This window comes from Allomuricauda sp. CP2A, assembly GCF_001683915.1.
GTDB lineage: Bacteria > Bacteroidota > Bacteroidia > Flavobacteriales > Flavobacteriaceae > Flagellimonas.
On the sequence record NZ_LXTT01000168.1, the window covers coordinates 1 to 43969 of the forward strand.

General features: G+C 42.2%; 46 protein-coding genes. 25 read left to right on the top strand and 21 right to left on the bottom strand.

Going from position 1 to position 43969, the window contains the following annotated elements; translation table 11 throughout:
• Nucleotides 1-140 precede the first annotated feature (140 nt).
• Complete coding sequence (msrA, locus tag A7D14_RS18875; protein WP_067037947.1) at nt 141-833, top strand: peptide-methionine (S)-S-oxide reductase MsrA; 693 nt, start codon at nt 141-143, stop codon at nt 831-833.
• A gap of 105 nt (nt 834-938) precedes the next feature.
• Here the strand turns inward: msrA and A7D14_RS18880 are convergent, their stop codons facing one another.
• The 4 genes from A7D14_RS18880 to A7D14_RS18895 form a co-directional block, all read right to left on the bottom strand.
• Nucleotides 939-2390 carry a hypothetical protein gene (locus A7D14_RS18880; protein ID WP_067037949.1) on the bottom strand — a complete coding sequence of 484 codons (1452 nt, stop codon included), beginning with the start codon at nt 2388-2390 and terminating at the stop codon, nt 939-941.
• Nucleotides 2362-2967 carry a hypothetical protein gene (locus A7D14_RS18885; protein ID WP_067037951.1) on the bottom strand — a complete coding sequence of 202 codons (606 nt, stop codon included), beginning with the start codon at nt 2965-2967 and terminating at the stop codon, nt 2362-2364. Before A7D14_RS18885 ends, A7D14_RS18880 begins: the two co-directional genes overlap by 29 nt.
• A complete protein-coding gene (locus A7D14_RS18890; RefSeq protein ID WP_067037953.1) occupies nt 2951-3493 on the bottom strand; it encodes an RNA polymerase sigma factor in 543 nt (180 codons plus the stop codon). Before A7D14_RS18890 ends, A7D14_RS18885 begins: the two co-directional genes overlap by 17 nt.
• A gap of 152 nt (nt 3494-3645) precedes the next feature.
• Nucleotides 3646-4071: an organic hydroperoxide resistance protein gene (locus A7D14_RS18895; protein WP_067037955.1), complete on the bottom strand. Its 426-nt coding sequence runs from the start codon at nt 4069-4071 to the stop codon at nt 3646-3648.
• A gap of 225 nt (nt 4072-4296) precedes the next feature.
• Between A7D14_RS18895 and meaB the strand changes: the two genes are divergently transcribed.
• Genes meaB through A7D14_RS18910 form a run of 3 tightly spaced genes read left to right on the top strand, consistent with a single transcriptional unit; the run spans nt 4297 to nt 7191 of the window.
• Nucleotides 4297-5340, top strand: coding sequence for a methylmalonyl Co-A mutase-associated GTPase MeaB (gene meaB, locus A7D14_RS18900; RefSeq protein ID WP_067037957.1), 1044 nt, complete (start codon nt 4297-4299; stop codon nt 5338-5340).
• A 35-nt stretch (nt 5341-5375) separates the two neighbouring features.
• Nucleotides 5376-6338, top strand: a complete 963-nt coding sequence (locus A7D14_RS18905; protein WP_067037959.1) for a glycosyltransferase family 2 protein — start codon at nt 5376-5378, stop codon at nt 6336-6338.
• Complete coding sequence (locus A7D14_RS18910) at nt 6319-7191, top strand: lysylphosphatidylglycerol synthase transmembrane domain-containing protein (RefSeq protein ID WP_067037961.1); 873 nt, start codon at nt 6319-6321, stop codon at nt 7189-7191. Before A7D14_RS18905 ends, A7D14_RS18910 begins: the two co-directional genes overlap by 20 nt.
• On the opposite strand, the gene A7D14_RS18915 is transcribed toward A7D14_RS18910, so the two are convergent.
• The 4 genes from A7D14_RS18915 to A7D14_RS18930 form a co-directional block, all read right to left on the bottom strand.
• The gene (locus A7D14_RS18915) at nt 7188-8846 is read right to left on the bottom strand and encodes an ArnT family glycosyltransferase (protein WP_067037963.1); all 1659 of its coding nucleotides are present in this window, start codon (nt 8844-8846) and stop codon (nt 7188-7190) included. The two genes, A7D14_RS18910 and A7D14_RS18915, sit on opposite strands and share 4 nt — an antisense overlap.
• A complete protein-coding gene (locus A7D14_RS18920) occupies nt 8843-9412 on the bottom strand; it encodes a phosphatase PAP2 family protein (protein WP_067037965.1) in 570 nt (189 codons plus the stop codon). The genes A7D14_RS18915 and A7D14_RS18920 overlap by 4 nt, the downstream gene beginning before the upstream one ends.
• Nucleotides 9412-9639 (bottom strand): hypothetical protein, encoded by a 228-nt coding sequence (locus A7D14_RS18925; protein ID WP_067037967.1) that lies wholly within the window; start codon nt 9637-9639, stop codon nt 9412-9414. The genes A7D14_RS18920 and A7D14_RS18925 overlap by 1 nt, the downstream gene beginning before the upstream one ends.
• Nucleotides 9640-9818: 179 nt before the next feature.
• On the bottom strand, nt 9819-11186 hold the full coding sequence (locus A7D14_RS18930; protein ID WP_067037969.1) for an MATE family efflux transporter: 1368 nt from the start codon (nt 11184-11186) through the stop codon (nt 9819-9821).
• Nucleotides 11187-11443: 257 nt separating this feature from the next.
• Here A7D14_RS18930 and A7D14_RS18935 point away from each other — a divergent pair, with 257 nt between their 5' ends.
• Nucleotides 11444-12028, top strand: a complete 585-nt coding sequence (locus A7D14_RS18935) for an outer membrane beta-barrel protein (protein WP_067037971.1) — start codon at nt 11444-11446, stop codon at nt 12026-12028.
• Nucleotides 12029-12167: 139 nt separating this feature from the next.
• Nucleotides 12168-12728, top strand: coding sequence for a hypothetical protein (locus tag A7D14_RS18940; RefSeq protein ID WP_067037973.1), 561 nt, complete (start codon nt 12168-12170; stop codon nt 12726-12728).
• 37 nt (nt 12729-12765) lie between these two features.
• Here the strand turns inward: A7D14_RS18940 and mazG are convergent, their stop codons facing one another.
• On the bottom strand, nt 12766-13539 hold the full coding sequence (mazG, locus tag A7D14_RS18945; protein WP_067037975.1) for a nucleoside triphosphate pyrophosphohydrolase: 774 nt from the start codon (nt 13537-13539) through the stop codon (nt 12766-12768).
• Nucleotides 13540-13703: 164 nt separating this feature from the next.
• Here mazG and A7D14_RS18950 point away from each other — a divergent pair, with 164 nt between their 5' ends.
• Complete coding sequence (locus A7D14_RS18950; protein WP_067037977.1) at nt 13704-14351, top strand: GDSL-type esterase/lipase family protein; 648 nt, start codon at nt 13704-13706, stop codon at nt 14349-14351.
• Between the two features lie 16 nt (nt 14352-14367).
• Nucleotides 14368-15942: a family 20 glycosylhydrolase gene (locus tag A7D14_RS18955; RefSeq protein WP_067037979.1), complete on the top strand. Its 1575-nt coding sequence runs from the start codon at nt 14368-14370 to the stop codon at nt 15940-15942.
• Here A7D14_RS18955 and A7D14_RS18960 read toward each other — a convergent pair whose 3' ends face one another.
• The 3 genes from A7D14_RS18960 to ruvX form a co-directional block, all read right to left on the bottom strand.
• Entirely contained in the window at nt 15943-16386 is a 444-nt protein-coding gene (locus A7D14_RS18960) for a DUF5606 domain-containing protein (protein ID WP_067037981.1), read from the bottom strand.
• Nucleotides 16387-16576: 190 nt separating this feature from the next.
• Entirely contained in the window at nt 16577-17167 is a 591-nt protein-coding gene (gene def / locus A7D14_RS18965; protein ID WP_067037983.1) for a peptide deformylase, read from the bottom strand.
• A 4-nt stretch (nt 17168-17171) separates the two neighbouring features.
• Nucleotides 17172-17582, bottom strand: a complete 411-nt coding sequence (gene ruvX, locus A7D14_RS18970; protein WP_067037985.1) for a Holliday junction resolvase RuvX — start codon at nt 17580-17582, stop codon at nt 17172-17174.
• A gap of 101 nt (nt 17583-17683) precedes the next feature.
• Here ruvX and A7D14_RS18975 point away from each other — a divergent pair, with 101 nt between their 5' ends.
• Complete coding sequence (locus A7D14_RS18975) at nt 17684-18499, top strand: 2,3,4,5-tetrahydropyridine-2,6-dicarboxylate N-succinyltransferase (protein ID WP_067037987.1); 816 nt, start codon at nt 17684-17686, stop codon at nt 18497-18499.
• A 9-nt stretch (nt 18500-18508) separates the two neighbouring features.
• A complete protein-coding gene (locus tag A7D14_RS18980; RefSeq protein WP_141673447.1) occupies nt 18509-19585 on the top strand; it encodes a glycosyltransferase family 9 protein in 1077 nt (358 codons plus the stop codon).
• Here the strand turns inward: A7D14_RS18980 and A7D14_RS18985 are convergent.
• Nucleotides 19544-20218: a class I SAM-dependent methyltransferase gene (locus A7D14_RS18985; protein ID WP_067037991.1), complete on the bottom strand. Its 675-nt coding sequence runs from the start codon at nt 20216-20218 to the stop codon at nt 19544-19546. The genes A7D14_RS18980 and A7D14_RS18985 overlap by 42 nt on opposite strands.
• A 214-nt stretch (nt 20219-20432) precedes the next feature.
• Between A7D14_RS18985 and A7D14_RS18990 the strand changes: the two genes are divergently transcribed.
• Entirely contained in the window at nt 20433-21236 is an 804-nt protein-coding gene (locus A7D14_RS18990; RefSeq protein ID WP_067037993.1) for a glycosyltransferase family 2 protein, read from the top strand.
• Here A7D14_RS18990 and A7D14_RS18995 read toward each other — a convergent pair.
• Nucleotides 21218-22051: a glycosyltransferase family 2 protein gene (locus tag A7D14_RS18995; RefSeq protein ID WP_067037995.1), complete on the bottom strand. Its 834-nt coding sequence runs from the start codon at nt 22049-22051 to the stop codon at nt 21218-21220. The two genes, A7D14_RS18990 and A7D14_RS18995, sit on opposite strands and share 19 nt — an antisense overlap.
• 66 nt (nt 22052-22117) lie before the next feature.
• On the opposite strand from A7D14_RS18995, the gene A7D14_RS19000 reads away from it, so the two are divergent.
• The 6 genes from A7D14_RS19000 (at nt 22118) to A7D14_RS19025 (ending at nt 27616) form a co-directional block, all read left to right on the top strand.
• Nucleotides 22118-22933: a zinc-binding alcohol dehydrogenase gene (locus A7D14_RS19000; protein ID WP_067037997.1), complete on the top strand. Its 816-nt coding sequence runs from the start codon at nt 22118-22120 to the stop codon at nt 22931-22933.
• Nucleotides 22934-22936: 3 nt separating this feature from the next.
• Entirely contained in the window at nt 22937-23497 is a 561-nt protein-coding gene (locus tag A7D14_RS19005) for an L-threonylcarbamoyladenylate synthase (RefSeq protein ID WP_067037999.1), read from the top strand.
• Nucleotides 23497-24927: a CCA tRNA nucleotidyltransferase gene (locus tag A7D14_RS19010; protein WP_067038001.1), complete on the top strand. Its 1431-nt coding sequence runs from the start codon at nt 23497-23499 to the stop codon at nt 24925-24927. The genes A7D14_RS19005 and A7D14_RS19010 overlap by 1 nt, the downstream gene beginning before the upstream one ends.
• Nucleotides 24924-25937, top strand: a complete 1014-nt coding sequence (locus A7D14_RS19015; protein ID WP_067038003.1) for a COX15/CtaA family protein — start codon at nt 24924-24926, stop codon at nt 25935-25937. Before A7D14_RS19010 ends, A7D14_RS19015 begins: the two co-directional genes overlap by 4 nt.
• Nucleotides 25938-25980: 43 nt before the next feature.
• Nucleotides 25981-26478 carry an IS1096 element passenger TnpR family protein gene (locus A7D14_RS19020; protein ID WP_067038005.1) on the top strand — a complete coding sequence of 166 codons (498 nt, stop codon included), beginning with the start codon at nt 25981-25983 and terminating at the stop codon, nt 26476-26478.
• Nucleotides 26479-26557: 79 nt separating this feature from the next.
• Complete coding sequence (locus tag A7D14_RS19025) at nt 26558-27616, top strand: nucleoid-associated protein (protein ID WP_067038007.1); 1059 nt, start codon at nt 26558-26560, stop codon at nt 27614-27616.
• On the opposite strand, the gene A7D14_RS19030 is transcribed toward A7D14_RS19025, so the two are convergent.
• Nucleotides 27613-28689, bottom strand: coding sequence for a hypothetical protein (locus tag A7D14_RS19030; RefSeq protein ID WP_067038008.1), 1077 nt, complete (start codon nt 28687-28689; stop codon nt 27613-27615). The genes A7D14_RS19025 and A7D14_RS19030 overlap by 4 nt on opposite strands.
• A gap of 244 nt (nt 28690-28933) precedes the next feature.
• Here A7D14_RS19030 and A7D14_RS19035 point away from each other — a divergent pair, with 244 nt between their 5' ends.
• From A7D14_RS19035 to uvrB, 4 genes are read left to right on the top strand one after another with little or no spacing between them, the layout of a single operon-like run.
• Complete coding sequence (locus tag A7D14_RS19035) at nt 28934-29830, top strand: ABC transporter ATP-binding protein (protein WP_067038011.1); 897 nt, start codon at nt 28934-28936, stop codon at nt 29828-29830.
• Between the two features lie 12 nt (nt 29831-29842).
• Nucleotides 29843-30676, top strand: coding sequence for an ABC transporter permease (locus tag A7D14_RS19040; protein ID WP_067038013.1), 834 nt, complete (start codon nt 29843-29845; stop codon nt 30674-30676).
• 12 nt (nt 30677-30688) lie between these two features.
• A complete protein-coding gene (locus A7D14_RS19045) occupies nt 30689-32440 on the top strand; it encodes a T9SS type B sorting domain-containing protein (protein ID WP_067038015.1) in 1752 nt (583 codons plus the stop codon).
• Nucleotides 32441-32489: 49 nt separating this feature from the next.
• The gene (gene uvrB, locus A7D14_RS19050) at nt 32490-34478 is read left to right on the top strand and encodes an excinuclease ABC subunit UvrB (protein ID WP_067038017.1); all 1989 of its coding nucleotides are present in this window, start codon (nt 32490-32492) and stop codon (nt 34476-34478) included.
• 99 nt (nt 34479-34577) lie between these two features.
• On the opposite strand, the gene A7D14_RS19055 is transcribed toward uvrB, so the two are convergent.
• The 4 genes from A7D14_RS19055 to A7D14_RS19070 all read right to left on the bottom strand — a co-directional run bounded on the left by A7D14_RS19055 (nt 34578) and on the right by A7D14_RS19070 (nt 37659).
• Nucleotides 34578-35003, bottom strand: coding sequence for an Hsp20/alpha crystallin family protein (locus tag A7D14_RS19055; RefSeq protein ID WP_067038019.1), 426 nt, complete (start codon nt 35001-35003; stop codon nt 34578-34580).
• 119 nt (nt 35004-35122) lie between these two features.
• Nucleotides 35123-35524: a hypothetical protein gene (locus A7D14_RS19060; RefSeq protein ID WP_067038022.1), complete on the bottom strand. Its 402-nt coding sequence runs from the start codon at nt 35522-35524 to the stop codon at nt 35123-35125.
• Nucleotides 35525-35697: 173 nt separating this feature from the next.
• Nucleotides 35698-36891, bottom strand: a complete 1194-nt coding sequence (gene sucC, locus A7D14_RS19065; protein WP_067038024.1) for an ADP-forming succinate--CoA ligase subunit beta — start codon at nt 36889-36891, stop codon at nt 35698-35700.
• A gap of 129 nt (nt 36892-37020) precedes the next feature.
• On the bottom strand, nt 37021-37659 hold the full coding sequence (locus A7D14_RS19070) for an LON peptidase substrate-binding domain-containing protein (RefSeq protein ID WP_067038027.1): 639 nt from the start codon (nt 37657-37659) through the stop codon (nt 37021-37023).
• A gap of 160 nt (nt 37660-37819) precedes the next feature.
• Between A7D14_RS19070 and lysA the strand changes: the two genes are divergently transcribed.
• The 3 genes from lysA (at nt 37820) to A7D14_RS19085 (ending at nt 40058) form a co-directional block, all read left to right on the top strand.
• Nucleotides 37820-39058, top strand: coding sequence for a diaminopimelate decarboxylase (lysA, locus tag A7D14_RS19075; RefSeq protein WP_067038029.1), 1239 nt, complete (start codon nt 37820-37822; stop codon nt 39056-39058).
• Between the two features lies 1 nt (nt 39059).
• Nucleotides 39060-39473 (top strand): DUF3995 domain-containing protein, encoded by a 414-nt coding sequence (locus tag A7D14_RS19080; RefSeq protein ID WP_067038031.1) that lies wholly within the window; start codon nt 39060-39062, stop codon nt 39471-39473.
• 69 nt (nt 39474-39542) lie between these two features.
• A complete protein-coding gene (locus A7D14_RS19085) occupies nt 39543-40058 on the top strand; it encodes a thioredoxin family protein (RefSeq protein ID WP_067038033.1) in 516 nt (171 codons plus the stop codon).
• Nucleotides 40059-40067: 9 nt separating this feature from the next.
• On the opposite strand, the gene A7D14_RS19090 is transcribed toward A7D14_RS19085, so the two are convergent.
• Together A7D14_RS19090 and guaB are read right to left on the bottom strand one after the other, a co-directional pair.
• Nucleotides 40068-41627 (bottom strand): hypothetical protein, encoded by a 1560-nt coding sequence (locus tag A7D14_RS19090; RefSeq protein WP_141673448.1) that lies wholly within the window; start codon nt 41625-41627, stop codon nt 40068-40070.
• 101 nt (nt 41628-41728) lie between these two features.
• Entirely contained in the window at nt 41729-43201 is a 1473-nt protein-coding gene (gene guaB / locus A7D14_RS19095) for an IMP dehydrogenase (RefSeq protein ID WP_067038037.1), read from the bottom strand.
• 145 nt (nt 43202-43346) lie between these two features.
• Here guaB and A7D14_RS19100 point away from each other — a divergent pair, with 145 nt between their 5' ends.
• A complete protein-coding gene (locus tag A7D14_RS19100; protein ID WP_067038039.1) occupies nt 43347-43697 on the top strand; it encodes a DUF6686 family protein in 351 nt (116 codons plus the stop codon).
• The last annotated feature ends 272 nt before the right edge of the window (nt 43698-43969 follow it).

Below are 43969 nucleotides of genomic sequence, written 5' to 3' on the forward strand. Positions count from 1 at the left end.
ATTTTCTATTAAAAAATGGTCTTTCAATCCCTTTTTCAAGACGACTTGGATTTCGGTTCCACGCCATCAGGATTAACAAATTTTAACATCATTCCGAGTAATAGTTGCTAACTTATTCCCACTAAACAAAAAACACTAAAATGAAAACCGTGGGAATTCCTTTTTTACTGCTACTACTTTTGACCTCCTTTGGCTGTCAATCCAAAAACAAATCGGAAAAAAAAGAGCTTGCCCAAGAAGAACAATCTGAAGCTCCAACAAAAGAAACGTTCACCGCAGCCGAACTGCAGCAATATGAAACTGCCTATTTTGCCAGTGGATGTTTTTGGTGTGTTGAGGCCATTTTTGAAAGTGTAAAAGGTGTAAAAGAAGTCTACTCGGGATACGCTGGTGGCACAGAAAAGAACCCCACCTATGAGCAGGTTTCCTACGGAAGGACAACCCATGCAGAAGCCGTGGAGGTATATTACGACCCCAAGGTCATCTCATTCACCCAATTGGTACAGGTGTTCTTTGGTTCGCATGACCCTACTACCCTCAATCGCCAAGGACCTGACAGAGGAGCCCAGTATCGTTCCATAGCATTTTACAAAAATGAGGAGCAAATGAAAATCATTACGGGTTATATGGCCAAGTTACAGGAGGAACATGTGTATGACAGGCCCATTGTCACCGAGGTGAAAAAGTTCGATACATTTTACATGGCCGAAGACTACCACCAGGATTATGAAAGGAACCATCCGAACAATTCGTATATCCGGAACGTCTCCATCCCCAGATTAAATCGGTTTAAAGTCAATTTTCAATCCTATTTGAAGGAAGAAGCCCATTAACGGGTAAATAAATCTGATTGAAACTGTAACTGTTGTTGGTGTTCTTGACCAAGGGTTTGGTCTTGGGAAGTGGATAGGTAAGGGTCACCAACACAAGGGAATTTGTTATTCTTTTAGGGCTACTTCGCTATATTTAGCAGTAATGGTAATCGATTTACCCTCCTTATCCGAAATGTGATACCCTTTATGCACATTGGTATTGTAATTTTTAGAAGTACTAATGACCATGCTTTTGGGATAACTGAATTCCGAAGCGGTTTCATTAACGTGTATCTTAAAAGGCCCTGAAGGCATCGCACAGTCCACCTCTCCATTTTCAACCGTAATATCAATGTTGGAAAAGCCATCGGACACAGAATCAATGCTCAATGCCCCCAAGCTGCTGGTCACAAGAGCATTGTTCACCAACCTACCAATAATCACATTGGAAGAAACCGAGTTCAGCTTCAATTCCTTGACCTCTTTAAGGTTTACCCTATCCGAATAATCGGTTTTCAACTGTCCGTAGTTCCATTGTTGCACCACAACAGGCGAATACGAAGCCCTGATGTTGGTCTTGTCCCCGTCAATGGTAGAAGCATGCAAGCTTGCGTAGGACAAGCTTGCATTGATGTTCTTTGTATTTGCGGCCAGTTTTACCTCGCCATGCCTTACGTCCATCTTAAGTTTGACGCTTTTTGGCATTTTTATCTTGATGCGCTTTTTTACTTTGTATTTTTTGCGTTCCCCATCATCCGATGAAAAATAAAACACATTGGGTTCGCCGTTATTGATGCTGATAACATGACGCTTAACTTCAGCTTGCTGTTTCCGTACTTCCTCGCGTTGCTTCCGCATCTCTTCCCGGGCTTCCTTGCGAAGCTCCTGTTGTTCCTCCATCATCTCTTCGCGCTCTTCCATGAGTTGCTGCCGGTCTTCCTCCATCTGCTTTCTGTCCTCGGCCATTTCCTTGGCCATTTCTGCCATATGCTCGCTCCACTCTTTAAAACGTTCTTTGTACTCCTTATCAAAATTCTTATCGAAGTCCTTTTTCCACTCCTTCAAGTATTTGTCCCCATCCTTTTTATACGCATCATAGTCAAAATCCATGTGCGGCATAGGGGGCATGGGTGGCATTGGTGGTAGATTTGGCATTACAATGACCTCTGGAATCTCGGGAATTTCAGGGATCTCCGGCATCACAAAATCAAAATCGGACATGCCCGGAACATCAAAATTGTACACAAAGGAAGAATTGCCTCCCCAAAAGGTGTTGCCTTCGGTTCGCACCTCTATTTCCTTACTGTTCCCTTTGATGGTAATCTGATCTTTTTCAAAATAGGACTGCGCCTCCTCATCGGTGGCACCCTCCAGTTCCACCACAGCGGTAATTTCCACTTGGTCCTTGTCCCACGTTTCAAACTCAATGTCCGCATAACTGGTGTTGATGTCGATGACCGCATCCTTGTCCACAGTAAAGGTTTCCTTGTAGGTCTTTGATGTTTCCTGTGCATAACAGGCCATGCCGGTCAGCACAAAAAGAAGCCCACTAAACAATATTTGATGTTTCCTGCTCATTTTCTGATGATTTTAATTGGTTCAACTTTAATTTTAGTTTTTGAAGCAATTGCAACCGCAACTGCAAATTTTTCACCAAGGCACCGATGGTTTGGTCATTGGGACCCATTTCGTTGAGTTCCTTGTTCAATCGATGGTACTCGTTATCCAATTCGGCCAATCGGGCCATATAGCTATCCATTACCTCCTTATTGTTGGAATCTAACTCCAAATCGGAAAGTTGAAGGTTGATATTGGTGAGGTAATAATTTTCCACTTTCTTTAAATCTGGGGAAAGATCTCCCAATGATATGGTCTGGTCCTCCTCCTTGCCATTTTCAGTTTCAACAATCTGGGTCTCTGAGGGACCACCTTTTTCCTCTTTTGTTGAAAAATAATAGAATGTCAATCCCAGAGCCACCACAACCGAAGCGGCCATCTGCCACCATACCGAATACCCTTTCTTTTCCTTCGGGAGTTCTTCCGTTGGCATTTTTTCATCCAATTTTGATAGGAACCGGGCCTCATGCCCCCTTTTCATCGAATAGGTCTTTTCTTCCCGTTCCTTTGCGAACAATTTTCTAAGATCCCGTGCCATACACTTTGTCCTTTAATGATTCCTTTAATTGTGTTTTGCCTCGCAACAATCTGGTCCGCGAAGCTGCTTCAGTAATCTTTAATATTTGGGCTATTTCGCTATGGTCATAGCCTTCCACCAAAAACAGTTGCACCACATACCTATATTTATCCGGCAGTTCCTCAATGGTTTTTTTCACCTCTTCCAAGGAAATGCCTTCTTCAATATGCCAATCTTCCTCATCGGTAATTTGGAGGTACCTTTCATTCAATTCCACCGTTCGTTGATTTTTCGATTTTAAAAAATCGATGCTCCCGTTCACCACAATCCGTTTCAACCACGCCCCAAAGGTCACCTCCCCTTTAAATTGGTCAATCCGCTGAAAAGCTTTTATAAAAGATTCTTGCACCACGTCCTCCGCATCATTCGAATTTTTTAGAAACCGCATGGCTACGCCATACATACCATCACAATATTGACGGTACAGTTTTAGCTGCGCCCCACGGTCGTTGTGCTTACATTTTTCTACCAGTTCAATTTGAAACACGGTCAGTTGCTGTTTGGTTCTTAGTGGTTCTCTGTAAAGACGATGAAAAAAAGGGAACGTTTCAAATTTTTCACTTTTAAATTGATTTTTAACAAAAAAAATCCCGTCGATGCATCAACGGGATTCCAATTTTCATGCTATGTGCGGTACTTTTATTCGTCCATCAACAAATTCAAATGTACCGTAATATTGTCCCGCGTAGCTTTGCTGTATGGGCATATTTCATGGGCTGCATTGATTAAATTTTCACCCATTTCCTGATCTACTGTAGGCAAATAGGCATCCAAAGTGGCCTCCAAAAAGAAACCATCCTCCTCCTTATTGAACGATACAATGGCGGTAACATTAAAATCCCCAAGGTCATCAACACCATGTTCCTTGGCCACAACCTGTAAGGCTCCCGCAAAGCAGGTGGAATATGCCGCAGCAAAAAGCTCTTCCGGGTTGGTGGATTTGGGGTCAGGTTTTCCTTCGGAATTTGGCATGCTGATATCAAAATCAAGTACACCGTCTTCACTTTTTACATGTCCTGAACGCCCTCCTGTATTGGTAGCTTTACTCTCAAAAATAGTTTTCATCTGTACATCTTATTTATAGTTCCAATCACCGGAAACGGTTAATCCAAGTCCGATAATTCTTTGTGAGAAGTTACCATTTTGTCATTGGAAGTTCCTAATAACTGTTATTAAATTTATGTGAAATGGGCCAAAACAGCACACAATAGGGGCGCGTATTCCTTTTTATGGATGAACAAAACCCATGAAAACTTTATACCTTAGTATTGAATTTGATGATCAGTACCCTTGGCAACCAAAAAAAGCACACCACCCAATACCATTTCCAAAATTAGGGCACTTCGTAAACAGGAAATTTCCGTTGAAGCCCTGACCGAAGGTATTTTCAAGGGCGACAAAGCCATTTTGGCCAAGGCCATTACCCTTTTGGAGAGCACCAAGCCTGAACATTTTGAAAAAGCCAATGCGGTTATCGAAAAATGTCTGTCCAAACCCAACAACAGCATTCGGTTGGGGATTACCGGCGTTCCCGGTGTGGGTAAAAGCTCATTTATTGAGACCTTGGGCACCACATTGACCGGTATGGGCAAAAAAGTGGCCGTTTTGGCGGTAGACCCCACCAGTTCCTTGAGCAAGGGCAGCATTTTAGGGGACAAGACACGAATGCAAGCACTCTCCAAAGACCCCAATGCGTTTATACGGCCTTCCCCTTCTGGGAGTTCATTGGGTGGGGTGGCCCAAAAAACCCGCGAGAGCATTATGCTTTGTGAAGCTGCGGGCTATGATGTGATTTTGGTGGAAACCGTGGGCGTGGGCCAGAGCGAAATTGCCGTGCACAGCATGGTGGACTTCTTTTTATTGCTGAAACTTTCCGGTGCGGGCGATGAGCTCCAGGGCATTAAACGGGGCATCATGGAAATGGCCGATGCCATTGCCATCAACAAGGCCGATGGCTCCAATTTGGAACAGGCCAAACTGGCCGAAACCGAATTTTCACGTGCGTTGCACCTCTATCCCCCCAAAAAAAATGGCTGGGTCCCTAAAGTGATGCGCTGTTCGGCCACTGAGAACACGGGAATCAAGGAAATTTGGGAAGTGGTGGAGCAATTCGTCGCCCAAAACAAAGAAAGCGGCCATTTTGAAAAAAACAGAAAGACCCAGAACAAAAACTGGTTCCTTCAGACCGTGGATGAGCACATCAAACAATTTTTCCATCAAAAGGAATCCTTTAAAAAGGAACAAAGCAAAATGTTGAAGGCCATCGAAAACAACAAAATCTCCCCTTTTTATGCCGCCAAACTCCTCTTGGACAAAATCACCAAGGAACTTTAAATAAAAGCGATAAATTTGCACAGATTCAAAACCGAATGAGCACTGTCACCGATTCCCTCCTATCCATAGTGATTCCCCTGTACAATGAAGAGGACAATGCGGTCCTGTTGACCCAAAAGATCCATGAAAGTCTTGCAGGGTACAGCTATCAAATTGTATATGTGGATGACTTTTCAACGGATAAAACCCGTATAAAAGTCAAGGAAATGGATGATGACAAAGTCCATTTGATCGAGTTGAAAAAAAACTATGGTCAAAGTTTGGCCCTCGCTGCCGGAATTGACTACGCTGAAGGCGAATATATCATCACCATGGATGGTGATCTGCAGAACGATCCTTCGGATATTCCACAAATGTTGTCGCATGCGGTCAGTGGGGAATATGATGTAGTGACGGGCATCCGTCAAAAAAGAAAAGACTCTTTGGTCAAAAAAATACCTTCCAAGATTGCCAATTTCTTGGTTCGGCGAGTCACGAAATTGGATATTAAGGACAATGGTTGTGCCCTAAAAGTCTTTACCAAGGATATTGCCAAAGGATTGAACCTATACGGTGAAATGCACCGCTTTATCACACTTTTGGCTTATTTGGAAGGTGGACAGATCAAGCAGGTTCCTGTAAAGCACCATGCGCGACATGCCGGGGTTTCCAAATACGGACTGGAGCGGGTGTTCAAGGTAGTGGCGGATATGATGTTGTTGCTCTTTATCCGAAAATATTTTCAACGGCCCATCCACCTATTTGGCATTTTTGGGGTATTGTTGATCATTCTTGGTGTCTTCATCAATATCTATTTGTTGATCGTAAAACTTGGTTTTGGGGAAGATATTGGGAGTAGGCCCTTGCTTATTTTTGGGATGATGTTCATTTTGGGCGGTATTCAATTGTTCACTATAGGTATTGTGATGGAACTGTTGATACGCACCTACTACGAATCCCAGCAGAAAAGACCGTATCGCATCAAAAAAATTACCATCGGTGACGGAAAAGCGACGTAAAAAGCTCATCACGGCACTGAAATTCATCATCAGTGCAGCCTTGATCTACTTTATCTTCACTAAAATAGATTTCAAGGACGTTTTACAGACGTTACGGAAAAGCGACCCACTCTATCTAATTTTGGCCATTTTGTGCTTTGTGCTTTCCAAAGTGCTCTCCGCGCTCAGATTGAACCTGTATTTTCATCAAATTGGGGCAAAAATTTCCCAACGGAGCAATTTTAAGCTTTATTTGTTGGGGATGTTCTACAATCTTTTCCTTCCGGGAGGAATTGGGGGCGATGCCTATAAAGGGTATGTCATCCAACGGGAATATCAATCGGGGACCAAAAAAGTGGTCTCAGTTTTGCTCTTGGACCGTTTAAGCGGAATGCTATTGCTTTTTCTCTACGCCTGCACCTTGGCCTTAATTTCAGATAACACTTTTTTCAACGGGTTTATGGGTTTGACAGTTGTAGTAATTCCATTGAGTATGTTGGTTTTTTGGTGGATGAACTGGAAGTTCTTTGCCTATACTATTCCTATTTTTTGGAAATCCGTTGGGTATTCGGCCCTGGTTCAATTAGCGCAGTTGGTGTGTGTGTTGTGCATTCTGCAATCCCTTTCCATAAGCTTGGATCGTGTTGAATATTTGTTTGTATTCTTGGTGTCATCCATTGTTTCTGTAATTCCACTGACCATTGGCGGTATTGGAAGCAGGGAAGTGACCTTTTTATATGGTGCAAAATGGTTGGGACTGGATGCGAGCACCTCCATCGGCATCAGTTTTACCTTTTTCTTGATTACGGCCTTGATTTCCCTTTTGGGAATTGTCTATCACTTTAGAAAACCAAAATTGGAAACAGTTTCCTAATCCAAATGCACCAAGTGCATCTGTTCCAATTTCTTCTGACGCGTATTGGGGTTCAAAAATTTGAGTTGTAACCGGGTTATCCTAAATTGATCTACGGTGATTTGTTCATGCCAATGATAGCCTTCATTGACCAATTTTTCCAGCTCCTGGTCGGTGGCGTATATCCAGATATCGCTCTTGTCTTCCAAATCCGAAACCGAAACAATCCCTACCGGTTTCTTGTTGTAAAAATCCAACCCCCAAGTAAGCCTTTTGGTGATTTTGAAGATTTTATCCACAGGGATTTGGTGCTCCTCAACTTTTTCTGCCATGGTAGACCCCCCTTGGTATCTCAACAATCTGGGATAAAAGTGGGTGTTCAATAGTCCATTCAGCAACAACGAACTACATATCGATATGGTAATGATCCGCAGGTATGGCGCTTCTCGTTTCAAGCAGAAATACGTAATTACTCCCAATATGGCCACCAACACAAAATAGCCGTGGTTGTATTTGAATTTGAACACATAAAAGCATACCAAAACCGTAAAAACAAAGACCAGGCTCAATATGAAATATTGAAAAATCAAAATCACCTTGGCGGTTCCTGATTTTTCCTTTTGCTGTAAACTATACAGATAGGATGCTGAAAGGATGGCATACAACGGAATCAGGATGTTCATGTAATGGGGCAACTTGAATTGTGCAAAACTTATCAATCCGAATAGAATGGTGATGCCGCCAAAGGTCAAAAATTCCAATTGGGGATTATAGGCGAATTTCTGTTTCCAAAATGTCTTCAATCGGGTCCAATAGGCAATCAAAGCCAAAACGGTCCACGGCAAAAAAACCCATAAAAAGGTATGGAAAAAGAAGAAGAAATCGCTACTGTTCTTTCCAATGCCTTCACCGCTCATTCGTTCAAAACTCTGCTCCCAGAAAATGAAGAAAATACCACTTCGGTTGTCCTTTCCCCGGATCACTTTCTCTGGATGCAGGTCAAATTGGTGATAATACGCATACAACATTGGCGCAATGGTCAATCCAAAAACCAAAAGGGCCGCCAAAACCTTCCAGTTGAGCAATCGCTTCCATTTTCGGGTGTAGGCCAAATGGCACAGCAATGAAACACCAATGACCACCAAGGCAATCTGTCCCTTTGTGGAAAAGGCCATGCCCGCCCCAAAGGCACCAAAAACAATACTTTTCAGTGTGCTTTTCTCAACATAGGTCGCCAATTGCCAGATGGCGAAAATGGTAAATCCGGTCAAAACGGCATCAGTTCGGACATCGATATTGGCCAATACAATGGTCTGTGCCGTCATAAAAATCAGTGATGCAAACCGTCCAACATCCTTGTTGTAGAGCAATTTTCCGAGACCATAACAGCTATAGGCTCCCAACAAAGTGGCCAAAATACCGGGAATCCGGTAGGCCCAATCGTGGATGCCAAAAATCTTGTAGGATAGGGCCGCCAGCCAATAGTGCATGTGGGGTTTGTCCAGATACTCCTCAGTCCCCTTGATCAGGGTAAGCCAGTCATTCTCTTGGACCATCCGCATGGCCATTACGGCAAACTGGGCGGAATCGTTTTCAAAAAGGGTCACGAACATTCCAGCGATGTACACCAGAACAATCAGGGAGATTAAAAACCAGTATCTGGCCGATGATATCATGTACCCATTTTTTGGAATGCAAATATAGCCAACTTGGCCCACAACCATCCGAAGAGTGTGCCTACCAAGGCACCCGTTACTACATCCAACGGATAATGTACCCCGATGTAAATCCGACTATAGGCTACAATACAGGCCCATGCCATCAGCACAAGGCCAATATACCTCACTTTATTTCGGAACAAAATGGAAAAGAAAACGGCGGGGCCAAAAGAATTGGCCGCATGTGCAGAAAAATACCCAAACTGCCCCCCGCAATACCTTTTCACCAAACGCATTACCGAACTAACTTCTGGGTCATGGCAAGGTCTAAGGCGACCAATCCCATATTTAAAGAAATTGGACAACTGGTCGGTACAGGTGATCAACAAAGCCACTGCCACCAAAATGACTCCGGTTCGTTTCCAACCAAAACTTTTGTAGGAGAGATAGAGCAATAGGACATAGAGGGGGAAAGAGCTTTTTGTGTTGGTCATGAACATCCAAAAACCGTCCCATGTTTCGGTTCCCAGTCCGTTGAGGAACAAAAAAAGGTCTTTATCGTACTGTAAAAGCTGTTCGAGCATTATGCATCGTATCTTGAGACCTCCCTGTCATAAAAAGCCGTTGCGGCCTCAATCAAACTCTCCGCTTCCTCCATTAAGTCCGCCTCATCTTCTTTTGAAAATTCTTCCATCCATTCCACCTCATCATTTTCCAGATTGATGATGAACCTTGGATATTCAGTATGAACAATGAAAATGGCGTCAGGATAATCCGTATTATCGGCCAACAAAAATTTGGGTAGTTCCATATATCAACTAATTGATTTTAAATTTTGGAATCTTCTTAATTCAATATTTATGATTAAATACGTCATGTTGAACTTGTTTCAACATCACATTTACATTGTTACTTTATGATGAGACCCTGAGACGAGCTCAGGGTGACGACCGTACTTTTAAATGAAATGTTACCAACATTCATTCTATTTTAATCTTCAATCAATTTCTTGGTCAAATAGTTGAATCGAAGATACAACATTACCGCCGATGCTGTCAATCCCAACAACAATCCTATCCAAATTCCCGTGCTTGAAAGGCCGGTGTACAACCCGAGGTAAAAACATACCGGGAACCCGATCAGCCAATAGGCCACAAAGGTGATGAAGGTGGGAATCCGCACATCCTGAAGTCCACGAAGTGCGCCCAAGACCACCACTTGCAGTCCATCGGAAATTTGAAAAAACGCAGCGACCAACAACAATTCTGCCGCAATGATGATTACTTCGGTATTGTCCATTTGGTTGACAATGTCATCCACATCCAAATAAATGGTGGGGAACCAATGCCTTCCCAAAAGGAACAGTACGGCAAAGGCCACTTCCAAAATAAAGGTCAGGAAAAAAATGGATTCTGCTATCCTTCGAAGCTCCCTGAAGTTCTGCAGTCCTTTCTGATTGCCCACGCGCACCATGGCGGCAACACTGAGGCCCATACCCACCATGAAGGTCATGCTGCTAAGGTTCAATGCTATCTGATTGGCCGCTTGGGCATTTTTCCCCAATACACCACTCAGCCAAATGGCTGCGGTAAATATGGCCACTTCAAAGAACATCTGCATGGCAGAAGGGAATCCCAAATTGATGATTTTCTTCATCACTTTTTTCTCAATTTCCCTAAAATTGAAGTGGGTCACGTAGGTTTCAAATTTTTCCTTGCGTTTCAACAAAAACCAAATGAACAACACCATAATGACCCGCGAGGCCAATGTGCCGATAGCTGCCCCTACAATGCCCAATTTTGGAAATCCGAAGGAACCAAAAATGAGCAAATAGTTGATGGTTATGTTCACCACATTGGCCAGAATGGTGGCATACATGGGATATTTGGTCTGCGACAATCCTTCAGAAAACTGTTTGAAAGCCTGGAACATCACCAAAGGCACCAAGGAAAAAGCGACCAGTTCCAAATAGGGAATGGCAAGCTCCACCACTTCAGGGGGCTGCTCCATATGGTGCAACAAGGGTTTGCACAGCAAGATGATGCCAAATAGGGAAAGTCCCAACAAGGTGCAAAGCACCAGTCCGTGTTTTAGGGCCCTTTTTCCATCGGCGGGGTTCCCTGCCCCATCCGCTTCGGCCACCAAAGGTGTGATTGCCGTGGAAAAACCAATACCAAGTGACATGGCTATGAAGACAAAACTGTTGCCCAAGGAGACCGCTGCCAGCTCCGCAGTTCCCAATTGCCCCACCATGATGTTGTCCGCAAAGGCCACAAAAGTGTGCCCCAGCATTCCCAAGATTACGGGATAGGACAGTCTAAGATTGTATGCAAACTCTTGGGTGTATTTTTGAAGCAAAACGGAAAATTAAAAGAGCACAAATATAGGTGGATTCTAAATTTTGCAAACAGTCCCAAAAAAAGAAATTCACTTTAGTGGGCTCCAAGTAGTACCAAAACCGAAATAGACTGTCGAGTATATTTCGTATTCATCAACCCATACCCTATATCCATCAATTCAGACTTGAGACTTATGCAAAGTTTCCTAACCTTCACTCATAATGTGAGACATAAGCATTTATCTAATCTGTAACATGTACTCCATCAAATACTAAAATGGAAAAGATGAAAATAACTATTATCCTAGCCTTTCTTATTGCATCTACCAACACTTTTTCCCAAGAAAAGAATTTTAGCCTAGAAATTGGTTATCCAATAGAGTTGTCGAATGGGAATTCATCAGGATTGACCGGAATTATAAATTCAAGGATAAAGTATAGGTTTTGGAATACAGAATCATTTGGTATTGGAACATCATATTCCATTGATTTGTTGACAGGCAACATAACCTCTGAAAACAAAAAGGAGTCATTTACATCCCATCATTTTAATTTATTTGGGGAAGTTCCCTTGAATTCGTCCAAAACATTATTTACCTCATTAGGAGCTGGATATACTACGCAGAGCTATTATATAACTAAAATAATGGATCATGGCTCAGGTTTAATTAGTTCTGAAACTGAAAAAACCAATGTTGGAGGATTCAACATAGATATTGGTGGGAGTTACGACATTTTAAAAAATTTCTTCATTCAAGGAACTTTTCAATTTATCAGATTATATGTTAACGATTTCCTGTTGGAAGAGAAAATCGGTTTTAATAAAAATCGATTGAAGGTTGGAGTTGGATACAGATTTTAAAAATTTACTTGATAAAGGCTAACATAGAAAGTCTCTCTTTCAAAATGAAACATTATCAATCTTAAAAAGTTGGATTATTAAGGCAATTTGAAGATTCCCAATAGGCCCTTAATCTACCATAAACTAAAACCAAATTTGAATGAACAAACCAACATTATTGTTTCTATTGATTTTCCTAACACTTTTTAAGGTAAAAGCACAAAAATGTACAGTGGAAGAAGATCCTTTTACCAATCAGGAAACGGTTTCCTATAATTATGATTATCAAACCGTCTTCTTTCAAAAGAAAGGAAACAGCATTTTCTTTGAAATTTTGTTTAATTATTGGGGGGAAAGAAGCAAGGAGTTTGACGAGAAAACCGAAATTCAAATTAAGCTTGAAAACGGAACCAAGCTCACTTTAAAAACCATACGGAAATCACTTCCTAAAATTGAGGAACAAAATTCTTCCACTAATCTATATGGTGGTTTTGGAAGCGGAATAGTAATATCAAATGCAAAAAAATATACGGTCTATTCTTTTGCTTTCATTTTGACAGGAGAGGAGCTAAAAAAGCTAGCGGAATCAAAAATTGAAGTTATAAGAATCCCAGATACAGAAGCATTGGAGTTCGTTGACATATCAGTCAAAAGAAAAAGAAGTAGAAAAAAATTAAAAGCTGTACACAAAGGTGCTAATTGTATATATGAACACCTCTAAAATCGTATTGCACAGTATATCATTAATTGGAACTTGTTTATTGCATTTTGGCCTCTTCCCAAAACACATCCATCTCCGCCAAAGTCATTTCCTTTAGGGTTTTACCGGATTCTTTGGCTTTGCCCTCCAAATATTGAAACCGTTTGATGAACTTTTTGTTGGTGCGCTCCAAAGCATTTTCCGGATTTACATTTAAAAACCGGGCATAGTTGACCATGGAAAAAAGCACATCACCAAATTCAGACTCAATCTTATCCACATTGTTAGAATCAATCTCTACTTGCAGCTCCGCCAGCTCTTCCTTTAGTTTTTCAAACACCTGTTCGGGATGTTCCCAATCAAATCCTACTCCTGCCACTTTTTCCTGGATTCGGTTGGCCTTTACCAAGGCGGGCAAACTGTTGGGAACGCCCTCCAAAACACTTTTCTTGCCTTCCTTGAGCTTTATATTCTCCCAATTTTGTTTGACTTCATCCTCATTCTGTACTTTTACATCACCATAAATATGTGGATGGCGGTTGATCAGTTTCTCACAGATTCCGTTGGCAACATCGGCAATATCAAAGTCTTGTGTTTCTGAACCTATTTTCGCATAAAAGACAATGTGCAAGAGTAAATCGCCCAGTTCCTTCTTCACTTCTTCCAAATCATTATCCAAAATGGCGTCACCCAACTCATAGGTTTCTTCGATAGTCAAATGGCGAAGCGTTTGTAGGGTCTGCTTTTTGTCCCATGGGCATTGATCCCTTAATTCGTCCATGATGTTTAGGAGTCGTTCCAATGCCTTCAGCTGCTCAGATCTTGCGTTCATCTATAAAATTTTATTTAAAAGTACAAAGACCGTAAATAGCAGGTACTGATTTTTTTCCATAGTTATGAAGACTAGGTATCATTCAAGAAGAGAGGGAATTTTGGGAAGACCGTTCAACAATAGTGCTCTATTGAAAATTGTACATTTGAAGAAACACCCATAACATGAAAGCACTAGTATCCTTGGCAATTTTCTGTTGCTGTCTTTTTTTGAATGCACAAGCTCCCAATCGTTTTGATAACGAGGTCATGGAAATCCAAAAAAAGAACGATTCCCTCTGGGATCCTGCAAAACCTACACTTGTTTTTACCGGAAGTTCCAGTATTAGAATGTGGAAAGACCTTCAGGAGAGATTCCCTGACCAACAGGTACTGAATACCGGGTTTGGCGGTTCCCAATTTTCGGATTTGGAGCATTATTTGGACGAGTTGATTCTCAAGTACAACCCCAAAAAAGTTTTTATTTATGAAGGGGACAATGATGTTAGCGCCAAAAAAAGACTCAGGAATATCGTAGCTACTTCAGAACGGATATTGAACATGCTCCAGCAAAAAAAGCAAGCATTGGAGATTGTTTTCATTTCGGCCAAACCCAGCATTTCCAGATGGAAGTTACGAAGAAAGTATAGGCGTTTAAATCGAAAACTCAGCAGACTGGCCGAAAAAACCAATGGGGTTGATTTTGTGGATGTATGGTACCCCATGCTGGACAAACGAAAAGTAAAACAGGACATTTTCATTGAAGATGGACTTCATATGAATACAAAAGGTTACGATATCTGGTATGAGGTATTGAAGAACCATGTTAATTAACTAATCAAAAACTACTGTGATTACAAGGACCCTACTGCTCTTCTCCGCCATTATTTGCTTAGCGGCTTGCCAACCCCAAAAAAAAGAAATTCTATTTCCCAAAACAGACCTGAGCGTAGCTCCGTTGATTCCAAAACCCATAAAAACCATTGCAACCCACAGTGCTTTTGGACTGGACTCCAATACGGTCATCTATACCTCAACACAGGATCCAGCTTTTGAAAAAGTAGGACAGTTTCTTTCGGAAAAAATAAAAGGGAAAATTGGGCTGGATCTAGCAGTCAATAGTGCCAAAACTGAAAATGTAGAGCGATTGATCTACATCAACCAATCTGACAGTACGGATTTGGAAACTCCAGAATCCTACCAGCTGTACATCAAGAAAGACTCTATTTTGGTCAATGCCAAAACTGCGGCGGGTGCCTTCAGGGGAATCCAAACCTTACGGCAATTGATTCCCGAGAAAAGCAATGATACACTTACCGACCATCCCCTTTGGTTGGTTCCCACCGGGAAAATAGTGGATGCCCCCAAGTTTGAATACCGAGGTGCCATGTTGGATGTGGCACGGCATTTTTTCACTGTTGAAGAGGTAAAAAAGTACATCGATATTTTGGCCTATTACAAATTCAATGCCATCCATTTGCACTTATCTGATGATCAAGGTTGGCGACTCGAAATCAAGTCGTGGCCCAAACTCACCCAAGTCGGTGCCCAAACTGAAGTCGGTGGCGGTGAAGGTGGTTTCTACACCCAGGAGGACTATAAAGATTTGGTGCAATATGCCGCCGAAAGACACATGACCTTAATTCCCGAAATAGATATGCCGGGGCACAGCAATGCTGCTTCATTGAGCTATCCTTTCTTGAACGGCAATGGAAAACCGTTAAAGCCTTATACGGGAACGAGAGTGGGCTTTAGCACGTTTGATGCAAGAAAAGATACAGTTTATAGCTTTTTGGATGATGTCATCGGTGAAATTGCCGCCATTACTCCTGGTCCCTATTTTCATGCTGGTGGGGATGAAAGTCATGCCACCAAAAAGAGCGATTACATCCATTTTGTGGAAAAAGTGGAGAAAATTGTCCAAAAACATGGCAAAACCATGGTAGGATGGAATGAAATTGCCCAAGCGAAACTTGACCCCTCTTCCATCGCACAACTTTGGAATGAGTCGCATAGTGCCATAAAAGCCGCTGAGAATGGTTCAAGAGTGATTCTTTCCCCTTCGGAGAAAACTTATGTGGACATGAAATATGATTCCATTTCTGAATATGGTCTCACTTGGGCCGGGTACATTCCTGTTGATGTGGCCTACCAATGGGATCCTGAGACTTATGTGGAAGGCCTCCCACGGGAAAGTATTTTAGGCATTGAAGCGCCTTTATGGTCCGAGACCATTAGCAACAGTGCCGAATTGGAATATCTGGCCTTTCCGCGTGTGATCGGGATTTCCGAACTGGGTTGGTCCCCAGCGGAACATTGTAATTGGAAAGACTACAAAATGCGTTTGGCCCAGCAAGTCCCTTATCTAAATCGTATGGAAATCAATTACTACCCGAGTCCTTTGGTGGATTGGAAGAAAGAGTGATTATTCCTCTTCGCCAGAGACAACGGAAGTGGGTTCTTCCTCAGCATCCTCTTCTTTGACAAAATCTGAAATGTTGTTATCGATGAGGATGTTGTACCACTGAATGATTTTTTTGATGTCACTGGCGTACACCCGGTCTTCATCGTAATTGGGCAAAATATCGAAGAAATATTCTTCCAATTCAATTTTTTCCGCCTTATGGCTGATTCCGGTTTTTTGGCCGTCTTCTTTTTCCTTAATCTTTTGGAACACCTCCCGAAGGGGCACCTCCTCTTCCAAAGTATAAATGGCTATTTCAGAAAGGACACTGACATTACTTCGTATTCCAACGGTAACCCGTTTTCCATCCAAAAGGGATTCCCCAACAAAACCGGTTCGTGTTTGGGTCAATAGTTTGTAAAGTCCGGGCTTACCGCCGATCGATAAAATTTTGTCCAATGCCATTCAAAATAGATTTATGCTTGTTATATTCAAATTGTATCAGTAAGCTTGTTTTGTCTTCTTGAGCGCAGTCGAAAGATTGACAAAACATCTCGACTGCGCTCGATGTGACATCTGATTTAGCCACTGGTACAATAACGTACAATCGTTTTATGCGCGCAAAAATATAGTATTCTCGGAAACGCCAATTTTTTTAACGTCCTTTTTTGATATTGGGGAACCGCATTTTGTAATCCACAGCGATTTTCCCCTTTGAAATTTTATCCAACCTACTTTTTAATAGCCGTTTTTTTAAAGAGGACAACTTGTCCGTGAACAGAATTCCCTGAATGTGATCATATTCGTGTTGGATGACCCTTGCCAACAACCCATCATAGGTTTCGGTGTGGGGTTTAAAATCTTCATCCAGATAGCTGATGGTGATTTCGGGCTTTCTTTTGACATCTTCACGGATATCGGGAATACTGAGACAGCCTTCATTAAAATCCCATGCTGTCCCTTCTTCTTCTTCAATTTTTGCATTGATAAAGACCTTTTTAAAACCTTTTAAGGCTTCTTGATCTTCCTTGCTCAGTTCCTCATCATCCGAAAAAGGAGTGGTATCCACCAAAAACAGACGAATGGGCAATCCAACCTGCGGGGCCGCCAATCCAACCCCATGGGCATTATACATGGTCTCCCACATATTGGTGATCAATTCGTCAAGTTTTGGATACTCTGAAGTAATATCCTTGGCCATTTTACGTAAAACGGGGTCGCCGTATGCAACAATGGGTAAAATCATAAAATCAAACTCTATTAAGGTATGCCTGCAAAATCAATGTGGCACTTATTTCATCGACCAAGCCTTTGTCTTGGCGCTTTTTCTTTTTCATTCCGCTGTCCAACATGGACTGGAATGCCATTTTGGAGGTGAACCGCTCATCTTGGCGCTCTATTGGCATTGATGGAAATCTACCGGTCAACTTCTTTAAAAAAGACTGAATCAGTTCTTCGGATTCAGATGGGGTATTGTCCATTTGTTTGGGAAGCCCCACTATGATCTTTTCCACGGATTCGTTCTGAACATACTCCGCAAGAAAGGGAATCAACTCCTTGGTTTCAACGGTGGTCAATCCAGAAGCGATCAACTGAAGTTCATCGGTCACCGCAATGCCTGTTCTCACCTTTCCATAATCCAACGCCAAGATTCTTGCCAAACCAAAATTTTTGGCAAAAATAACCTTAAAAATGTTATGCCCTTAAAATAAGCCCCATTATTCTGATGAGGGGACTATCTTTGCTTAAATTTTAAGAAAAAATGACAGATTTAAGGGGACTTATTGAAAAAGCCTGGGACAACCGGGAATTGTTGACAGAAGAAAAAACCCAAATAGCCATCAGGGAGGTGATTGAGTTGATTGATATGGGCGAATTGCGTTGCGCTGAACCCACTGATGATGGTTGGCAAATCAATGAGTGGGTCAAAAAGGCGGTGGTTTTGTATTTCCCTATTCAAAAAATGGAGGTGCTCGAAGCTGGTATTTTTGAATATCACGATAAAATCCCTTTAAAAAAGGGATATAAAGAAAAAGGGGTGCGGGTGGTTCCCCATGCGGTTGCCAGACATGGGGCGTATATTTCCAAAGGAACCATTCTTATGCCCAGTTATGTGAATATCGGTGCTTATGTTGATGAAGGTACCATGGTGGACACTTGGGCTACGGTGGGCAGTTGTGCTCAAATCGGTAAAAATGTCCATTTAAGTGGCGGTGTTGGCATTGGGGGGGTTCTGGAACCTTTGCAAGCCGCTCCGGTAATCATTGAAGACAATGCTTTTATTGGTTCGCGTTGTATTGTTGTTGAAGGGGTACGCGTGGAAAAGGAAGCTGTCCTGGGCGCCAATGTTGTGCTGACCGGCTCTACCAAAATTATTGATGTGACCGGTGATAAACCCGTTGAGCTTAAAGGTAGGGTTCCGGCAAGATCGGTGGTTATCCCAGGAAGCTATACCAAAAAGTTCCCCGCAGGGGAATATCAGGTGCCCTGTGCCTTGATCATTGGGAAACGAAAGGAAAGCACGGATAAAAAGACCTCGTTGAACAACGCCCTGCGGGAGCATGATGTGGCCGTGTAAGCACATATTTTGAAGAAATTTTTGGTCATACAGCAAAAGATGGTCGGCGATGTGCTCGCCAGCACCATTCTTTGTGAGCATCTGAAAATCCATTTTCCTGATTCAGAAGTCCACTATCTCATCAATGAGTCCACTTTGGCTGTTGTGGAAGGAAACCCTTTTGTTGACAAGATCATTCTTTTTAAGAACGACTATCGAGATAGCAAACTTGCTTTTTATAGGTTTCTAAAATCGATAAAAAAGGAAGAGTATTACGCCACTCTAGATGTGTACTGCAAGTTGGAGAGCAATCTCATCAGCTATTTTTCTAGGGCTGATTTAAAAATTTCCTATAAAAAATGGTATTCCAAATTTATTTATACGCATTTGTTCTCGTATTCCCACAATGTGAAAACCACTTTGGGCCATGCCATTGAAAATCGGCTTTTGTTACTCTCTCCCCTGATCCCAAAATTGGAAAAACCGGATTTGGCACCAAAAATCCATTTATTGGAATCTGAAAAAAAGGAAGTGAGAGAGTTTTTGAAAGAAAATAATATTGATACTTCGCATCCGGTTGTTATGGTGGGATTGTTGGGCAGCCAGCCCAGCAAAAGTTATCCGCTGGATTATTTGGCCAAGACCCTCGATTTTATATCGGAAAAGCACCGAGTTACGTTTTTGCTCAACTATATGCCCGACCAAAAAGATAGGGTGGCTGAATTTCTTTCACACTGCACTCAAAAAACGAGAAATTACATTCGGGAGGATGTGTTTTGTCCTTCACTGCGCTCGGTTATAGGTCTGTTTGGACAATGTAATGCGTATATTGGAAACGAAGGGGGCTGCAGCAATATATCTAAGGCACTTGCCATTCCCAATTTCTCTATTTTCTCCCCTTGGATTTCCAAAACCGCGTGGCTTACTTATAATGAAAATAGCAAAAACCAAGCGGTGCATCTGGCAGATTTTAAACCAGAAATTCTTGACCTACCCAAGAAAGAACGAAAAAAGAATGCTGAAAAATTGTATCAAACCTTTAAACCTGAATTTTTTCAGGAACAATTAGAGCGCTTCATCGAAAATGAAGTTGTCCCGAACCAATAGCACTTGGTAGGATTCCACCAAAATTTTCCATCCACGGTCCAACATATAGTCGATAACAAGCTTTCCTTTACCCCCGTTCGGCAAATCACAGTCATCAATCAGTACAATGGAGTTGTCATGGAGTTGGTCTTCAATCCTCTGAAACTCTTCCAAGTGGTGTTGCTGGCTTTTTTTCTGTACCTCGGGGTCATTGCTGTAATCGTAACTATCCAAATACAGCACATCAACCGTTTCATTAAAATCCTCTAAAAAAGCGAGTGAATCAGAGTGATGTATCTGAACAAATTCCTGAAGATGCTGTCTATCCACCTCTGCCTGCGCATTTTTCACAGATTCCTCGTTGATATCCACAGAATGTACAAAAGCATTGTTCTCCTTGGCCCATTTTCCAAAGACAATGGTTGCCGCCCCGTTGCTCTTAGCACCACGCAGACCTTCCCGTGAGGTCCCCGTTTCCACAATGGTCTTGGCCTTGGTCCTTTTCATAAGTTCCATGGTTTTTAGAAAGGTGTTCCTTCTTTTTCTAAAATCGTACCTAAAGGGCATAAAGGGGTAAAGGGATTTGTGTTTGATCCATTTCCCTATTAAAAAACTGGCTATTCCCAGTAGAAGTATGCTTATTACAATCTTCATTGATCTTGTATCAAAAATTTATCAAATATAAAGCAACCATCCCCTTTTTTCTTAATCTATTTCTTGGAAATCGCCCTAACACATCAGTTTTGGAATGTAAAAAAGTAGGGTGTTTGGATTTTTAGTTGTTGTAAGAAAAATAGGCGTCCAAACAATTTTTGCCTTCTTTTTTTGTTATAGTTTTGTAGAACCAAACCTAGTACCAATAAATATTATGGCTGGATTGAGCACCCCAAAGCAAAAAATATCAGCACTCATCATCACCTACAACGAAATGGGTTACATTGAAAGATGTATCGATTCCGTTTCATTTGCCGATGAGATCGTTGTTGTTGATTCCTATAGTACGGATGGCACCTATGAGTATCTGGTGAACCATCCCAAAGTAAAGGTACTCCAAAACCCCTTTGAGAATTTTACCGCACAAAAATCCTTCACGTTGAAACAAGCTTCCAATGACTGGATTCTCTTTTTGGATGCCGATGAAGTAGTAAGCCGCGAACTTCAAAAGGAAATTCTGGATACCGTGAACAATCCCAATGCCTGCGAGGCCTACTGGTTTTACCGTAAGTTCATGTTTCAAAACAGTACATTGAATTTTAGTGGTTGGCAAACGGATAAAAACCATAGGTTGTTCAGAAAAAGTAAGGCGTATTTTACCGATAAAAAGATTGTACACGAAACCTTGGAGGTTGATGGTACATCATGTATTTTAAAGGAAAAGCTAACCCACTACTGTTACAAAAACTACGAGGATTACAAAGGAAAAATGCTGCGTTATGGCCAGCTAAAGGCCAAAGAGGATTTTTATAAGGAAAAGCATTTCAATTATCTTTTAATGGCAGTGAAGCCCGCATGGAAGTTCTTCAACCATTTTGTTCTGCGACTGGGCTTTTTGGATGGCAAAAAAGGAATTACCATTTGCTACCTGAACGCTTTGGGCGTCTTGGAAAGATACAAAGAGCTTAAACGATTGGAAAAGAAAAATGAGCTTGCCTATTATTTGGTAATGCCATAGTGGGTCCAAACCACTTTCTTTGATCGTGTCTCTTTGCGTATGGATTGGTTTTTTGCGATGGATTCTGGGGTTTTGTACCCTCTTTTATGATCCAAATGCACACACACCGCGCTGTACCGCAATTGTTTGGATTTAATCCCAAAGTTGAACAATCGCTCCCCCAACTCACGGTCCTGCCCCCCATATTGCATCCGTTCATCAAACCCGTTGACATTTAAAATATCCTTTTTCCAACCAGACGAATTATGCCCGTTCCAACTGGCATTGGTGGGGGTAAACGTATTTAAAAGTTTGGATATGGCACCACTTGCGGTAAGCTTGTTGTTCTTGAACGTTTTTGGAATCCCCTTTTCCTTGAGCCAGTGAATATTGAAGCAATTCTGATTTTCAATATCCTCCAAGGTTATCATTTTGGAAATGTTCATGGGAAGCATATAATAACCGCCCGAAATAAAATAGCCTTTTTCCTTGTTGATATAATGCACCTCCACAAAATCTTCCCGGGGTATGCAATCGCCATCGGTCATGATGATATACTCCGCATGGCAGGCCTCCACGGACTTGTTCAGAATACGTGATTTTTGAAAACCGTCATCCTCCTGCCATACATGGGTAATGGGATAGAATACTTTTTTGGAAAGTTCGTCCAAAAGCTCCTTGGTCTTGGGACCAGAACCATCATCCGCCACAACAACCTCAAAGTCCTTGAAAATCTGGCAATTAAATCCCCAAAGCACTTTTTTTAGCCATTCCTCGGCATTATAGGTGCTTACAATTACGGATATCTTGGGGGCTTCCCGCTCATTCTGGTTCATCTTGGCAAAAATAGAAATATTAAATGTTATCGCATATCCTTACTTTAGCTTATCCAAAATTCTATAATGAAAGTCAAAGAAATTCCGGTTTCCCTATTCAATCAGGCTCGACTTACATGGCAATCGCAAAAAAGACTGGAGGAAGGCAAAGAAACTGTTCCTGCTGTGGTCTCACTGGCTTCAATCCCATCAAGATTGGGAATTGTACATATTACCATACGAAGCATTTTGGACCAAAGTATGCTTCCAGAAAAAATAATTCTCTGGCTCCACCAGGACTTAAAGGACAGGATTCCAAAAAAACTTTCAAAATTAATGGGAGAACGGTTTTCCATTCAATTCACCACCTATTCCAGTTCCCATAGAAAATTGGTGGAGCCGCTGAAAATCTATCCCAACAAGGTGATCATTACCTGCGATGATGATATGATGTACCGAAAAAACTGGCTATCCAATTTGTACAAAGCCCATTTGGAAAACCCTGATCGTATCATCGGCAACCAAACCAGATGTATCAGCTATACTGACAACAATGAATTGCTTCCCTACAAAAATTGGAGCTCGGGGACATATTCATGCCCAAACCCCAAAGCCGTGCTTCCCATTGGCGCTGGGGGCACCCTTTACCCACCACATTCATTGGACGATAGGGCCTTAGATCAAGAAGTTTTTTTAAAATTGGCCCCAAAAGCAGATGATCTATGGTTCAAAGCGATGAGTTTGTTAAAGGGAACGTTGTCCGTAAAATCCAAATACACCGTAAAAGAACCCGTTCCCATTTGGGGCTCACAGAAGGTTTCCCTGAAAAAATCCAACATCGAAGGGGACAAAAATAGAACCCAATGGCTGGCGCTTACCGATTATTTTAAACTAAAATTTTAGCCCTTGACCGAAGAAATAAACAACTGCATCAAAGAATTAAAGGCCGGAAACCTTATTCTGTATCCCACTGATACCGTTTGGGGCATTGGCTGTGACGCCACCAACCCAGATGCCGTAAAAAAAGTATATGCCCTCAAAAAAAGGGAAGATACCAAAGCACTCATTTGTCTCGTGGCGAATCAGGCTATGTTGGAACGCCATGTAAAAGAAGTGCCCGAAGTGGCCTATGACATCATAGATCTGGCCACCAAACCCACCACCATTGTGTTTGATGAACCCGTGGGTGTGGCCAAAAACCTTATCGCTGAGGACAATACGTTGGCCATTCGGGTGGCATCCGATAAATTCTGTCAGTACCTCATCAACAAATTTGGAAAACCCATTGTGTCCACCTCTGCCAACATCTCCGGACAGCCCACTCCAAAACACTTTGCGGATATACAGCCTGAAATTTTAAAAGGAGTGGACTATGTGGTAAATTTGCCGGATGTAAACAATGATCCTTCCCCATCATCCATCATTAAATTGGCCAATGACGGACAGGTGAAGGTAATTCGGGAATAATGACGGAGGAATTCCACAAAGAAGCCATTCAACATCCAATTTTTCAACTTATCGGGGAAACTGCCGATGAATTGGGCGTGGATGCCTATGTGATCGGGGGATTTGTGCGGGATTATTTTTTGAAACGGGACACACCCAAGGATATTGATGTCGTGGCCGTTGGCAGTGGCATTCAATTGGCCAAAAAAGTGGCCTCAAAAATCAAGGGAAAACCAGAAGTTTCCATATTCAAGAATTTTGGCACGGCCATGATCAAACACAAAGGTCTGGAGTTGGAATTTGTGGGTGCCCGCAAGGAAAGTTATCATCGTGATAGTCGGAAACCCGTGGTGGAGGATGGTTCATTGGAAGATGACCAAAACCGACGCGATTTCACCATAAATGCCATGGCATTGGCTCTCAATAAAGCCAATTTCGGGCAGCTTTTGGACCCTTTTGATGGGTTGAACGACCTAGACAAGAAAATTATCCGCACCCCTTTGGAGCCGGGCATCACCTATTCCGATGATCCTTTGCGAATGATGCGTGCCATCCGTTTTGCTACGCAATTGCACTTTACCATTGAACTGAAGTCGCTCCAGGCCATTACCGAAAACAAGGACCGCATCAAGATTATTTCCAAAGAGCGTATTGTGGATGAACTCCACAAAATATTGATGAGCCAAAAACCCTCCCGAGGTTTCAAACTGATGCACCAAACCGGACTTTTACCCTTAATTCTTCCAGAATTGACCGCCCTACAAGGAATCGAAGAGATAGAAGGACAACGCCACAAGGACAATTTTTGGCATACGCTGGAAGTGGTGGACAACATTTCGGAAACTACCGACAACCTTTGGTTGCGTTGGGCGGCCTTATTGCACGATATTGGCAAGGCCCCCACAAAAAAATTCCACAAAAGAATTGGCTGGACCTTTCACGGGCACGAGTTTGTGGGCTCCAAAATGGTGTACAAGCTTTTTAAACGGATGCGGATGCCCTTGAACGACAAAATGAAGTTTGTGCAAAAAATGGTGTTGATGAGTTCACGGCCCATCATCTTGGCAGAAGAGCATGTTACCGATTCGGCAGTGCGGCGTTTGGTTTTTGATGCCGGGGATTATGTGGATGACCTCATGACCTTGTGCGAGGCCGATATCACCACCAAAAACCCCAGAAAACAACGGAAGTACAAGAACAATTTTCAACTAGTACGTCAAAAAATAGTGGAAGTTGAAGAACGAGATCATGTCCGCAACTTTCAACCTCCGGTTTCAGGTGAGGAGATCATGCAGACCTTTAACCTAAAACCATCGCGGGAAATAGGGATCATCAAGGAAGCCATCAAAGAGGCCATTTTGGAGGGTGAGATTCCCAATGAACATGAAGCTGCCTATCAGTTTATGCTGGAAAAAGGCAAACAAATGAACCTAAAAGTCCATTCAGAATGAAAAAAAACAAATATGTGGTGTACTGGCTGTTGACTGGTTGTGCGCTCATTTTTATCATGGTGCTTGTGGGCGGAATTACCCGGCTTACCCATTCCGGGCTTTCCATTTCGGATTACAAATTGATTCACGGCACATTGCCCCCCATGAACGAGCAGGCTTGGGAGGAAGCCTTTGAACTCTACAAGCAATACCCGGAGTACCAAAAACTCAACTCCCATTTTGATCTGGAGGATTTTAAGGACATTTATTTTTGGGAATGGCTGCACCGGTTCATTGGTCGGTTTATTGGAGTTGTCTTTATCCTTCCCTTTTTATATTTCCTGTTCACCAAAAAATTGGACAGGCCCACGGTAAAAAAATGTTTGGTCTTGCTTTTTCTGGGTGGATTTCAAGGCTTTTTGGGGTGGTATATGGTAAAAAGCGGTCTGGTGGACCGTCCGGATGTATCCCATTTTAGATTGGCCGCCCATTTGACCACTGCCTTCATCACCTTTGCCTACAGTCTTTGGGTGGCGTTGGACCTTATGTATCCATCCAAAAAAGAAATAAAAAAGCCAATACGGAACCTTATCCGAATTACATACGGCGTTTTACTGGTTCAAATTATTTGGGGCGCTTTTGTAGCTGGATTGGATGCTGGCTTTATCCACAACCACTGGCCCTTGATGAGTGAGGGAAAATTGATTCACGAAACCGTGTACATTGAACAACAGCCCGTGATCAAAAACTTTTTTGAAGGAAAAAGCGGCGTACAATTTGTGCACCGGTACATGGCCTATATTGTGGTCGGTTTGATTGCATTGATATGGGTACGATCTAGAAAAATAGAACGGACACCATTACAGGAAAAAGGGCTGCAATCCATGGTGGTTTTGGTCCTTGCCCAATTTGTGTTGGGGGTAATGACGCTTATTTATGCCGTTCCGCTTTGGTTGGGTATTGCCCACCAGATTGGGGCGTTTTTCCTGTTGGCCGCCATGACGTTTACCCTGCATCGGTTCTCCAAATAAGATTGAATTGTCGTAAATTTGTGCCCAATCTAAAATTTGTTGGATGATTTATAAAATCAGGATTATTCTAGATGCTGAGGAAGATATCTTTAGGGATGTTGAGATTGAGGATAGCAATACGTTGGAAGAATTTCACAATGCCATAACCCAGGCCTTTGGGTTTGAAGGTGATGAAATGGCCTCCTTCTACACCTGTGATGAGGAATGGAACCAAGACGAGGAAATTGCGATGTTCGATATGAGCGAAAATGGTTCTGATATTCGATTAATGAACGAAACCGTTCTGGATGATGTATTGACAGAACAAACCCCTAAAATGATCTATGTGTACGATTTTTTCAGCATGTGGACCTTTTTTGTGGAACTGGCCGATATTGTGGAAAAAGAAAGCGGAAGAACGTATCCCAACGTGCTGTTCAGTTTCGGCGAACTGCCCGATGCTCCCCCAGAAAAAAACTTCGAGTCCAAACCCACCACCGATTTTGACGATGATTTCCTGGACAGTTATGACGACATGGATTTTGATGAAAACTGGAATTAAAACCCATCACCTTTTACCCTGAACCTTTCACCTTTAAACCTTTCACCTTTAAACCTTTCACCTTTAAACCTTCACCCTTATGCTGAATCTATATAACGCCCAAATTGAAAGTATTTCCCTCCATCGCGTAGGCAACAAGAGCAAGAACGAGGCTGCATTTTTATCCGCAGAGCCCTTTACCCTCAACGATGAAATGGCCGGCTTGCTCAAGGAATATTTCTTTAAACCATTCAGGGAGAAGGAAGAGAACTATTATAAGTTTTACAATGATGTGGATGTGGAGTTCAATGAGGTCTATAATGCCGTTTCTGATATTTTTAGCGACAACTCAAAAACCCACGAGGTTTCAAAAAAAATAACCACCCACCTTTTTGAACAATCCAACCATCCCCATATTAAAAATGGGGAGGTATATGTGGTCCATTTTTCGGATATGGTCATCGATAACCAAAAAACTGATGCTGTTGGGATTTTTAAGAGTGAGTTGAAGCATGATTTTCTTCAGTTCAAAGAGAAAGAACAAAACTTGGAGATTCTAATTCGCCAAGGGATCAACATCAATAAGCTGGACAAGGGCTGTATCGTTTTCAACACCCAAAAAGAGGAAGGATACAAAGTGTTGTCCGTGGACAGCAATCGGTATGATGCCAAATATTGGTTGGAGAACTTTTTAGGGCTCATTCCATTGACCGATGAGAACTTTTACACCAAAAACTACCTCAAATTCTGTCAAAATTTTGCCAAGGATGTGGTTTTGCCTGCCGAGGACAAGCAACAAGAGGTGCTTTTTATGAACCGGGCGGTGAACCACTTTGCCAAAAACGACAATTTTGAGGAAACCTCATTTTTGAATGAGGTGATGGAAAACCCCGAATTGATCCCTGAATTTAAGCATTACAAGGTCGAAAAAGGGCCAAAATACAGCATTGAGGACGTATCCAATTTTGATATTGCCAACAAGGCCGTTTCCGATGCGCGGAAAAAAATCAAGAATGTCATCAGTCTGGATACCAATATTCAGATAAAGTTGGATTTCATCAACCCAGAATCCGCTGAAAAATTTGTGGAAAAAGGTTGGGACGAGGAACGACAGATGTATTATTATTTGGTGTATTTCAACAAGGAACAGAAGAGCTAGAACTTCTTCTCAATAATCTGTTTCATACTGACATCCTCATAATTTCGTTTCACAAAATCGAGGGCCGTGGCAAGTACCTGCCCCATGTTCTCGCATTTTTTAAACTCCATGTCATGGGTAAATTCCTGCAATTCCGTTTTTAACCGCTCCACGTTTTCGGGGAGTGAGATTTCATCCGTTTTGACACTGTTGATCAACCGTTTTATCCGGTTCCCTGAACTAATGATCCGTTTGGCCACAATGGAACGCTCCTCGATCTTATATTGATCCACCGAATATTCCTGTAATTTATTGGTGACCAACCCCACCATTTGAAGATTTTCTTTAAAGAATTGGGGCAAGTACACCTTGAACTTACCTTCATAACATTGCTGATCAAAATCTATGGCCCGGATACGGTACACCACGTGGTCAAAATCGTGAACGGGCACAATAACGTAGTTATACGAACGCATATCGCCCAACAGACGGATCATACATCGTTCATTGAACTTCACAAACTCCTTGGCCAGTTGGGCTTTCTCGGATTCTGAACATTTGGGCAATATATCCTTGATGAACATATCCCCCGGAATTCCGGCAATGTGCTCTTCAATGAGCGTGTCCCTGTACACCAAAAAGTTAAGATTGTAGGGAGAAAGCATGTGCTCCAGTTCCAAGCCGTAAATACGGGATGCATCGGTCTTTTTTACATAGAAATAGGTGTAATTATCGTTGAGGATGTTCCTTACCTTGATGCGAAATGGTTTTGAATTCCCAAAAGTGCAGAAATCAACCGCATCAACATTCAGATATTCCAAAATACGGTTGCTCCCATCGGAATGCAAAATGGAATAGACCTGTTTTAGGCTCATATCGATTTCCTTGCGATCAGAATCCGAATAATACACCCGAACCCACAGCGTATCCTCTCCATCGTTATCATAAACTACAACAGATCCGGCAAAACGGAGCAGGTCATCATAAAAAATAGGAATCTCTATTTTTCTATTATATCGGTCCAGGTACGCATCCAGTTTTTTTTGGACCGGATAGGCCGGTTTTTTCTTGGACATCAATTTTTCCTCAGTCATTTTTCTTTACGATTCAAGATATTGGACATAAGACGCTAGAAAATGGAAACTGGACACCTGTATGACTTCCGACTTCCGACTTCCGACTTCCGACTTCCGACTTCCGACTTCCGACTTCCGACTTCCGACTTCCGACTTTAAAATTTCCACATTTAACCTCTTCAGTCATTTTTTTGGCTTTATTGTAACAAATTCAACAATACCTCGTCAAGTTACTATAAACAAATCAAAAAACGATTCCGTCTTGGAAACTATACTTACTGTAAACCATCTGACCAAAAAATTTGGGTACCTCACCGCTGTAAAAGATTTGTCCTTTACCATAGAAAAGGGCAACGTGTATGGTATTTTGGGCCCAAATGGCAGTGGAAAATCGACCACTTTAGGCATTATTTTGAACGTGGTGAACCGCACATCCGGTGATTTTAGTTGGTTTGATGGCAACACCTCGACCCATGAGGCCTTGAAAAAAGTGGGTGCCATTATTGAACGACCCAATTTTTACCCTTACATGACCGCTATCCAAAACCTGAGGCTCGTTTGTAAGATCAAAGAGGTTCCTTACACTCGGATTCAGGAAAAATTGGAACTCGTAGGGCTTTGGGACCGAAGAAACAGTAAGTTCAAGACCTACTCTTTGGGGATGAAACAGCGTTTGGCCATTGCCTCTGCCCTGCTCAACGACCCAGAAATCCTGATTCTGGATGAGCCCACAAACGGATTGGACCCTCAGGGTATCCATCAAATCAGGGAGATCATCAAAAAAATTGCAAATCAAGGTACTACGATTCTTTTAGCATCCCATTTATTGGACGAGGTTGAAAAAGTGTGTTCCCATGTGGTCATTCTACGAAAAGGCGAAAAACTGTACTCCGGTGCAGTGGATGGCATGATGGCCACCCATGGCTTTTTTGAACTTCGCTCCGCGGATATGGAAAAACTTAAGTCCCTCTTGGAAAAGAGCGCCAGTTTTGGAAAAATCGAGAGTTTCAATGGAACCCTTACCGTCTATCTGAAGGAAGAAATGGATGCCGAGGAACTCAACAAAATGCTGTTTGAAAAAGGGATTGTCCTTTCCCATCTGGTGAAACGCAAGGAAAGCCTGGAAGAACAATTTTTAACCTTGACCAAAAACAACTAATCAAAAAAACGAATGGTACGTCTACTACAAATAGAATTTATAAAACTTTGGAACAACAGGGCCAGCAAGGTGTTGATCATCTCCTATTTTGCCCTGTTGACCTCAATTGCATTGATCGCAGCCATAAAGTTCGACATTGGTCCGGTACAGTTTCATTTGGCCGATCAAGGCATATTCAACTTTCCCTATATCTGGCACTTTAACACTTTTGTAGCCGCGATTTTTAAATTGTTTTTGGCCATTGTCATTGTCTCCATGATGTCCAATGAATACAGCAACAAGACCATTAAACAAAATTTGATAGACGGTCTCTCCAAAAAGGAATTCATTCTTTCCAAGGTGTTGACGGTCATTTCCTTTGCGTTGATTTCAACCGTTTTTGTGTTTGTGGTTTCCCTCGTATTGGGACTTGTTTATTCAGACTACAATGAGTTGTCCATCATCTTTTCTGACTTGGAGTTTTTACTGGCCTTTTTTGTGAAACTGGTCGGTTTCTTCTCTTTCTGTCTCTTTTTGGGCATTCTGGTCAAGCGATCTGCCTTTGCCTTAGGTTTCTTAATTCTCTGGACCATTTTGGAGCAGGTCGTCTTTGGATTATTGGGCTGGAAAGTAATGAGTTGGCCCGCCGCAAAAAAGGTAAAGGATTTCTTCCCATTGGAATCCATGATGAATTTGATCAAAGAGCCCGGCTCACGTCTTTCTGCAGTACAGAACATCGGAGATCAGATAGGGGAAAATTTACGGTTTGACTACCACACCTATTGGTATGAATTTTTAATTGTCCTCTTTTGGACGGCTCTATTTATCTACTTGTCCTACGCATTGTTGAAAAAGCGCGATTTATAGTATATTGAGGGGATGTATTTGTTCCCTGTGGTAAAAAAATTGCTCTTTCTAGGTGTCCTTATTGCCTCCTTTATGGGAAGGGCACAGCAATGCCCGGATTTATTGGGCCCAACCAATGGTGAAACAAATGTGGCCGTAGATGCAACCCTTTCCTGGGAAGCTGTGGATGGGGTTCCTGCCTATTTGGTTTCCTTGGGAACAACACCTGGTGGGACGGATATTTTAGCCTCACAAAACGTGGGCAATTCTCCCAACTACACGCCTCCAAAAGGCCTGCCTGAAAACACAGAAATTTTTGTGACCATAACTTTGTTCTTCTTTGACCAACCCGATATAATCTGTAATAGTCAAAGTTTTACCACCGAAACGCTCACCCAACCTCCCCTCTGCACCCAATTGAACTATCCGCAGGATATGGCCACGGATGTGAACCCCGCTTCAACTATTTCTTGGGAATATGTGTATGGCGCAACCGGATATTATGTGAGTTTGGGAACAACACCGGGTGGTGTGGACATTGTAAATACTGCTGATGCGGGGAACAATCTAAGTTACAATCCGCCCAGCGACCTTCCTTCGGAAGAGACAATCTATGTCACCATAAGACCATACAATAGCATTGGTGATGCCACAGGGTGTTCCTCAGAAAGTTTTACAACGAGTGAGGTTTCCCCTTTACCGAGTTGCACCAACATGATCTATCCCCAGAACGGAGAAATCAATGTACCCTTGTCCCCGGTATTGGAATGGAATGCCGTTTCAGGGGCAACGGGTTACCAAGTCACCATTGGTTCTACCCCAAATGGATTGGATATTCTCAACAATGCCACATTTTACACAAATTCCACACCGGTACTTAATTTTGTACCCAATCAAACCTTCTTTATCACCATAACTCCTTTTAATGATGCAGGCCCTGCCCAGAATTGTACGCAGGAAAGTTTTTCCACGCTTTTGGGTTGTGGCCCATACTTGGATCTCGCTTCAGGTGAATTTGTGACCTTAAATCCTGAGATAGATTTTCCTGAAACGCTATCATTCTGTGAAAATGAAGCTCCCTTGGTTGTCACTTCCGAAGATAGTGCCGATGGTTACCGCTGGTATCAAATTGATCAATTCGATAATGAAACGGTAATTTCAGATACCAATCAGGTTTCCATTGAAGAAAACGGCAGGTATCGCTATGAGGCCTATAACTTGGTTTCCCAATCAGGAAATATGATAGAATGCCCATCCACACAGGAGTTTAATGTGGTTTCCTCCGAAACGCCCGTCATCAACCGATTGAATGTCTCTGGCAATGGAGTGGATAGATTGCAAATTACCGTTGAAGCGTCTGGCAATGGGGATTACGAATATGCCGTGGACAACCGGAACGGACCCTATTCGGACAACAGCACATTCACCAACCTTGAACCGGGAACACACACCTTTTATGTTCGGGATAAAAATGGTTGTGGCATTGCAGAGAAAAAGTTCAAGCAGGACTTGACCGTGGAGGGATTTCCCAAATTTTTCACGCCCAATGGGGATAACATCAATGACTATTGGCAGTTTATTCAACCACCAAATGGCGAGGAAGTTGTTTTACAAAGCATCCAAATTTTTAATCGCTATGGATTTTTCCTAAAGGAAATAGTGCAAAACTCCCAAGGATGGGATGGCAATTTCCAAGGGCAGCCCCTACCCGAAGGGGAATATTGGTTCAGGGCCATTGATGATTCAAACAGGGAAATCAAAGGTCATTTTTCCCTAAAACGATAATCTTTCCGCTTTGCTTTAATTTGGTGCTTCCCTTTACTATTTTTATCAAATGAAATTTCAGGTAGTATCAGGTTTTAAACCCACTGGTGACCAACCAGAGGCCATTAAGCAATTGGTGGAGGGTATTGAGGGTGGTGATCCCCACCAGACCTTGCTCGGGGTAACGGGGTCGGGGAAAACATTTACCGTGGCCAATGTGGTGGAATCCGTACAGCGTCCGACCTTGGTGTTGGCCCACAACAAGACCTTGGCCGCTCAATTGTATTCTGAATTCAAACAGTTTTTTCCCCATAATGCCGTTGAATACTTTGTATCCTATTACGATTACTACCAACCCGAAGCCTACATTCCCACAAGTGGGTTGTATATTGAAAAAGACCTCTCCATCAATGAGGATATTGAAAAGCTTCGGTTGAGTGCCACTTCTTCCCTCCTTTCCGGGCGAAGGGATGTACTGGTAGTGGCCTCCGTTTCCTGCCTGTATGGTATCGGAAACCCTGTTGAATTTCAAAAGAACGTGATTTCCATCCATAAAAATCAAGTCATTTCCCGGACAAAATTTCTGAAACAACTGGTACAAAGTCTGTATTCCAGAACTACTGCTGATTTTAGAAATGGGAATTTCAGGGTGAAGGGGGATGTTGTGGATGTCTTCCCTGGCTATGCCGATCATGCCTTCCGAATTCATTTTTTTGGGGATGAAATTGAGGAGATCGAAGCGTTGGATCCCTTCAACAACAAAGTCATCGAAATTTATGACTCGTTGAACATTTATCCGGCCAACATGTTTGTCACTTCACCGGATGTATTGCAGAATGCCATACGGCAAATTCAGGATGACTTGGTGAAACAAGTGGACTATTTTAAGGAAATAGGTCGACCTCTGGAAGCCAAACGCTTGGAGGAACGAACTAATTTTGACTTGGAGATGATTCGCGAATTGGGCTATTGCTCTGGAATTGAGAACTATTCCAGGTATTTGGATGGGCGAGAGCCTGGAACACGGCCCTTCTGCCTATTGGATTATTTTCCCGATGATTATTTGATGATCATTGATGAAAGTCACGTGACCATTCCGCAAGTGCATGCCATGTACGGAGGAGACCGTTCCAGAAAGGAAAATTTGGTGGAATATGGGTTTCGCCTTCCGGCGGCGATGGATAATCGACCTCTCAAATTTGAAGAGTTTGAAGCACTCCAAAATCAGGTTATTTTCGTCAGTGCAACACCAGCGGATTATGAACTGGAACTGAGCCAAGGCGTTTATGTGGAACAGGTCATTCGCCCAACAGGTCTGTTGGACCCGATTATTGAGGTACGACCAAGTGCCAACCAAATTGATGATTTGGTGGAGGAAATCCAGCAACGGGTAGAATTGGATGAACGAACGCTGGTGACCACTTTGACCAAACGCATGGCCGAGGAACTTGCCAAGTATTTGGCCCGAATCGATGTGCGTTGTCGTTACATTCACAGTGATGTGGATACCTTGGAACGGGTGGAAATCATGCAGGATTTAAGAAAAGGCTTGTTTGATGTTTTGATCGGTGTAAACCTGCTACGGGAAGGATTGGATTTGCCCGAAGTTTCGTTGGTGGCCATTTTGGATGCTGACAAGGAAGGCTTTTTACGTAGTAACCGTTCGTTGACCCAGACCGTGGGCCGTGCAGCACGAAACTTGAATGGAAAGGCCATTATGTATGCCGATAAGATTACCGAGAGCATGCAAAAAACCATTGATGAGACCAATTATAGAAGGGAAAAGCAGTTGGCCTACAACCAAGAAAACAATATCACCCCCACAGCCCTGAACAAAAGCTTGGATAGTGCCTTGGCGAAAAATTCAGTTTCTACCTATCACTTTCAAAAAGAGGAATTGCGTGCCGCCGAACCCGATTTGGAATATCTTACCGGTGACCAACGGGAAAAATTGATTCGGGAGAAACGCAAAGCGATGGAAAAAGCGGCCAAAGAACTCAACTTTATGGAAGCGGCCAAGCTACGTGACGAAATAAAACTACTTCAGGAACAAGAGTAAAAGAAAGCGCGCCCCTACATTACTGCGGGAGCGCGCAAACTAACTAACCAACTAATCACTCATCATGAAACACCTAAAGTTGGTGTCTTTTGTTTTTTCTTATCCGATTGAAATCAATCGTTTTGGTTTAGGGAGTGCCTCTTGCTTTTTGGGCAAGGTCAATCTCAATATTCCATCTTCGTACTTGGCATCGATTTTGGAACCATCAACGGTTTCGGGCAATGTAAAGGCCCTTCTGAAGGATGAATAGGAAAATTCCTTTCTGGTATAATTGTCCTTGGTTTCTTCGTTTTCCGATTTCATTTCGCTGGAAATGGTCAACACATCATTGTCCACTTCTACCGTGAAATCATCTTTCTTTACCCCAGGAACAGCAAGTTCCAGTTCAAAATTTTCTTGATTGTCCTTAATATTGACAGCGGGCACAGAAGTATTCCACTTATCTGTCCCACCAAACCAATCCGGTCCCATAACATCGTTCATCAAGGATGGAAAAAACAGGTTGTTTCTTTTTACTAAACTCATGGCGATTTATTTTTTAAAGGTTAAACTTCTAAATCACCTTATTATAGGCAAATGATGTACCAACACAGAAACCATGTCGATATGACATGTTTTTAACAATAAATTATGTCAAAATGACACTAATTGTAATGTGCCTTGAAGATATTGATCAACACATTTGGCGGAACCACATTATTGGGGTAGTTGTGCATCACCTGTAAAACCTGACTTATTGCACCCGGGGGAAGTCCCATTCTAAGTCCAATATTATAGAGCGTATCCACTTCTTTTTTATGTTGATGCTGGTCTACGTTCATCAACAGTAACAATCTGTGAAACTGTACAATACGTTCCGCTTGGGATTTCAAGACTACTTTTGGGGATTTCTCTTTTAAGAGGCCTTCAAAGGTCTCTTTGTCAACACCTAAATTTGAAGCTACTTTAAGCAAAAAACCATATTCCGATTCCTTTAAGGAATGGTCAACCCGGGCAAAGGCGATCATTTCAGAAAGAATGCTCAATTTCTCCTCGTAGGTACCCATGGGTTTGGTTTTGGTGCAACTTCTTTATAGATAACTCCAAAACACCCCATTTTAGTACACAACGAAACCCGGAATTTTTGAGCTCTATCCAAATAAGGTGATTGGGCACTGAAATAAAAAAGGGCAACGTTTATGTAACGTCGCCCCTATCTTGGCAAAGTATGTAAGGGTAATTATCCCAATACTTCTTTTACTTTATCAGCAGCTTCCTGGAACTGAACCGCAGAATGTACGGCCAAACCAGAATTGTCAATAATCTCTTTGGCCAACTCGGCATTGGTACCCTGAAGTCGTACAATAATAGGCACTTGAATGGCATCACCCATGTTTTTGTAGGCATCCACAATACCTTGTGCCACACGGTCACAACGCACAATACCTCCAAAAATATTGATCAATATCGCTTTTACGTTGGGATCCTTTAAAATGATTCGGAAGGCCTCTTCTACCCTTTTGGCATCGGCAGTACCGCCAACATCCAAGAAGTTTGCAGGTTCACCACCGGCCATTTTGATCAAATCCATGGTGGCCATGGCCAATCCGGCTCCGTTTACCATGCAACCTACGTTTCCATCCAAATCCACGTAGTTCAATCCTACCTCACGAGCTTCAACCTCAATAGGATTTTCCTCACGAAGGTCTCGCATTTCGGCATAGGTCTTTCTACGGTACAAGGCATTATCATCAATGGATACTTTGGCATCCACAGCCATAATCTTATCATCTGAGGTCTTCAACACCGGATTGATCTCAAAAAGACTGGCATCACTCTGTTCATACGCTTTGTAAAGTGCAGATACAAATTTTACCATCTCCTTAAATGCCGTACCGGACAATCCCAAGTTAAAAGCTATACGTCTAGCTTGGAATGGCAACAAACCCATTCCAGGATCAATTTCTTCAGTAAAGATCAAATGTGGGGTCTTTTCGGCAACCTCCTCAATGTCCATTCCACCTTCGGTGGAGTACATCACCATATTCCTTCCGGTAGCCCTGTTCAGCAACACCGACATGTAGAATTCATTGGTTTCACTGTCACCGGGATAATATACGTCCTCGGCCACCAACACTTGGTGTACTTTTTTACCTTCAGCAGATGTTTGCGGGGTAATCAGGTTCATCCCAATGATGTTTCCTGCCAACTCTTCAACTTCCTTCAAGTTTTTGGCCAATTTAACACCTCCACCTTTTCCACGGCCTCCGGCATGTACCTGTGCTTTTATAACATGCCACCCGGTTCCAGTTTCCTGTGTCAATTGTTTGGCGGCATCCACCGCTTCCTTTGCATTTCGGGCCACGATTCCTCGTTGGATCTTAACCCCAAAGCTGGCCAAAATTTCTTTTCCTTGATATTCGTGAAGATTCATCTGTGAATTAACTTTTGTTTGCCGACAAAAATAGAAAACCCCATCGACAAATAGAAGGTGAAAAAGGAATAATTAACGCCAGCGTACCTAGCGTACAGAAAGGGAGCACATTTCGTAACAAATCTTATGCTAGATTTTAAAATCCTTAAAGTCCAAAGGATCAAAATTCCTAAAATGACCGTTCATTTCAATGACGGCCTTGGTGCGGTTTACCTGGCTCAACAAGGAAGTTGTGGAATCTAAATGTTCTTTGATGTACAACAAGCGATCTTTTTCTTTTGGAATCTGGAGCAATTCGTATTCCTGTTCAAAGGAAAGTCCCATTTTGTGGGCCAATGAATAACTGTTGAACTGCTTGGGCGAGGTTTTGGTAAAGGGAACATCCATTAAGTCGTACAGCACCTCAACTTTTTGCAATACTTCTTGCCTGAGGTCTTCTTCCGCATCATTCTCAACATCCAAGAATTCGACTTCCCCACCTGAGTACAACTTGCCATCCATTTGGTGTTCAAAAGAAAGTACTTTGAAAACCTGTCTTCCCACACAGACCACATCCATCTCTCCATTCTTATAGGTATTCACCACCTCAACCAACTGCACTTCGGTGCCATAGGTCATGGCGTTGTTGATGAATACCGGAACCCCAAAGGTAATGGCCTCCTTCCTACAGTCATTGATCAACTGTTTGTAACGTTCCTCAAAAATATGGAGGGGCACCGTTTCACCCGGAAAAAAGACCGATTGCAAGGGGAATAGAGGTAATTTCATTGTTGAAGTTTGTCTAAAAATACAATCCGAAATTCAAAGGAGCAAGTAATTCTATCTTCATTTGTTGGTTTTGAAACAATTTGTTACAAATAAATGAATTTGTTTTTTATTCTTGTAGAACCCGCATACATCCAGTAGATTTGCCCGAAAACTAAGCACAATGAACTCCAAAGACCTATTAAAATTAACGGAGCAGTTTGGAGCTCCACTCTACGTATATGACGCCGACAAAATAGCTTCGCAATACCAAAGATTGACTAAAGCTTTTGAAGGGGTTCCTGAGCTACGTTTGAATTATGCCGCCAAAGCACTGTCAAACATAAGCATTCTTAGGTTGATGAATCATTTGGGCAGTGGTCTGGACACGGTTTCCATTCAAGAAGTGAAACTGGGTCTTATGGCAGGTTTTAAGCCCGAATCCATAATTTATACGCCCAATGGGGTTTCTTTGGAGGAAATTGAGGAAGCTGCTGCGCTTGGGGTTCAGGTGAATATCGACAACCTGTCCATTTTGGAGCAATTTGGTAGCAAACATCCTGATATTCCTGTTTGTATCCGTATCAACCCCCATGTGATGGCAGGAGGCAACTCCAAAATATCTGTGGGTCATATCGATTCTAAATTTGGAATCAGCATCCATCAAATTCCGCACTTGTTGCGCATTGTGGAACTGACCAACATGAACATCAACGGGATACACATGCATACCGGAAGTGACATTCTGGATATTGATGTGTTCCTGTACGCTTCTGAAATTTTGTTTGAAACGGCCAAAAATTTCAAGGATTTGGAATTCATCGACTTTGGAAGTGGATTTAAGGTTCCCTACAAAGCAGGAGATATTCAGACCAACATAGAGGAATTGGGCAAGAAGTTGACCACCCGTTTCAATCAATTCTGCAAGGAGTATGGCAAGGATCTTACCTTGGCGTTTGAACCTGGTAAATTTTTGGTCAGTGAAGCAGGGTACTTCTTGGCCAAAGTAAATGTGGTAAAACAGACCACTTCCACTGTTTTTGCCAGTATAGATTCCGGTTTCAACCATTTGATTCGTCCCATGCTCTATGGTTCCAGTCATGAAATCATTAACATTTCCAACCCCAAAGGAAGGGAACGTTATTATTCTGTGGTGGGGTATATCTGTGAAACGGATACGTTTGGCAGCAACCGTAGGATCAATGAAATTTCTGAAGGAGATATTCTTTGTTTCCGAAATGCAGGGGCCTATTGCTTTACCATGGCCAGCAATTACAACTCCAGGTACAGACCTGCAGAGGTACTTTGGTACAATGGCAAGGCCCATTTGATTCGGGAACGGGAAACTTTTGATGACATCCTAAGAAATCAGGTAGATGTGAAGGAGCTGTTTGAAGTGCCTAAAAAAGAGGCCGTTAAATAACATGGAAGTCATTTCCCTTTTACTGTCCGTAGTTTTTATTTTCCTGGCCGGACTTCATTTCTATTGGGCTATTTTTGGGATCAAGGAACCAGAAGCGGTATTGCCCACCAAAACGGACAGTTCCAAAGTAAAATCCCCAGGAAAACTAATGGCGGTTTTGGTGGGCATCATACTCCTATTTTTTGGCTTTGTCTTCATCAACAAGGTTCTTATTTATGTGGACAGGCCTTGGCTAAGCTATGTCCCACTGGTCATTGGAATCATTTTTATTTTACGGGCTTTTGGGGATTTTAAATACATCGGTTTTTTCAAAACTGCGAAGAACAGCAAATTTTCGGCTTTGGACACGCGTTATTACTCACCGCTCTGTCTTCTATTAGGGACACTTATCTTTATTTTGGAGTTTTTGGGATAGATACTTTTCTGGCACAATTTTCGTTATTTTTGTATTGATGGGACGACCAATGTCCTAAAAATAGGAACTATGCGCGCAATTTTTACCCAAATCAGTTTATTTTTTCTACTGCTCGTAGGATTTCAATCCCAAGCCCAAGACATTAATTGGATTTCTTGGGAAGAAGCGGTGGAACTGGCACAAACCGATGCACAGCCCAAGAAAATGTTCATTGATGTTTACACCGACTGGTGCGGGTGGTGCAAGAAAATGGATAAGGATACGTTTCAACATCCTGAGGTTTCCAAATACATGCAGGATAATTTCTACATGGTAAAGTTGGATGCAGAAGGCAAAGACCCTATTGAATATCAAGGAAAGACCTTCAAGTTTGTGCCTTCCGGAAGAAGGGGCTACCATGAATTGGCCGCTGCCCTTTTGCAAGGTAAAATGAGTTATCCTACCGTAGTTTTCTTGGATGAGCAACTCAACATGCTCTCCCCTGTCCCCGGCTACCAAAAAGTGGAACCATTTCTACAGATTGCCCGTTATTTTGGCGACAACATTTACAAAGACAAGGACTGGCAGACGTATGCTGGGAAGTAATTCTTGACTTTATTGCAAAAAATTAGGGAAAGAAAAAATGTATTGATCGCCTTTCTGATTAGAATAATATCCTGGACCGAACATCATATTTTCAAAAACCACTTCCTCCTCGTAAAGGTGCAGAGAACAATATAAGGTGTTTATGCTCGAGTCCGAATTTGAAAGATTGGCCGTTTCGGTCAAATTCATATACTTCAAAATCTCTTGAGGATGCTCAATTTCCAATCCCGCCAGGCTAATTTCATTGTTGAACTTTTGATATACATTCCAACGAAAATTAGTATAGTTCCCTGAACCATTATCCACATAACCTGTATATGTCAATTCAGAAAACGTGTACTCAGCATCTCCTGTAAAAGTCAAAAAGCCAGTATTCTCTGTTAGATTCATTAAGGGTAATTCTATTGACACATCATCTGCATATATACGCTTATTGGCCCGTACCCTAGCGTTATTTATCATTGGGGCATTGAATTCCGCCCAGTAAATTTCAAAATCATCGAATAGAGGTGTCCTGATAGTAGAACTTTGCGTAAGTGGTGAAAGTCGGAAATCATCATAATTGACCACATGAAACCTTATATTTTCAACTGCCTCATAATTTTCATAGGCTCTTACGCTATAATATGTTAGCTCATCTATGTTTTCTACGGAAACTTCTTTAAAACTTTCAATAGGCAAGAAGTCCTCGGTGCTATAATTAGCATTCAAAAAGTCTTCCAATCCAAGTTTCATGTATTTGTTTTCAAATGTTGGATTTGCTAAAAGGACGGAGAACAAGTAAAAATCCTCCGTGCTATTTTGTTCATATAAAAAATTATGTAGCCCATCGGATACGGAAGTAAATATTAAGTTCCCATTTGGTGCTATTAATACACCACTAGGGCTAGAAATCAAACCTGTTCCAGTTGGGGTGGTTAGCTGGATTTCTGTTTGGGTATTTCCATAAGTGGACCTACCCAACCAAAACTCTTCAATATAATCATCACCACCCAAATTTTCAGTTCCAGGTACAACATCAAAATACGAAGTGATATAGGTTCTATTATCAAAAGAGTTTAACTGATATGATGTAACCACCAAATTTTGACGGTGGAAATCATCGTCTGCATAAAATGAAATTGGCGTTCCTTCATTAGTTTGGTAATCCACTAGATTACCGTCCAATGTATGTATGGCTACAAAATCGCTATGCCCAAAAACCCTGTTTAGTTTACACAGCAATCGCTTTAAAGTAAAAGATTGTGCGAGTTCAGACTTGTTACCCTCTTGGTCAATAGAAACAACCTTTAGAGTGTTTGCTCCCAAGGGATAGTCAAACGGATCTATGATGAAGGAGATGCTTTTGTTATTGGATTTCGATACTTCAATATCATTAACATATAGCGTAGATGATACATTTGTTTCACTCTGAATTAATATATCCACTTTAGTTGAAACCTCAATAGTATAGGGTATGCCCTCAAATTCAATCTTTACTTTATCCGACGATACTGGATCCGAATCTTCACTGGAACTACAGGAAATCAACAAATAAAATGCAACCATCAAAATTGAAAAGTATCTCATAATAAGCCATAATTTGGAAGCACAAGGATACCCCTAACCCTCCAAATACAAAAGTGGTTTTAGATAAAAGGTAAGTTTATTCTTTCAAATGAAATTGATGGCTACCTACTATAATTGGGGCTTTCCTTGGTGATGGTCACATCATGCGGGTGGCTTTCATGGATTCCGCTGGAGGTAATCTTTACAAAACGGCCATTTTCCTTTAAGGCTGCAATATCCTTGGCACCACAATAGCCCATTCCGGCCCGGAGCCCTCCAATAAATTGGTGCATACTTTCGTAAAGGTCGCCCTTATACGGTACACGGCCCACAATGCCTTCGGGCACCAATTTTTTGATATCATCCTCAACATCTTGGAAATAACGGTCCTTACTGCCTTGCTTCATGGCCTCCACAGACCCCATCCCTCGATAGGATTTGAATTTTCGGCCTTCATAAATGATGGTCTCTCCGGGCGATTCCTTGGTTCCGGCCAACAACGAACCCAGCATTACCGTATCGGCACCTGCCGCAATGGCCTTGGGAATGTCCCCAGTATAGCGGATTCCACCATCAGCAATTACAGGCACACCACTTCCTTTAATGGCTGCTGCCACTTCCAAAACGGCTGAGAACTGAGGAAAACCAACCCCGGCCACCACACGGGTGGTACAGATGGAACCTGGACCAATGCCCACTTTAACGGCATCAGCACCGGCTTCCACTAAATATTTGGCGGCTTCGGCTGTGGCAATGTTCCCCACGACCACATCGAGCTCTGGGTAGTTCTTTTTGACTTCCTTTAAAATGCTGATCACACCTTTGGTGTGTCCGTGGGCCGTATCGATGATAATGGCATCTACCCCGGCATTGACCAAGGCACCTGCCCTTTCCACGGCATCAGCAGTTACACCAACAGCCGCAGCTACCCGCAAACGACCATACTGATCTTTGTTGGCAATGGGCTTCTGGGTCAATTTTGTAATGTCCCTAAACGTAATCAGTCCAATGAGTTCATCATTTTCGTTTATAACGGGAAGCTTTTCAATCTTGTTTTCCTGAAGAATTACCTCAGCTTGTTGCAAGGAAGTACCTTCTGCCACTGTGACCAAATTTTTAGAGGTCATAACCTCAGCGATGGGCCGATTATCATTTTTCTCGAAACGAAGGTCACGGTTGGTAACGATTCCCAACAGTTTATTGTCCGCATCCACAATGGGGATTCCACCAATGCTGTGCTCTCTCATATTGGCCTTGGCATCGCGCACCACCGAATTCAAGGGAAGGGTCACGGGATCCATGATCATACCACTTTCGGCCCGTTTTACCTTTCGCACCTTCATGGCCTGTTGTTCCACAGTCATGTTTTTGTGCAGCACCCCAATCCCTCCTTCACGGGCCATGGCGATGGCCATACGGGATTCGGTAACGGTGTCCATGGCTGCAGAAACGATGGGCACATTTATGGTAATGTTCCTTGTAAATTTGGATTGAATATTGACTTCTCTCGGGAGTACTTCGGAATATGCAGGCACAAGCAGGACATCGTCATAAGTAAGTCCTTCGCCAACAATTTTATTTAGGTGGGCTTCCATTGCAATTACGGATTAATTGCGTGCAAATATACCACTATTTTAATTGATTTCTATTCCTTCCTTTCTTTCGTTTGAAACAGAATCGTATTATTTTTATTTAGACTCATTATAAATAATTAATATCTTTGTGCCAAACCCAATCATTATGTGCAAATCTCTACATATTTTGAGCCAATCCAAGAACGGCCTATTGACCTTTTGTGACAAGACAAAACTCTTTCAGTTGATTTTCAATAATTTATGCTTTGAATTGTATGAATGGGAGCTGGAAGCTTTCAAGGAGTATGTTGATGAATTGGATATCCCCTACTGGGAAAATCAGTTGAAACATTGGACACAAAACCGAAAAATTCCCATTTCAGTTGGAAAAAAACACTTCATTATTTTGGTGAGCAAGGAGGAGGTCCACGAAATACTGCACCTGTTATCCTTCAAAAAACCTCATATAAAATTTTTGGAATATCAGGATATCGACTATAGGTTTATAGAAAACTGAGCCTATTCTACTTTCTAACTAGCTTCAGACATTGCCATAAAACCAATGCGGCAGGACCGGTAAGGGTGAGCGTCATTAAAATTCCGGAAAAGATGACGACATACTTGGGCCATAAAATGCCCTTCCACATTAAATAAATACCGCCGAACGTCAAGATAACGGATAGGAAAGACTCAATCCAAATAATAAGAAGGCTAGACTATTGACTGCCCACCGAGCATGAATTTATATCATTTTCAAATCCGAAACCGGATTTCATCAGACCTCTGGAC

Coding starts and splice junctions, on each gene's coding strand:
- A7D14_RS19100 (WP_067038039.1), top strand. CDS start 43,347: ATGTGCAAATCTCTACATATTTTGAGCCAATCCAAGAACGGCCTATTG.
- A7D14_RS19080 (WP_067038031.1), top strand. CDS start 39,060: ATGGAAGTCATTTCCCTTTTACTGTCCGTAGTTTTTATTTTCCTGGCC.
- A7D14_RS19060 (WP_067038022.1), bottom strand. CDS start 35,524: ATGGGTACCTACGAGGAGAAATTGAGCATTCTTTCTGAAATGATCGCC.
- uvrB (WP_067038017.1), top strand. CDS start 32,490: ATGAAATTTCAGGTAGTATCAGGTTTTAAACCCACTGGTGACCAACCA.
- A7D14_RS18950 (WP_067037977.1), top strand. CDS start 13,704: ATGAAAGCACTAGTATCCTTGGCAATTTTCTGTTGCTGTCTTTTTTTG.
- A7D14_RS18925 (WP_067037967.1), bottom strand. CDS start 9,639: ATGGAACTACCCAAATTTTTGTTGGCCGATAATACGGATTATCCTGAC.
- A7D14_RS19085 (WP_067038033.1), top strand. CDS start 39,543: ATGCGCGCAATTTTTACCCAAATCAGTTTATTTTTTCTACTGCTCGTA.
- A7D14_RS19045 (WP_067038015.1), top strand. CDS start 30,689: ATGTATTTGTTCCCTGTGGTAAAAAAATTGCTCTTTCTAGGTGTCCTT.
- A7D14_RS19030 (WP_067038008.1), bottom strand. CDS start 28,689: ATGACTGAGGAAAAATTGATGTCCAAGAAAAAACCGGCCTATCCGGTC.
- msrA (WP_067037947.1), top strand. CDS start 141: ATGAAAACCGTGGGAATTCCTTTTTTACTGCTACTACTTTTGACCTCC.
- A7D14_RS19055 (WP_067038019.1), bottom strand. CDS start 35,003: ATGAGTTTAGTAAAAAGAAACAACCTGTTTTTTCCATCCTTGATGAAC.
- def (WP_067037983.1), bottom strand. CDS start 17,167: ATGATTTTACCCATTGTTGCATACGGCGACCCCGTTTTACGTAAAATG.
- A7D14_RS18940 (WP_067037973.1), top strand. CDS start 12,168: ATGAACAAACCAACATTATTGTTTCTATTGATTTTCCTAACACTTTTT.
- A7D14_RS18985 (WP_067037991.1), bottom strand. CDS start 20,218: ATGAAGATTGTAATAAGCATACTTCTACTGGGAATAGCCAGTTTTTTA.
- A7D14_RS19000 (WP_067037997.1), top strand. CDS start 22,118: ATGAAAGTCAAAGAAATTCCGGTTTCCCTATTCAATCAGGCTCGACTT.
- A7D14_RS18990 (WP_067037993.1), top strand. CDS start 20,433: ATGGCTGGATTGAGCACCCCAAAGCAAAAAATATCAGCACTCATCATC.
- A7D14_RS18975 (WP_067037987.1), top strand. CDS start 17,684: ATGACAGATTTAAGGGGACTTATTGAAAAAGCCTGGGACAACCGGGAA.
- A7D14_RS18935 (WP_067037971.1), top strand. CDS start 11,444: ATGGAAAAGATGAAAATAACTATTATCCTAGCCTTTCTTATTGCATCT.
- guaB (WP_067038037.1), bottom strand. CDS start 43,201: ATGGAAGCCCACCTAAATAAAATTGTTGGCGAAGGACTTACTTATGAC.
- A7D14_RS18915 (WP_067037963.1), bottom strand. CDS start 8,846: ATGATATCATCGGCCAGATACTGGTTTTTAATCTCCCTGATTGTTCTG.
- A7D14_RS18920 (WP_067037965.1), bottom strand. CDS start 9,412: ATGCTCGAACAGCTTTTACAGTACGATAAAGACCTTTTTTTGTTCCTC.
- A7D14_RS18895 (WP_067037955.1), bottom strand. CDS start 4,071: ATGAAAACTATTTTTGAGAGTAAAGCTACCAATACAGGAGGGCGTTCA.
- A7D14_RS18995 (WP_067037995.1), bottom strand. CDS start 22,051: ATGAACCAGAATGAGCGGGAAGCCCCCAAGATATCCGTAATTGTAAGC.
- A7D14_RS18885 (WP_067037951.1), bottom strand. CDS start 2,967: ATGGCACGGGATCTTAGAAAATTGTTCGCAAAGGAACGGGAAGAAAAG.
- mazG (WP_067037975.1), bottom strand. CDS start 13,539: ATGAACGCAAGATCTGAGCAGCTGAAGGCATTGGAACGACTCCTAAAC.
- A7D14_RS19090 (WP_141673448.1), bottom strand. CDS start 41,627: ATGAGATACTTTTCAATTTTGATGGTTGCATTTTATTTGTTGATTTCC.
- A7D14_RS19040 (WP_067038013.1), top strand. CDS start 29,843: ATGGTACGTCTACTACAAATAGAATTTATAAAACTTTGGAACAACAGG.
- A7D14_RS19070 (WP_067038027.1), bottom strand. CDS start 37,659: ATGAAATTACCTCTATTCCCCTTGCAATCGGTCTTTTTTCCGGGTGAA.
- A7D14_RS19025 (WP_067038007.1), top strand. CDS start 26,558: ATGCTGAATCTATATAACGCCCAAATTGAAAGTATTTCCCTCCATCGC.
- A7D14_RS19010 (WP_067038001.1), top strand. CDS start 23,497: ATGACGGAGGAATTCCACAAAGAAGCCATTCAACATCCAATTTTTCAA.
- sucC (WP_067038024.1), bottom strand. CDS start 36,891: ATGAATCTTCACGAATATCAAGGAAAAGAAATTTTGGCCAGCTTTGGG.
- A7D14_RS19015 (WP_067038003.1), top strand. CDS start 24,924: ATGAAAAAAAACAAATATGTGGTGTACTGGCTGTTGACTGGTTGTGCG.
- A7D14_RS19020 (WP_067038005.1), top strand. CDS start 25,981: ATGATTTATAAAATCAGGATTATTCTAGATGCTGAGGAAGATATCTTT.
- A7D14_RS18880 (WP_067037949.1), bottom strand. CDS start 2,390: ATGAGCAGGAAACATCAAATATTGTTTAGTGGGCTTCTTTTTGTGCTG.
- A7D14_RS18905 (WP_067037959.1), top strand. CDS start 5,376: ATGAGCACTGTCACCGATTCCCTCCTATCCATAGTGATTCCCCTGTAC.
- lysA (WP_067038029.1), top strand. CDS start 37,820: ATGAACTCCAAAGACCTATTAAAATTAACGGAGCAGTTTGGAGCTCCA.
- A7D14_RS18960 (WP_067037981.1), bottom strand. CDS start 16,386: ATGGCATTGGACAAAATTTTATCGATCGGCGGTAAGCCCGGACTTTAC.